Annotated in this window: 54 protein-coding genes, 1 tRNA gene and 1 riboswitch (2 of these 56 running past the window's edge); of the genes, 32 read left to right on the top strand and 23 right to left on the bottom strand. The window is 68.0% G+C overall.

The features are described from left to right. Together ACFVM3_RS04640 and ACFVM3_RS04635 are read right to left on the bottom strand one after the other, a co-directional pair. Positions 1 to 329 carry the 5' portion of a TetR/AcrR family transcriptional regulator gene (locus ACFVM3_RS04640; RefSeq protein WP_037342446.1) on the bottom strand. It extends 265 nt beyond the left edge of the window, so the window shows 329 of its 594 coding nt (coding positions 1–329); its start codon is at positions 327 to 329; the stop codon falls past the left edge of the window. 98 nt (positions 330 to 427) lie between these two features. Then, entirely contained in the window at positions 428 to 1,378 is a 951-nt protein-coding gene (locus ACFVM3_RS04635; RefSeq protein ID WP_378435548.1) for an acyl-CoA desaturase, read from the bottom strand. Positions 1,379 to 1,551: 173 nt separating this feature from the next. Here ACFVM3_RS04635 and ACFVM3_RS04630 point away from each other — a divergent pair. From ACFVM3_RS04630 to ACFVM3_RS04610, 5 genes are all read left to right on the top strand, one after another. Then, positions 1,552 to 1,623: transfer RNA gene (locus ACFVM3_RS04630), tRNA-Gln, on the top strand. A 43-nt stretch (positions 1,624 to 1,666) separates the two neighbouring features. Beyond that, the gene (locus ACFVM3_RS04625; RefSeq protein WP_125674121.1) at positions 1,667 to 3,415 is read left to right on the top strand and encodes a diguanylate cyclase; all 1,749 of its coding nucleotides are present in this window, start codon (positions 1,667 to 1,669) and stop codon (positions 3,413 to 3,415) included. A 44-nt stretch (positions 3,416 to 3,459) separates the two neighbouring features. Further along, complete coding sequence (gene glmU / locus ACFVM3_RS04620) at positions 3,460 to 4,947, top strand: bifunctional UDP-N-acetylglucosamine diphosphorylase/glucosamine-1-phosphate N-acetyltransferase GlmU (protein ID WP_378435546.1); 1,488 nt, start codon at positions 3,460 to 3,462, stop codon at positions 4,945 to 4,947. Next, positions 4,944 to 5,924: a ribose-phosphate diphosphokinase gene (locus tag ACFVM3_RS04615; protein WP_378435544.1), complete on the top strand. Its 981-nt coding sequence runs from the start codon at positions 4,944 to 4,946 to the stop codon at positions 5,922 to 5,924. Before glmU ends, ACFVM3_RS04615 begins: the two co-directional genes overlap by 4 nt. A 127-nt stretch (positions 5,925 to 6,051) precedes the next feature. Beyond that, positions 6,052 to 6,927, top strand: a complete 876-nt coding sequence (locus tag ACFVM3_RS04610; protein WP_378435542.1) for a TIGR03621 family F420-dependent LLM class oxidoreductase — start codon at positions 6,052 to 6,054, stop codon at positions 6,925 to 6,927. On the opposite strand, the gene ACFVM3_RS04605 is transcribed toward ACFVM3_RS04610, so the two are convergent. Both ACFVM3_RS04605 and ACFVM3_RS04600 read right to left on the bottom strand, forming a co-directional pair. Further along, positions 6,921 to 7,538 carry an NAD(P)-dependent oxidoreductase gene (locus ACFVM3_RS04605; RefSeq protein WP_378435540.1) on the bottom strand — a complete coding sequence of 206 codons (618 nt, stop codon included), beginning with the start codon at positions 7,536 to 7,538 and terminating at the stop codon, positions 6,921 to 6,923. The two genes, ACFVM3_RS04610 and ACFVM3_RS04605, sit on opposite strands and share 7 nt — an antisense overlap. 96 nt (positions 7,539 to 7,634) lie before the next feature. Beyond that, entirely contained in the window at positions 7,635 to 8,756 is a 1,122-nt protein-coding gene (locus tag ACFVM3_RS04600; RefSeq protein WP_378435539.1) for a hypothetical protein, read from the bottom strand. A 340-nt stretch (positions 8,757 to 9,096) separates the two neighbouring features. Between ACFVM3_RS04600 and ACFVM3_RS04595 the strand changes: the two genes are divergently transcribed. The 4 genes from ACFVM3_RS04595 (at position 9,097) to ACFVM3_RS04580 (ending at position 11,157) form a co-directional block, all read left to right on the top strand. Further along, positions 9,097 to 9,702, top strand: coding sequence for a 50S ribosomal protein L25/general stress protein Ctc (locus tag ACFVM3_RS04595; protein ID WP_378435537.1), 606 nt, complete (start codon positions 9,097 to 9,099; stop codon positions 9,700 to 9,702). 10 nt (positions 9,703 to 9,712) lie between these two features. Further along, complete coding sequence (pth, locus tag ACFVM3_RS04590; protein WP_378435535.1) at positions 9,713 to 10,309, top strand: aminoacyl-tRNA hydrolase; 597 nt, start codon at positions 9,713 to 9,715, stop codon at positions 10,307 to 10,309. Between the two features lie 159 nt (positions 10,310 to 10,468). Continuing rightward, positions 10,469 to 10,828, top strand: a complete 360-nt coding sequence (locus tag ACFVM3_RS04585) for a DivIVA domain-containing protein (RefSeq protein ID WP_378435533.1) — start codon at positions 10,469 to 10,471, stop codon at positions 10,826 to 10,828. Further along, entirely contained in the window at positions 10,828 to 11,157 is a 330-nt protein-coding gene (locus tag ACFVM3_RS04580; RefSeq protein WP_378435531.1) for a DivIVA domain-containing protein, read from the top strand. Before ACFVM3_RS04585 ends, ACFVM3_RS04580 begins: the two co-directional genes overlap by 1 nt. Positions 11,158 to 11,218: 61 nt before the next feature. On the opposite strand, the gene ACFVM3_RS04575 is transcribed toward ACFVM3_RS04580, so the two are convergent. The 5 genes from ACFVM3_RS04575 to rsmA form a co-directional block, all read right to left on the bottom strand. Beyond that, entirely contained in the window at positions 11,219 to 12,910 is a 1,692-nt protein-coding gene (locus tag ACFVM3_RS04575) for a fatty acyl-AMP ligase (RefSeq protein ID WP_378435529.1), read from the bottom strand. 51 nt (positions 12,911 to 12,961) lie between these two features. Next, on the bottom strand, positions 12,962 to 14,734 hold the full coding sequence (locus ACFVM3_RS04570) for an ATP-binding cassette domain-containing protein (RefSeq protein ID WP_378435527.1): 1,773 nt from the start codon (positions 14,732 to 14,734) through the stop codon (positions 12,962 to 12,964). A gap of 67 nt (positions 14,735 to 14,801) precedes the next feature. Beyond that, entirely contained in the window at positions 14,802 to 15,767 is a 966-nt protein-coding gene (locus ACFVM3_RS04565; protein ID WP_007028772.1) for a 4-(cytidine 5'-diphospho)-2-C-methyl-D-erythritol kinase, read from the bottom strand. Between the two features lie 120 nt (positions 15,768 to 15,887). Further along, on the bottom strand, positions 15,888 to 16,898 hold the full coding sequence (locus ACFVM3_RS04560; RefSeq protein WP_378435525.1) for a methionine ABC transporter ATP-binding protein: 1,011 nt from the start codon (positions 16,896 to 16,898) through the stop codon (positions 15,888 to 15,890). Between the two features lie 211 nt (positions 16,899 to 17,109). Next, positions 17,110 to 17,200: riboswitch (SAM riboswitch) on the bottom strand. Positions 17,201 to 17,435: 235 nt separating this feature from the next. Continuing rightward, positions 17,436 to 18,272: a 16S rRNA (adenine(1518)-N(6)/adenine(1519)-N(6))-dimethyltransferase RsmA gene (gene rsmA, locus ACFVM3_RS04555; protein WP_378435523.1), complete on the bottom strand. Its 837-nt coding sequence runs from the start codon at positions 18,270 to 18,272 to the stop codon at positions 17,436 to 17,438. A gap of 40 nt (positions 18,273 to 18,312) precedes the next feature. On the opposite strand from rsmA, the gene ACFVM3_RS04550 reads away from it, so the two are divergent. Continuing rightward, complete coding sequence (locus ACFVM3_RS04550; protein WP_378435521.1) at positions 18,313 to 18,897, top strand: GNAT family N-acetyltransferase; 585 nt, start codon at positions 18,313 to 18,315, stop codon at positions 18,895 to 18,897. A 146-nt stretch (positions 18,898 to 19,043) separates the two neighbouring features. Beyond that, entirely contained in the window at positions 19,044 to 20,048 is a 1,005-nt protein-coding gene (locus ACFVM3_RS04545) for a DUF222 domain-containing protein (protein ID WP_378435519.1), read from the top strand. Between the two features lie 58 nt (positions 20,049 to 20,106). Here ACFVM3_RS04545 and ACFVM3_RS04540 read toward each other — a convergent pair whose 3' ends face one another. The 3 genes from ACFVM3_RS04540 to metG all read right to left on the bottom strand — a co-directional run bounded on the left by ACFVM3_RS04540 (position 20,107) and on the right by metG (position 24,536). Next, entirely contained in the window at positions 20,107 to 21,486 is a 1,380-nt protein-coding gene (locus ACFVM3_RS04540; RefSeq protein ID WP_378435720.1) for a transglycosylase family protein, read from the bottom strand. Positions 21,487 to 21,898: 412 nt separating this feature from the next. Next, the gene (locus ACFVM3_RS04535) at positions 21,899 to 22,735 is read right to left on the bottom strand and encodes a TatD family hydrolase (protein ID WP_378435517.1); all 837 of its coding nucleotides are present in this window, start codon (positions 22,733 to 22,735) and stop codon (positions 21,899 to 21,901) included. A 7-nt stretch (positions 22,736 to 22,742) separates the two neighbouring features. Then, positions 22,743 to 24,536 (bottom strand): methionine--tRNA ligase, encoded by a 1,794-nt coding sequence (metG, locus tag ACFVM3_RS04530; RefSeq protein WP_378435515.1) that lies wholly within the window; start codon positions 24,534 to 24,536, stop codon positions 22,743 to 22,745. Positions 24,537 to 24,598: 62 nt separating this feature from the next. Here metG and ACFVM3_RS04525 point away from each other — a divergent pair, with 62 nt between their 5' ends. The 5 genes from ACFVM3_RS04525 (at position 24,599) to ACFVM3_RS04505 (ending at position 29,139) form a co-directional block, all read left to right on the top strand. Further along, positions 24,599 to 25,192 carry a PadR family transcriptional regulator gene (locus ACFVM3_RS04525; RefSeq protein WP_378435513.1) on the top strand — a complete coding sequence of 198 codons (594 nt, stop codon included), beginning with the start codon at positions 24,599 to 24,601 and terminating at the stop codon, positions 25,190 to 25,192. A gap of 88 nt (positions 25,193 to 25,280) precedes the next feature. Further along, complete coding sequence (locus tag ACFVM3_RS04520) at positions 25,281 to 26,291, top strand: ATP-binding cassette domain-containing protein (RefSeq protein ID WP_378435511.1); 1,011 nt, start codon at positions 25,281 to 25,283, stop codon at positions 26,289 to 26,291. Beyond that, entirely contained in the window at positions 26,281 to 27,045 is a 765-nt protein-coding gene (locus ACFVM3_RS04515) for an ABC transporter permease (protein WP_378435509.1), read from the top strand. The genes ACFVM3_RS04520 and ACFVM3_RS04515 overlap by 11 nt, the downstream gene beginning before the upstream one ends. Before the next feature lie 86 nt (positions 27,046 to 27,131). Beyond that, positions 27,132 to 27,752 (top strand): glycoside hydrolase family 25 protein, encoded by a 621-nt coding sequence (locus ACFVM3_RS04510; RefSeq protein ID WP_378435508.1) that lies wholly within the window; start codon positions 27,132 to 27,134, stop codon positions 27,750 to 27,752. A 109-nt stretch (positions 27,753 to 27,861) separates the two neighbouring features. Further along, positions 27,862 to 29,139 (top strand): aminodeoxychorismate synthase component I, encoded by a 1,278-nt coding sequence (locus ACFVM3_RS04505; protein WP_378435506.1) that lies wholly within the window; start codon positions 27,862 to 27,864, stop codon positions 29,137 to 29,139. Position 29,140: 1 nt separating this feature from the next. Here the strand turns inward: ACFVM3_RS04505 and ACFVM3_RS04500 are convergent, their stop codons facing one another. Further along, positions 29,141 to 30,100, bottom strand: coding sequence for a zinc-binding alcohol dehydrogenase family protein (locus ACFVM3_RS04500; protein ID WP_378435504.1), 960 nt, complete (start codon positions 30,098 to 30,100; stop codon positions 29,141 to 29,143). A 99-nt stretch (positions 30,101 to 30,199) separates the two neighbouring features. On the opposite strand from ACFVM3_RS04500, the gene ACFVM3_RS04495 reads away from it, so the two are divergent. Beyond that, positions 30,200 to 30,754 carry a QsdR family transcriptional regulator gene (locus tag ACFVM3_RS04495; RefSeq protein ID WP_378435718.1) on the top strand — a complete coding sequence of 185 codons (555 nt, stop codon included), beginning with the start codon at positions 30,200 to 30,202 and terminating at the stop codon, positions 30,752 to 30,754. Here the strand turns inward: ACFVM3_RS04495 and rsmI are convergent. Then, complete coding sequence (rsmI, locus tag ACFVM3_RS04490) at positions 30,751 to 31,587, bottom strand: 16S rRNA (cytidine(1402)-2'-O)-methyltransferase (protein ID WP_378435502.1); 837 nt, start codon at positions 31,585 to 31,587, stop codon at positions 30,751 to 30,753. The two genes, ACFVM3_RS04495 and rsmI, sit on opposite strands and share 4 nt — an antisense overlap. Before the next feature lie 68 nt (positions 31,588 to 31,655). Between rsmI and ACFVM3_RS04485 the strand changes: the two genes are divergently transcribed. Together ACFVM3_RS04485 and ACFVM3_RS04480 are read left to right on the top strand one after the other, a co-directional pair. Beyond that, positions 31,656 to 33,227 carry a dolichyl-phosphate-mannose--protein mannosyltransferase gene (locus tag ACFVM3_RS04485; RefSeq protein WP_378435500.1) on the top strand — a complete coding sequence of 524 codons (1,572 nt, stop codon included), beginning with the start codon at positions 31,656 to 31,658 and terminating at the stop codon, positions 33,225 to 33,227. Positions 33,228 to 33,311: 84 nt separating this feature from the next. Continuing rightward, positions 33,312 to 34,355 (top strand): hypothetical protein, encoded by a 1,044-nt coding sequence (locus tag ACFVM3_RS04480; RefSeq protein WP_378435498.1) that lies wholly within the window; start codon positions 33,312 to 33,314, stop codon positions 34,353 to 34,355. A 36-nt stretch (positions 34,356 to 34,391) separates the two neighbouring features. Here the strand turns inward: ACFVM3_RS04480 and ACFVM3_RS04475 are convergent, their stop codons facing one another. Beyond that, the gene (locus ACFVM3_RS04475) at positions 34,392 to 34,631 is read right to left on the bottom strand and encodes a hypothetical protein (RefSeq protein WP_378435496.1); all 240 of its coding nucleotides are present in this window, start codon (positions 34,629 to 34,631) and stop codon (positions 34,392 to 34,394) included. Here ACFVM3_RS04475 and ACFVM3_RS04470 point away from each other — a divergent pair. Continuing rightward, complete coding sequence (locus tag ACFVM3_RS04470; protein ID WP_378435494.1) at positions 34,615 to 34,983, top strand: hypothetical protein; 369 nt, start codon at positions 34,615 to 34,617, stop codon at positions 34,981 to 34,983. The two genes, ACFVM3_RS04475 and ACFVM3_RS04470, sit on opposite strands and share 17 nt — an antisense overlap. Positions 34,984 to 35,179: 196 nt before the next feature. Here the strand turns inward: ACFVM3_RS04470 and ACFVM3_RS04465 are convergent, their stop codons facing one another. Next, positions 35,180 to 36,949 (bottom strand): serine/threonine-protein kinase, encoded by a 1,770-nt coding sequence (locus ACFVM3_RS04465; protein ID WP_378435492.1) that lies wholly within the window; start codon positions 36,947 to 36,949, stop codon positions 35,180 to 35,182. A 185-nt stretch (positions 36,950 to 37,134) separates the two neighbouring features. Between ACFVM3_RS04465 and ACFVM3_RS04460 the strand changes: the two genes are divergently transcribed. Together ACFVM3_RS04460 and ACFVM3_RS04455 are read left to right on the top strand one after the other, a co-directional pair. Further along, entirely contained in the window at positions 37,135 to 39,006 is a 1,872-nt protein-coding gene (locus ACFVM3_RS04460; protein WP_378435490.1) for a propionyl-CoA synthetase, read from the top strand. A gap of 110 nt (positions 39,007 to 39,116) precedes the next feature. Further along, the gene (locus tag ACFVM3_RS04455) at positions 39,117 to 40,697 is read left to right on the top strand and encodes a beta-N-acetylhexosaminidase (RefSeq protein ID WP_378435488.1); all 1,581 of its coding nucleotides are present in this window, start codon (positions 39,117 to 39,119) and stop codon (positions 40,695 to 40,697) included. A gap of 49 nt (positions 40,698 to 40,746) precedes the next feature. Here ACFVM3_RS04455 and ACFVM3_RS04450 read toward each other — a convergent pair whose 3' ends face one another. Beyond that, positions 40,747 to 41,358, bottom strand: coding sequence for a TetR/AcrR family transcriptional regulator (locus ACFVM3_RS04450; protein ID WP_378435486.1), 612 nt, complete (start codon positions 41,356 to 41,358; stop codon positions 40,747 to 40,749). Next, positions 41,348 to 42,043 carry an MOSC domain-containing protein gene (locus tag ACFVM3_RS04445; RefSeq protein ID WP_378435484.1) on the bottom strand — a complete coding sequence of 232 codons (696 nt, stop codon included), beginning with the start codon at positions 42,041 to 42,043 and terminating at the stop codon, positions 41,348 to 41,350. Before ACFVM3_RS04445 ends, ACFVM3_RS04450 begins: the two co-directional genes overlap by 11 nt. Positions 42,044 to 42,083: 40 nt before the next feature. Here ACFVM3_RS04445 and ACFVM3_RS04440 point away from each other — a divergent pair, with 40 nt between their 5' ends. Further along, on the top strand, positions 42,084 to 42,656 hold the full coding sequence (locus ACFVM3_RS04440) for a TIGR03086 family metal-binding protein (RefSeq protein WP_378435482.1): 573 nt from the start codon (positions 42,084 to 42,086) through the stop codon (positions 42,654 to 42,656). On the opposite strand, the gene ACFVM3_RS04435 is transcribed toward ACFVM3_RS04440, so the two are convergent. Both ACFVM3_RS04435 and ACFVM3_RS04430 read right to left on the bottom strand, forming a co-directional pair. Beyond that, on the bottom strand, positions 42,610 to 42,993 hold the full coding sequence (locus ACFVM3_RS04435; protein WP_378435480.1) for a DUF779 domain-containing protein: 384 nt from the start codon (positions 42,991 to 42,993) through the stop codon (positions 42,610 to 42,612). The two genes, ACFVM3_RS04440 and ACFVM3_RS04435, sit on opposite strands and share 47 nt — an antisense overlap. Then, entirely contained in the window at positions 42,993 to 44,516 is a 1,524-nt protein-coding gene (locus ACFVM3_RS04430) for an aldehyde dehydrogenase family protein (protein ID WP_037340578.1), read from the bottom strand. Before ACFVM3_RS04430 ends, ACFVM3_RS04435 begins: the two co-directional genes overlap by 1 nt. Before the next feature lie 105 nt (positions 44,517 to 44,621). On the opposite strand from ACFVM3_RS04430, the gene ACFVM3_RS04425 reads away from it, so the two are divergent. Beyond that, a complete protein-coding gene (locus ACFVM3_RS04425; protein WP_378435479.1) occupies positions 44,622 to 46,112 on the top strand; it encodes a GAF domain-containing protein in 1,491 nt (496 codons plus the stop codon). On the opposite strand, the gene ACFVM3_RS04420 is transcribed toward ACFVM3_RS04425, so the two are convergent. Beyond that, complete coding sequence (locus ACFVM3_RS04420) at positions 46,075 to 46,638, bottom strand: DinB family protein (protein WP_378435477.1); 564 nt, start codon at positions 46,636 to 46,638, stop codon at positions 46,075 to 46,077. The genes ACFVM3_RS04425 and ACFVM3_RS04420 overlap by 38 nt on opposite strands. A 95-nt stretch (positions 46,639 to 46,733) precedes the next feature. Between ACFVM3_RS04420 and ACFVM3_RS04415 the strand changes: the two genes are divergently transcribed. Next, a complete protein-coding gene (locus ACFVM3_RS04415) occupies positions 46,734 to 47,534 on the top strand; it encodes an SGNH/GDSL hydrolase family protein (protein ID WP_378435475.1) in 801 nt (266 codons plus the stop codon). Next, entirely contained in the window at positions 47,513 to 48,070 is a 558-nt protein-coding gene (locus ACFVM3_RS04410) for a TetR/AcrR family transcriptional regulator (protein ID WP_378435473.1), read from the top strand. Before ACFVM3_RS04415 ends, ACFVM3_RS04410 begins: the two co-directional genes overlap by 22 nt. A gap of 434 nt (positions 48,071 to 48,504) precedes the next feature. Here ACFVM3_RS04410 and ACFVM3_RS04405 read toward each other — a convergent pair whose 3' ends face one another. After that, entirely contained in the window at positions 48,505 to 49,935 is a 1,431-nt protein-coding gene (locus tag ACFVM3_RS04405) for a phytoene desaturase family protein (protein WP_378435471.1), read from the bottom strand. Positions 49,936 to 50,030: 95 nt separating this feature from the next. On the opposite strand from ACFVM3_RS04405, the gene ACFVM3_RS04400 reads away from it, so the two are divergent. The 6 genes from ACFVM3_RS04400 to ACFVM3_RS04375 all read left to right on the top strand — a co-directional run bounded on the left by ACFVM3_RS04400 (position 50,031) and on the right by ACFVM3_RS04375 (position 55,242). Then, positions 50,031 to 50,765 carry a DUF2786 domain-containing protein gene (locus ACFVM3_RS04400; protein WP_378435469.1) on the top strand — a complete coding sequence of 245 codons (735 nt, stop codon included), beginning with the start codon at positions 50,031 to 50,033 and terminating at the stop codon, positions 50,763 to 50,765. A gap of 81 nt (positions 50,766 to 50,846) precedes the next feature. Continuing rightward, the gene (locus ACFVM3_RS04395) at positions 50,847 to 51,602 is read left to right on the top strand and encodes a GNAT family N-acetyltransferase (RefSeq protein ID WP_378435467.1); all 756 of its coding nucleotides are present in this window, start codon (positions 50,847 to 50,849) and stop codon (positions 51,600 to 51,602) included. A gap of 31 nt (positions 51,603 to 51,633) precedes the next feature. Then, positions 51,634 to 51,975: an ArsR/SmtB family transcription factor gene (locus ACFVM3_RS04390; RefSeq protein ID WP_378435465.1), complete on the top strand. Its 342-nt coding sequence runs from the start codon at positions 51,634 to 51,636 to the stop codon at positions 51,973 to 51,975. Then, positions 51,972 to 52,241, top strand: a complete 270-nt coding sequence (locus tag ACFVM3_RS04385; RefSeq protein WP_378435463.1) for a hypothetical protein — start codon at positions 51,972 to 51,974, stop codon at positions 52,239 to 52,241. Before ACFVM3_RS04390 ends, ACFVM3_RS04385 begins: the two co-directional genes overlap by 4 nt. A 111-nt stretch (positions 52,242 to 52,352) precedes the next feature. Beyond that, a complete protein-coding gene (locus ACFVM3_RS04380) occupies positions 52,353 to 54,527 on the top strand; it encodes an MMPL family transporter (protein ID WP_378435462.1) in 2,175 nt (724 codons plus the stop codon). Next, on the top strand, positions 54,520 to 55,242 hold the full coding sequence (locus ACFVM3_RS04375; protein WP_378435460.1) for a class I SAM-dependent methyltransferase: 723 nt from the start codon (positions 54,520 to 54,522) through the stop codon (positions 55,240 to 55,242). The genes ACFVM3_RS04380 and ACFVM3_RS04375 overlap by 8 nt, the downstream gene beginning before the upstream one ends. Here ACFVM3_RS04375 and ACFVM3_RS04370 read toward each other — a convergent pair. Further along, a protein-coding gene (locus ACFVM3_RS04370; RefSeq protein WP_378435458.1) for a UTP--glucose-1-phosphate uridylyltransferase crosses the window boundary here: on the bottom strand, positions 55,239 to 55,955 show its 3' portion. The gene runs 657 nt beyond the window's last position; only the last 717 of its 1,374 coding nucleotides appear in the window; its start codon lies off the right edge, out of view; it ends in the stop codon at positions 55,239 to 55,241. The genes ACFVM3_RS04375 and ACFVM3_RS04370 overlap by 4 nt on opposite strands.

Below are 55,955 nucleotides of genomic sequence, written 5' to 3'. Positions count from 1 at the left end.
CTCGCGACCGGTGAATCCCGCACCAGGATGCGGAAACCGTCGTGCGAGTCTTCGACGTAGGAGAGCAGCGCGATCGCCGCCTGCTCCAGCATCACCCTCGGGTGTCCACCGTGGAGCGTGGAGACCATCCGGTCGAGCAGCAGCTGCGTCTCGCGGTCGACGACGACGGCGTAGATGCCTTCCTTGCCGCCGAAATGCTCGTACACCACCGGCTTGGAGACGTTCGCGCGATGCGCGATCTCCTCGATGGACGTGCCTTCGAAACCCTTCTCCGCGAACAGGGCCCTGGCGACGTTGAGCAGTTGCTGCCTGCGCTCGGTCCCCGTCATCCGCACCCGGGCCACCGGGGCGACAGGACGCGCCCCGGTGACCGCTTCACGTTTGGTCCGCCTTCTCCCCGCCATCGCAGAAGACTAACGCGACCTCGCTATTTGCTTTCAGTGGCGATGCGCGCGAGGCGCTGCGGGGTCGGCCAGCGCACGTCGTAGGCCCAGCCGAACTTCTCGAAAATCCAGATCAGCCGCGCGGAAATGTCGATCTGGCCGCGCTGCACACCGTGCCGCGCCGAGGTCGGGTCGGCGTGGTGCAGGTTGTGCCACGACTCGCCGAAGGAGAAGATCGCCAGCGGCCAGAAGTTGGCCGACTTGTCGCGGGCCGCGAACGGGCGCTCGCCGATCATGTGGCAGACCGAGTTGACCGACCAGGTCACGTGGTGCAGCACGCAGACGCGCACCAGCCCGGCCCAGAAGAACGCGGTCACCGCGCCCCAGAACGACCAGGTGATCAGTCCGCCGAGGATCGCGGGCAGCACCAGGGTGAGCAGGCTCCACAGCCAGAACAGGTCGTCGACCTTCTTGATGGCCGGATCCTTCACCAGGTCCGGCGCGAACCGTTCCGCGTTGGTCTGGTCGCGGTCGAACAGCCAGCCCATGTGCGCGTGCCAGAACCCCTTGGCGATGGCGACCGGCGAGGTGCCGAACAGCCACGGCGAATGCGGGTCGCCGTCGCGATCGGAGAAGGCGTGGTGGCGCCGGTGGTCGGCGACCCAGGTGATCACGGGGCCCTGGACGGCCATGCTGCCGGCGATCGCCATGGCGACGCGCAGCCACGGCTTGGCCTTGAACGAGCCGTGCGTGAAGTAGCGGTGGTACGAGACGGTGATACCGAGCCCGCTGATCGCGTAGAAGACCACGAACAGGCCGACGTCGACCCAGGTCAGTCCCCAGCCCCAGGCGAACGGGACGGCCGCGAGAAGCGCGGCGAGCGGGAAGATGACCCCGAGGTAGACCGAGAGCTGCACCGCGCTCGATCGGTGTCCGTCGATTACCGGTTTGGGGCCCTTCGCGGGCTTCTGGGAACGGTCGAGGGTAGCCGTCATGCAGTCACTTCTTTTCTACGCGCAACCCCGAGGGTTTCCCTAAGGGTGACCTTACCTACGATGCCGTAAGTTACGGTACAGGAGGTTTGGTCCCCTGTGGAGTGCCCGCGACGGTGAGGTAACCCCCGGGCGCACGCGGAGGTCTCCGGCATGGCTATCCTGACCAGGATCGATCCGCCGTAGTGTAATCGGCAGCACTTCAGATTTTGGTTCTGACAGTTCAGGTTCGAATCCTGGCGGCGGAGCAGACGAACAGATGACCAGCGGCGTTTTCAACGGTGGGGGTGTGTGCGGCTGACCGAGGACGCGACGACCAGTGGCAGGCGGCCGGCGCTTGCGGAGATGTCCGACGCCTGGCTCCACGGTCGCGCGCGCGAACTCGGGGCGGCCATCCAACGGGTCAGCTACGCCGAACAGCTGGACATCGTCACCAGCCTCGACGAGCTCCTCGACGAGACACAGCGCCGTGGCGAACCCTTGCTGGTTGCCCAGCTGCTGCGCTATTCGGCGATGGCCAGGCTGGTCACCCGCGGCCTCGCCGCCGAAGCCGAGCCCCGGCTCGACGAAATGCTCGCGCACACCAGGCGGCACGGGCTCGCGTTGATGCGGGCCGACGCGCACGCCATGCGCGGCCGCCGTCTGGTGATCGCCAAACAGGAGGACGCCGCCCTCACCGAGATCGCCAGGGCGCTGGCCATCCTCGACGACTCCGCGGTCCCGGACCGCCAGGTCGGCAGGCGCAACTGGGACCGGATGCTGTCCACGACCCTGGTCGACTGCTGGCTCGTGCTGAACCAGCTGGGCGTCTACGAGGCGGCCGAGGAGGCCATCGCCCGCGCCGCGCAGGCGATCCGCGACAGCGCGAGCCCGCACGAGATCGCGCTCCAGCTGATCAACCGGGTCAAGATGCTGCTGGGCTGGGGTCTGCGGCTCGAACGCATCGAGCGTTACGACGAGGGCGCGGACAAGTTCCGCACCGCGGCGTCGATGGCGCAGGCCGCCGAAGGCCCGTTCACCGAGTCGCTCTTCCCGCGCAAGGCCGGGGTGCCCGCGATCGACCAGGTCGGCGTGCTCGCCGCGGCCGCCGCGCTGGCGTCGCCCGATTCGTCGCATATCGAACGCCTGAACTCGCTGCTGCATCCGGAACTGGTGTTCCCGCACGAACGCGAGATCATCGCCATCGCGCTGGCCCGCTGCCTGGACAACGACGGCCGTCGCGAGGACGCCCTGCAGGTACTCAAAGAGGTCCGCGAAGACAACGAGGACGGCTCGCTGCCGTCGATGCGGTTGAACCTCGCCCGCGAGCTCGCCAGGCTCGACACCACCCCGGACTACGCGTCCGGGGCGAGCCAGTCGCTGATCGACTACGCGACCATCCTGGAAACGGAGATGTGGTCGCTGCGGGAATCGCAGATCGCCACGCTCAACGCGCGCCGCGAGCACGAACGCCTGTCCGCCGAGCACGGCGCGATCACCCAGCAGGCCCTCCAGGACCCGCTCACCGGGCTGCCGAACCGGCGCGCGCTCGACGAAAAGCTGCGTTCGCTGGCGTCGTCCGCCGACGCCCAGCCGCTCGCGGTCGCGCTGGTCGACCTCGACGGTTTCAAGGACGTCAACGACAAGCAGTCGCACGCCGAAGGCGACAACGTGCTCCGTGTCATCGCGAGCACGCTGCGCGACGCCCTGCGTGGCGACGACGTGGTCGCCCGCTACGGCGGAGACGAGTTCATCGTGCTTCTACCTGGGGCTCCGGCCTCCGCGGCGAAGCAGGCGCTGGGTCGTTCTGTGAATGCCGTCGCATCTCTGCCGCATCATCTTTCGCACGGCGTCACCCTCTCCGTCGGCCTCGTCTCGCTCCGCCCGCAGGAGCGGGCCGAGCAGGTCCTCGCCCGCGCCGACGCGGCCATGTACCAGGCGAAACGCGGCGGCGGGAACCAGGTTTCGTCGGTGAACTCGATGGCCATCGACCCGGCGACCGGATGGCCCGGCGAGGATGCTCCGACCGACCCCGCGTGGGACTCCGAGCAGCCCACGTAGGATCAATGCCCGACAACCACCGTTGGTGAAATGTTGGGAGAGCCGTGACCGGCCCGCTGAGCACGTTGATCCTCGCCGCGGGTGAGGGCACCCGCATGCGTTCGTCCACCCCGAAGGTGCTGCACCCGATCGCCGGCCGCCCGTTGGTCGAGCACGCGGTGCGGGCCGCCGCGGGACTGAACCCGGAGCACCTGGTCGTCGTCATCGGCCACGGCCGCGACTCGGTCGGCGCCCGGCTGGAAAAGGTCGGCGAGGCACTCGGCCGCCAGGTCGTCACGGCCGTCCAGGAAGAGCAGAAGGGCACCGGGCACGCCGTCTCGTGCGCGCTCTCCGCGCTGCCCGCCGGACTGACCGGCACCGTCGTCGTCAGCTACGGCGACGTCCCGCTGCTCGACACCGAAACGCTCGCTTCCCTGGTCGCCGAGCACACCTCCACGGGTAACGCGGTCACCGTGCTGACCGCGGTCGTCGGGAACCCGACCGGTTACGGCCGGATCATCCGCGACGAAAACGGCGTCGTCACCGCGATCGTCGAGCAGAAGGACGCCACCCCCGAACAGCACGAAATCGCCGAGATCAACTCCGGCGTCTACGCCTTCGACGCTTCGGTCCTCGTCGACGGGCTCTCTCGGCTTTCGACGGACAACGCGCAGGGCGAGCTCTACCTCACCGACGTCCTCGGCATCGCCCGCGGCGACGGCAAGGGCGTCGGCGCGCTGGTCATCGACGACCCGTGGGTGACCGAAGGCGTCAACGACCGGGTCCAGCTCTCCGTCCTCGGCGCCGAGCTGAACCGCCGGATCGTCCGTGGCTGGCAGCAAGCGGGCGTCACCGTCGTCGACCCGGCGAGCACCTGGATCGACGCGGGCGTCACCCTGTCGCGCGACGTCGTCATCGAGCCCGGCGTGCAGCTGAAGGGTTCGACCTCGGTCGGCGAGGGCGCGCAGATCGGCCCGGACAGCACCCTGGAGAACGTCTCCGTCGGCGCGGGCGCGTCGGTGGTGCGGACCCACGGTTCGGATTCGGAACTGGGCGACGGCGTGAAGGTCGGCCCGTTCACCTACCTGCGTCCCGGCACCAAGCTGGGGACCAAGGGCAAACTCGGCGCTTTCGTCGAGACGAAGAACGCCGACATCGGCGCCGGCACGAAGGTCCCGCACCTGACCTACGTCGGCGACGCGACCATCGGCGAGAACAGCAACATCGGGTGCTCCAGCGTCTTCGTCAACTACGACGGCGTGAACAAGCACCACACCACGATCGGCTCCCATGTGCGGCTCGGCGCGGACAACACGTTCGTCGCCCCGGTGACCATCGGCGATGGCGCCTACAGTGGGGCAGGCACCGTGATCAGGCAAGACGTGCCCCCGGGCGCGCTCGCCGTGTCCACCGGGCCGCAGCGCAACATCGAAGACTGGGTGTCCCGGCGCAGGCCGGGCACACCCGCGGCGGAAGCAGCTTCCGCCGCGAAGCAGGACACCACCGCCGTGTCCGATTCAAACAAGGGAAACGACGGGGAGTCGCCAGCATGAGCTCGAAGTCCGGAACACCGAAGAAGAACCTGATGCTCTTCTCCGGGCGCGCCCACCCGGAACTCGCGGAAGAGGTCGCCAAGCACCTCAACGTGTCGGTCGTTCCGCAGACCGCGCACAACTTCGCCAACGGGGAGATCTTCGTCCGGTTCAACGAATCGGTGCGCGGGACCGACGCGTTCGTGATCCAGAGCCACCCCGCTCCCATCAACGAATGGGTGATGGAGCAGCTGATCATGGTGGACGCCCTCAAGCGCGCGAGCGCCAAGCGGATCACCGTGATCATGCCGTTCTACCCGTACGCGCGGCAGGACAAGAAGCACAAGGGCCGCGAGCCGATCTCCGCGCGCCTGATCGCGGACCTGTTCAAAACCGCGGGCGCCGACCGGATCATGACGGTCGACCTGCACACCGCGCAGATCCAGGGCTTCTTCGACGGCCCCGTCGACCACCTGCTCGCGCAGAACGTGCTGGCCGCGCACATCAACAAGACCTACCACGGCGAGAACATCACCGTCGTCTCGCCGGACTCGGGCCGCGTGCGGCTTGCGGAGAAGTGGGCGGCGCAGCTGGGTGACCGGCCGATCGCCTTCATCCACAAGACCCGCGACCCCGACAAGCCGAACCAGGCCGTCGCGAACCGCGTCGTCGGCAAGGTCCGCGGGCAGCTGTGCGTGCTGATCGACGACATGATCGACACCGGCGGCACCATCGTGAAGGCGACCGAGGCCCTTCTCGACGAAGGCGCGTCCGACGTCGTCATCGCCTCGACCCACGGCATCCTGTCCGACCCCGCCACCGAGCGGCTGTCGAACTGCAAGGCGCGCGAGGTCATCGTCACCAACACGCTGCCGATCCCGGAGGAGAAGCGGTTCCCCGGGCTGACCGTGCTGTCCATCGCGCCGCTGCTGGCGCAGGCGATCCAGCAGGTCTTCGAGGACGGGTCGGTCACGTCCCTCTTCGACGGCAACGCCTGATCCAGGAGAAGCAAGGGACCTTTGCTATCGCTCTCTTTCGGAGAGTGACAGCAAGGGTCCCTTGCTCGTTTTCGGCTCCTCGCGAAACGACGCGCACCCGGCCGCCCGGCGTGGCTAGGTTCCGTACATGGGGAATTTCAAGTTCGGCGTGAACCTGTGGGGCGCCGAGAACCGTGAAGACTGGGTCGCGAAGTGCCGCCGCGTCGAGGCCCTCGGATACGACGTCATCTCCGTGCCCGATCATCTCGGCCCGGGACGGAACGCGCCTTTCCCGGCGCTGACCATGGCCGCCGCGGTGACCCAACGGCCCCGCGTCGGCACTCTCGTTTCCAATATGGCCTTCTACAACGCCGCGCTCTTCGCACGCGAAGTCGTCACGACGGTGAAGATGACGGGCGACCGGCTGGACCTCGGGCTCGGCTCCGGCCACATGAAATCGGAATTCGACGAGGCAGGCCTGCCGTGGATCCCGGCCAAGGAACGTATCGAGTACCTCGCCGAGAGCCTTGACCACCTGCGGGAACACTTCGCAGGTGAAGGAATCACGCCTCCCCCGCTGCTCCTCGCGGGCAACAGCGACGGCGTGCTCTCCCTCGCCGCCCGCGAAGCCGACATCGCCGGCTTCGCGGGGCTTTGTCAAGCACCGGGGAACCCGCCGGGCACGTTCCGGCTCGACGACGCCGAGCGCATGGACGAACGCGTCGCCTTCTTCCGCTCACACGCGAACGGCCGCGATCCCGAACTGAACATGCTCGTCCAGCGGGTCGTCGTCACGGACGACCGGCGCGCGGCCGCCGAAGCCTGGCGTGAAGAGGTCAAAGACCAGGACGGCCTCGACGTCGACGCCCTGCTCGAAACGCCCCAATTGCTTTTCGGCACCGTCGCCGAGATCGTCCGGCAGCTCCATGAGCGTCGCGAACGATACGGCTTCTCCTACATCACGGTGTTCGAACCGATGCTGGAAACGTTCGCGCCGGTCGTGCGGGAACTGTCCGGTCAGTAAGCGACGCAGAAACGCTGACGGCGGTGTTCCGGCTTGTCGATCTCATCGACGAACGCGATCGCGTAGTCGGCGCCGCCGATCTTCGAACCGCCGTTCTCGTCGGTCAGGAGCACGTCGCCGCCGAGCCGGAACTCGCCGGTCCGCTCGCCCTCGGCCCACGCGCCGAACTCCGCGGCCGGGCTGACGTAGAACCAGTCGACGTCCTCGGGAAGCTTCCGGAACGCTTCGAGCACCTCGGCGTGCGCACCCGCTTCACCCTTGTACTCGTCCGGGAAATCGGGGGTGTCGATCAGGCGCGGACCGCCTTCGGCCACGTGCAGGCTGCCCGCCCCGCCGACCACGCCGATCCGCGCGCCGTTGTCCCTCGCGACCTGAGCGATCGAGGGTACCGCGTCCAGCAGACCGCTCTGCCCGTGAACCGCGATGACCAGGACGTCGGCGCCCTTGGCGACATCGGCCAAGAAAGCCTCGTCGTAGAGCGAGCCCGCCCTGGTCCCCTCGCCTTCGGCGTTCCTGGACACCACCAAGACGTCGTGACCGCGGCCGCGTGCCTCCGCGGCGATCTTCCCGCCGGCGTACCCGGTCCCTCCGAACACAACCACTTTCGCCATCACGTTTCTCCTTTTTCATCGGCGACCACGCCGATGCTAAGAACGCGAGTTCGGCTACTTCAACGTATGCAACGCACCCCGAGGTGAGCGTGCAGGTCAGCCGCCCAGCGTGGCGAACTCGGACTTGAGCTTTTCGCGAACGGCGTTGACGTCGACCGGAGCCCGGACCTCACCTTTGGCCGACGGCTTCGCCTGGACCTGATAGCTGGCGTTCCGATTCGGCAGTTTGAACTTGACCTCGCAGGACATGCTCGTCGTGGTGTCCGGCGCCGCGTCGGCGTCCGCCGTGCAGCTCTGCGCGCCGAGGGACTGCGCCGTGAAGTCGACGGTCAGCTTCAGGTGCACGGGCGTCCCGCTCACGCCGCCGATGACGGAGTTGGCGACGTCGATGGTCGCCCGGCAGGTCCCGACGAAATCCGTGCAGTCCAGTTTGTCGTTGACGACGGTGACCCTGACCTGGGTGAGTGCGTCGAACGGCTGCCCGATCCCGCCGATCGCGCCGTCCAGATCCGTCTGGAGCTTCTTGAGCGCCTCCCCGGCGAGCGACTCGACCCGCATCTCGGCACCGAGCGTCTTGCCACCCGCCGCGGCGACGAGGGAAGGCGCGAAACTGACGACACGATGCGGCGCCGCGGTGGTCACCCGCAGTGTTCCGAGTCCGCTCCCGACGTCGTAGACCTCGGTCCCGTCGGGCAACTTCGAACGAACAGGATCGGTCAGCGGGTTCATGCCGGACACCGCGGTCCTGAGTGTCGACGCGGCCTTGCGCGGGTCGAGCACCTCGACGACGTTCACCGGCAGATCCGAGCTGTCCGTACGGACCCAGTTGGTGCCGTACTGGTCGCTGTCGCCGAGCCCGTGCGCCTTCCAGTACTCCGGCGTCGCCGAGAGGTACAGCTGCTTGTCGGCGGAGATGACCTGGATGGTCTGGCCATCGACCGGCAGCGCGCCGTGCGCGCTCCCGTTCCGGGTGATCCGGAACTGCAGTTCCGCGGGCTGACCCGACGCGTCCTTGATCGTCGACTTGTACACGACGGCCGGAGCCTGCTCCAGCGCCTTCAGCGCGCTTTCGACGGCGCCGCGCTGCTCCGCGCGCCGATCCACCCGCTGCTGTTCGGCGGGCGAGATCCCGGCCGCCCCGTCGATCGCGACGTCACAACCGGCCACGAGGCAGCACAGGGCGGCGATCGCGCCGATCTTCGACCGTCGTGCCGGCATCCCGTCCCCTTAGTCTCGCGTGCGAGCAGATCACACCCTAGAAAAGGGGTCGCGCACCACCACATCCGCGGGTTCGCGAAGCAGCTGTCACCGACTTGTCACCTGTACGAGCCACCCGGCGGGACCCCCGCACGACCGGTTGGTCTACACTTTCCCGGTCTCGGCGAGGCGGGTTCCGTGAGCACCTGGTGCCCGACGTGATCGACGCGGCGGCTTGAGTGGCCACACGCGGTCGAGCACGCCTGTGGAATTCGCCGCCGAACACCAGAACCGCCCCGAACCATCCCCACCTCAGCATGATTTCGCTGAACATGTTGGTGAATTGAAGGAGTGCTACACCGTGTCCGAGGTACGCCTGTCCGTCGAGCCCCGCACCGAATTCGGCAAGGGTGCCGCGCGCCGCACGCGTCGCGCCGGCAAGATCCCCGCGGTGCTGTACGGGCACGGCTCGGAACCGCGCCACTACGCCCTGCCCGCCATCGAGTTCGCCCGCGTCGTGCGTGAGAACGGCAGCAACGCCGTCATCACCCTCGACCTCGAGGGCAAGAGCGAGCTGGCGCTGACGAAGACCATCGTCGTCCACCCGCTGAAGAACTACATCGAGCACGTCGACCTGCTGGTCGTCATCCGCGGCGAGAAGGTCACCGTCGACATCCCCGTCGTCGTCACCGGCACCCCCGGCCCGGGCACCCTGGTCACCACCGACCTCGACGCCATCCAGATCGAGGTCGAGGCGCTGCACATCCCCGAGCAGGTCGAGGTCTCGGTCGAGGGCGTCGTCGCCGGCACCCAGATCAACGCGTCGGACGTGGTCCTGCCGAAGGGCGCCACGCTGGTCACCGACCCCGACGCCCTGGTCGTCGCCGTGAACGAGTCGCCGTCCGAGTCCGCGCTCGAGGGCGACGAGGCCGAGGCTGCGGAGACCACCGCCGAGGACGCCGAATAAAGTCACCGATGTGACCGAAGCAGTACTTCCCGGGGCCGGCGAGCAGATCCTGCTCGTCGGCCTCGGCAATCCCGGCCCCCAATACGCGGGCAACAGGCACAACGTCGGCTTCATGGTGCTCGACGAACTCGCGCGCCGCGTCGGCGGCAAGTTCAAGACCCACAAGAGCGGCGCCGAAGTCCTCGAAGGCAGGCTCGCCGGCCAGCGAGTGGTCCTGGCGAAGCCGCGCTCGTACATGAACCTCTCGGGCGGTCCTGTCGTTGGCGCGGCCCGGTTCTACAAGATCCCCCCGGCCGGTGTCGTGGTCGTCCACGACGAGCTCGACGTCGACTTCGGCGCCCTCAAGATGAAACTGGGCGGCGGCGACAACGGGCACAACGGTCTCCGCTCGATCACCAAATCGCTGGGCACGAAGGACTACTACCGGGTCCGGTTCGGTGTCGGCCGCCCTCCGGGACGGCAGGATCCGGCGGATTTCGTGCTGAAAGACTTCTCGACGGTCGAACGCAAAGAGCTCGCTTTTGAGATCGATCGTTGCGCCGACGCCGTTGAAGCGCTTATCAGCACCGGTCTCGCCGCGGCCCAGAATACCTTCCACGCTGGGTGAACCCGCTCACATGGCAGTGCGTTACACCTCGTCACTCGAAGGCGTTTCACCACGCCCCTGATCGAGTCGTGGAATAGCGCGAGCTCTTCCGGGGAACTCTCAAACCCGTTAGGACGGAATGCGGAGATCGCATTCCCCACCGAAACCGGAGAGAGTTTCATGTCGTTTACGGCCGAAGACATCACCGGCGCCACTTTCCCGAACGCCCCGATCGGGCGCCGCGGATATGCCAAACACGAGGTCGACGCGTTCTTGGAACGGATCGCCGACACGATCTCGGACCGGGACGACCTGACGGCCGCCGAGGTCCACCACGTCATGTTCTCGCGTCCGTTGATCGGTAAGCGCGGCTACGACGAACGCGAAGTCGACGATTTCCTCGACAAGGTCGAAGCACAGCTCGCCCAGCGGACCGGCCAGCACGCGCTCGTCGTGCCCGGCGCCCGCGAAGAGGACGAGGCGACCGTCGAACGCGCCGTTCCGGACCGAGGCCCCGTCGAGTTCCTGCGGGAGCGCTAGTGCCCGTCACCGCCTTCGAGGCCAGAACCCGGCAGTTCGACCGGGCGCCGATCGGCGCCCGCGGCTATCACGAACCCGCGGTCGACGCCTTCCTCGAACGGGTCGCGGCGACCCTCGACGGCGATGACGACCTGTCGGTTTCGGATGTCCACAACGTGGCGTTCGCCAAAGCCCCGCTGTCGAAGCGAGGCTACGACCCGGCAGCCGTCGACGCGTTCCTGCGAGACGTCGAAGGAACACTGGCAGGGCTGTCCCGTTCCGACGGCTACTACATAGCGCCCGCTTTGGAGCACACCCATACCCGCAAGCCGCCTTGGCGACGCCGCTGACCATCGGGAGGTGCAGCGAAAAGGCCGGGTCCGCGATGTTCGCGGACCCGGCCCTTTCGTGTCAGCCGGTCGCCGCGTTCTTGGCGATCTTGTCCGCGAACTGGACGGCGGTCGCGGCCCGCTTCACCTTGCCCGAGGGCGTCTTGGGCAGGCTTCCCGCCGGGAGCACCACAACCGCGAAGGGCCGCATGTCGACGGCGCCGCGCACCTTGGCCGCGACCTCCTTCGCCAGCGCCTTCTCCGTTTCCGGATCGCCTGCGAGTTTCGACTCGACCACGACGGCGAACCGTTCACGGCGGCTTCCGGCGTCGAGCCGCACGGCCACGGCGTTCCCCGCCCGGACTCCCTCGACCGAGGTCGCCGCGCGTTCGATATCGGTCGGGTACAGGTTCCGGCCGCCCATGATGATGACGTCCTTGCGACGGCCACAGATGACGATCATGCCGTCGACCAGATAGCCGAGGTCACCGGTGAGCAGCCAGCCGTCCTCGTCCTGTGTCGCGAGCGGCCCTTCCATCGTCAGGTACCCCGGTGTCACGGCCTCGCCGCGCAGGCGGATCTCCCCGACCTCGCGTTCTCCGAGCACGGTTCCCTTGTCGTCGACGATCTCGGCCTCGAGCCCGTCGAGCGGCGGCCCGAGCACCGCGAACGACCGGACTTCGTCGGTACCCCGACGCGGGTCGCCCTCAGGAACCGGCACCGCGCGGTTGTCCGCCTCGAGCGCGTCGGCCTCGACGACGTCCAGCGTCAAGCCGGTGAACAACGGCGCGAACGAAACCGCGAGAGTCGCCTCCGCCATGCCGTACGCGGGGAACACGCATTCGGCAGGCATCTTGAAGCGGGCTCCAGCCTCGACGAACGTGTTCACGGCCGTTTCGTCGATCGGCTCGGCGCCGTTCAGCGCGATCCGGAGCTTCGAAAGGTCGTACGCGTCGTCGTCCTCGACGCGGGCCATCCGCCTGCCGACGATCGCGTACGCGAAGTTCGGCGCGGCCGTGGTCGTGCCGTTGTATTTGCTGATCAGCTGCGGCCAGATCAGCGGTCCCGACAGGAACTCGAGCGGCGTGATCTTGACGAGCTCGACGCCGAACGTCATCGGGACCGTCAGGAAGCCGACCATCCCCATATCGTGGAAGGTCGGCAGCCAGGAGACCATCACGTCGACGTCGAAATCGAACTCGGCCCGGTCGACCATCGCCTTGACGTTCGAATACAGGTTCCCGTAGGTGATCCGAACGGCCTTCGGGTCGGCTGTCGACCCGCTGGTCAACTGCAGGAGAGCGGTGTCCGATTCGGCTGTCGGCACGGGCTCCGCCAGCGGTTCGGCCTCGAGCAGCTCGGTGATGACCTGGAAGGCGATGCCGTGCTCCGTGAGCACCGGCGCCAGCTGATCGAACGGCTCACCAAGCAGAACCAGGTCGGACCCGATCATCCGCAGCACGCGAACGGTGTCCTCGGCCCATTCGGCGAGGTCGGTGCGCTGCGTCGGCTGGTGCAGCATCGTCACACTGCCGCCGGCGAGCCAAACCGCCTGAACCGTCGGCGCGATCAGCGACGGCGCCGCCGCCAGTACCGCGACCGCTTTGCCGGGCTCCAGCCCAGCCGCAACCAGACCCCCGGCGACCCGTTTGGCCTGCTCGTGAATCTCGGCCCACGTACGCCGAACCGGCTCCTTGGGCTCCCCGGTGACCATTCCACGCTGCTGACCTCGCCCCGCCGCGGTGGCGACGAGCGTGTCCACGAACCGACTCATGCGCGTCACACTACTGTCCGCGCTGAACGACCCGCTCACCGTCGAGCGATCTCATTCGATCGCTTCGGAGGTCTCGAGCCACTGGGCCTCGACCTCCTCCTTCTCCGTTTCGACGGCTTTCAATTCGGTGTTCAGCTCGATGAGTTTCGTCGGGTCGGTCGCCGCGGCGAGCAGCGCCGCATGCAGCTTCTCTTCCTTCGCGTGCAGCTGGTCGAGCTTGCGCTCGAGGCGGGACAGCTCCTTCTGGGCCGCCCGCTGTTCCGCGGCGTTCTTCTTGGGTGCGGAGGCTTGCGCGTTGCCGGTCTTCCGGTCTCCGCCGGCCTTCTCAAGGCTCTTGGCGCGCCGGTCGAGGTACTCCTCGATCCCACCAGGCAGGTGGGTCACCTGCCCGTCCCCGAACAAGGCCACGATCGTGTCGCAGACGCGTTCCACCAGGTATCGGTCGTGCGAAACGACGACGAGGCTGCCCGGCCAGGAATCCAGCAGATCTTCGAGCTGCTGCAAGGTGTCGATGTCGAGATCGTTCGTCGGTTCGTCGAGCAGCAGCACGTTGGGCTCGGCCATCAGAAGCCGGCACAGCTGCAGACGGCGCCGTTCACCCCCGGAAAGGTCCTCGACCGGCGTCCACTGCCTCGCGGCGGGAAAACCCAGCTTTTCGGCCAGCTGGGAAGCGGTGAGCTCCTGCTTGCCGAACACGACCCGGCCGGAGACCTCTTCGATCGCCTGCAGCACGCGCAGATCGCCCGGCAGGTCGTCGAGCTCCTGGCGCAGGTGCGCGAGGCTGACCGTCTTGCCCTGGATCCGTCGTCCCGTCTCGGGCTCCCTGTCGCCGCCGAGCAGCTTGAGGAGCGTCGTCTTGCCGGACCCGTTGACGCCGACCAGGCCGATCCGATCGCCGGGCCCGATCCGCCAGGTGACGTGATCGAGGAGGGTGCGGTCGCCGACGGTCAACGTGGCGTCCTCGATCTCCAGCACGGTCTTCCCCAACCTACGGCGGGCGAACGCCTGCAGCTCGACCGAATCGCGCGGTTCCGGCACGTCGGAGATCAGTGCCTCCGCCGCCTCGACGCGGTAGCGCGGCTTCGACGTCCTGGCCTGCGGACCGCGACGCAGCCACGCGAGCTCTTTACGGGCCAGGTTCTGCCGCTTTTCCTCGGCCGTCGCCGCCAGCCTCGCCCGCTCGGCCCGCGCGAAGATCCAGTCGGCGTATCCGCCTTCGTACTGTTCGACGCGACCGTTGGCGACCTCCCAGGTCACACTCGCGACCGTGTCGAGGAACCACCGGTCGTGGGTGACGACAACGACCGCGATCTTGCGGTTGAGCAGGTGATCCGCGAGCCAGCGCACGCCTTCGACGTCGAGATGGTTGGTCGGCTCGTCGAGGACCACGAGGTCCAGTTCACCGGTGAGGGCGGCCGCCAGCGCCACCCGGCGGCGTTCGCCACCGGACAGGTTCGCCGTTTCCTTGTCGATGCCGAGAGCGGTGATGCCCAGACCATCCATAATGGATCGGACTCGCGCGTCGGCGGCCCACTCGTGCTCCGCGCCGTAGCGCTCCAGCACGACGTCTCCGACCGTGCTGCCGTCGGGAAGTTCGGTCCGCTGGGTGACCACGGCCATCCGCAGGCCGCGGACTTGGCTGACGCGTCCCGTGTCCGGCTCGCTGATCCCCGCGAGGACCTCCAGCAGCGTCGTCTTCCCGCCCCCGTTGAGACCGACGACACCGATACGCTGCCCCTCCGCCACACCGAGCGAAACACCGTCGAGCAGCGGGCGCACCCCGAAGGACTTGCTCACCGACTCCAGGTTGACCAAGTTGGCCATGCCTCAGCCGATCCTTTCCAAAAGCTCGCACCACAAACGAATTAGTCGGTGTCCATCTCGGACACCCTCATGCGTGCACCCGAGGCGGCGACGGCCGCGGCGCGTCGTCGCCGCCGACCAGCCGGGCTCCGGGTACCGGACCGTGCGCGACGCGCACCGTGCGACAGACACCCGCGCCGGACAGCTCCGCGGCCACCTCGACGGCCGACTGGGCATCCGCGCACAGGAAGGCACAGGTCGGCCCGGATCCGGACACGGTGCCGGCGAGCGCGCCCGCGTTGACCCCCGCCCTCAACGTGCGGCGCAGCCCTGGACGCAACGAGACAGCGGCCGCCTGCAAATCATTGCCGAGAAGCAGCGCCAGCTGCCGTGGGTCGCCGGATGCCAGCGCCTCCACCACCGGAGTGTGCGAGCCGATTCGCGGCGGGCTGCCCTCTTCACGCAACTTGTCCAGCTCGCCGAACACCCGCGGAGTCGAAAGCCCACGCTGATCGAAGGCCAGGACCCAGTGGAAGGTGTGCCTCGACAAGACCGGCACCAGCTGCTCGCCTCGGCCGGTGCCCAGCGCCGTCCCGCCGTAGAGCGCGAAAGGAACATCGCTACCGAGCTTCGCGGCGATACCCGCCAGTTCATCCCGGGAGATGTCGAGTTTCCAAAGCGACGCGAGCCCCACCAGCGTCGCGGCCGCGTCGGCACTGCCACCGGCCATCCCACCCGCGACCGGGATGCCTTTGCGCAGCACGACTCTGACCTTGGACTCGCCGTCCGCCTTACCGACATGGGCCGCCAACGCCTGCGCCGCCTTCCAGGCGAGGTTGTTGGCTCCTGTCGGTACGGAACCTTCACCTTCGCCGTAGACCTCGACGCCCGGGTCCTCGGTGACCGCGACAGTCACCTCGTCGGTCAGCGAAAGCGCCTGGAACACGGTCACCAGCTCGTGGTAACCGTCCGGGCGTACGTCTCCGACCGACAGGTGCAGGTTGACCTTGGCGGGAACCCTGACGGTCACTGGGGGCGGTACGACGGCGAGCACGCGTCAAGCCTACGTGGCCGCTCCACTTGCGCTGTCACCAGGAGAAAGAGAATGGACGGGTCAAACACGAACGGGCCGCCCCGGACGAGGTTCGTCCTGAGCGGCCCGTTCGTGGAGAAATCAGGCGGCGACACCCTGCGGTCCGCGGACCGGATGGGTCACGTGGCCGCCACGTTCGGCGATCCAGGCGAGCGCCGCGTCCGCGCGCTCACCACGCACCCCGAGGCGGAACCGGCCGACCGGCGTGTCGCCGATCCGGGTCAGGCCGCCCCCGATGGTGGCGAGCTCGACGTCGAAGCGACCGGCCGCCTCCGGCAGCAGCGCACCGACCGAGGCGAAGCCGACGAGCACGACGTCCACCGCGCGGTCGTACTTCGAGGCCTGTGCCCGCCCGGTTTCGATGGCGGGAAGCAGCGCCTGCGCGGTCCGGCTGTTCGGGTCGGAGACCAGGTCGAGCACGGTTCCGCGTTCGATGATCGCGCCGGCCTCCAGAACCGCGACGTCGTCGCAGACACGGCGGACCACGCCGGCGTCGGGGGTCGTGAGCAGCACGGTGACGCCGAGCTCGGCGCGCGCCCGGTCGAGCACGGTCAGGACCGCACCGGACTCCTCGGGCTGCACGCCCGCGGTCGGGTCGTCGGCCAGGAGCACGGACGGCCCGGCAGCCAGAGCTTTGGCGATGGCCACCCGGCGCAGCTGCCCCGCCGACAGGTCGCCCGGTCGCTGCCCCGCACGAGGGGTGAGCCCGACCAGATCGAGCAGATTGCCGACCCGGGTGCGGCGCTGCGGCCCGTCAAGGCCGAGCTGCTCGAGCGGCGAAGCGATGTTGCCGGCAATGGTGCGTTCGGCGAGCAATTCCGGCTTGGTGCTCACGACTCCGACCTGGCGCCGGATTTCGCGGAGCCGACGTCCGTCGAGTGTCCCGGTGTTGAGGCCGTCGAGACGAACGACGCCTCGGTCGGGACGCTCCTGAAGACCGATGCACCGAGCGAGAGTCGATTTGCCGGAGCCCGCCGGACCGACGACTCCGAACAGCGAGCCGGCTTGGATGTCCACGCTCACATCGCGCAGTGCGACGACAGGGTTTCCGTTGAGGGGAAAGGACTTGGACAGGTTTTCGACAGTGATCACGAAGGGCTCCATGCACATGGGGCGCTGCATCTTTCGAGCGCGCCAACCGTCACCGAGTAACCGTCCGGGAACGGACGGAATCAGAGATAAGGGGAAAGACTCAGGCAGTAACGGTGGAGCGTCGACACGCACTTACCGTGCGGCGACCTTCATCGACGACACGTCGCCTGGTCAGCAGGAGCGGGTGGGTGACCCTGTTCATTAGGCACAGCCTCCATCGGTCCTGGCTGTAGCACCTGCCCTGTGGAGGGTGGTTGCTGCGACTTCGGCGAGCCAGGTCTCTCAGTCGCTCGGGATGGCTCATTGAGTAAAACCGATCCCACCGGATGAAAGCAAGCGCGTAGGCGCAGATCACACGTCCGGCCGCGTCCATCATACAGGATGGGTTGCCCATATTCTGAGATGCTCATGGATCTCTCAAGCTCTCAATTGGGGCGCTGCCTGCTAAGACGAGTCCGCCCTTGTCGAGAATCACGCGGCCGCACAGCCTCGGCCTGCCGCCGTTCGCGCGGCTTCGGTCACACCTGCGACAGGTGGTCAGCTCGCGGCCGCGGCGATCCGGGCGAACTGATGAACGTCCAGCTGCTCCCCGCGGGTCTTGGGGTCGATACCCGCCTTTTCGAGCAATTCCCCCGCGCGTTCGGCGGAACCGGCCCACGACGCCAACGCGGCACGCAAGGTCTTCCGCCGTTGCGAGAAGGCGGCGTCGACGACCGCGAACAACCGCTCCCGATCCACGGACGAGACCACGTCGCCCCGTTCGAACGCGACCAAGGCGGAGTCGACGTTCGGAACGGGCCAGAACACCGCCCGGGGCACCGCAGCGACCTTGCGCGTCTTCCCGTACCAGGCGAGCTTGACGCTGGGCACGCCGTAAGTCCGGCTTCCCGGCCCCGCCGCCATCCTGTCCGCGACTTCGGTCTGGACCATTACGAGACCGCTGGCCAGCGACGGCAGTTCGGCGAGCAGGTGGAGCACGACGGGAACGGCGACGTTGTACGGCAGGTTCGCGACGAGCGCCGTCGGCCGTGCGGGCAGATCGTCCGCGGTGATCCGCAATGCGTCCGCGCCGACGACCGTCAGCCTTTCGCCCCCGCCTCGTTCGGCCACGGTGCTCGGCAGCCGCCCCGCCAGGACAAGATCGATCTCGACCGCGACGACCTCGGCGCCGGTCGCGAGCAATCCGAGTGTCAGCGAGCCGAGGCCCGGCCCGACCTCCAGGACGACGTCCCCTTCACCAATCCCCGAGAGGTCGACGATGCGGCGCACAGTGTTGGGATCGTGCACGAAGTTCTGGCCGAGCTTCTTGGTCGGACGTACGTCCAGCTCGGCCGCCAGCGCCCTGATTTCCGCAGGACCGAGCAGTTCAGTCACCCGACGATCGTAACCAGGTCCGATAAGCCACGATTGGCCGGTGGACGACGTCGTACTCGATGGAGAAAAAGTCCGGCTGCGCGACTGGCGCCCGTCAGACCTCGAGCCTCTCCTCTACCTACTCGATCCCGCGCGGCCTTGGCACGAAACGAACGGGCCCTACTTCGGCACCCCGACCATGGCCGCCGCCGAATCCACGGCGCGCGAACTCACCACGATCAAGTCCGATCCGCCCGATCCTCGTACCAGCCTCGCCGTGTGCGATCTGAGGGACGGAAGACTGATCGGCCGGGTCAGCTGGTACTGGGAAAGCAGACAGACCGACTGGCGGCGGATGGGGCTGGTCATCTACGACGAGCGGTATTGGGGCGGCGGGTTCGGCACCGAGGCCTTGCGCATGTGGACGACCTACTTGTTCTCCCGCACCGACGCACTCCGCCTGGACTTCGCCACGTTCTCGGGTAACCCGGGAATGATCGCCGTCGGGCGACGGCTTGGCTTCATCGAGGAAGGCCGGTTCCGGCGCGCCCGCCGCTGGTCCGGCGGCGTCCACGACGCCGTCGTCTACGGGGTACTCCGCGAGGAGTGGGACCGGATGCATCACCAGGGGAAGGGGCCGGCCTGATCCCGCCCCAACCATCCGTACGGCTTTCCGAAGCGACACGCATCCCACTCAAGTGTGATCGGCGCAGGTTCGCGCCGCCGGAGCGTGATGATCATCCACCCGATCGATACCGTGCATTCGTTCGAATCTGCCTCGACAATCGAGGGATGACCAGCACAAACATTCCCAAGGCCTTCCCGCTCAACCTGCCGGAAGGTGACGCCGAACTGCTCCTCGACGAGTTGCAGACGCGGCTACGCGAAGGGCGACGTCTTGTCGCCGAAGTCGGCCAGATCCTGGCCGAGATCGAGTCACGTGGTGTCCGTGAGCTCTACGGACACAACTCGATCGCCGTCTTCTACGAACATGTGGCCCGGGTGCCTCGGGCAGAGGCCCAGAGAGTGACCGGCAGAGCGCTGGCGCTCAATTCGAGACGGGCGCGCGACGGCACGTCGATCGACCCCGTCGCGCCCCTGACCGGTACCGCGGCCACCACCGGCGCGCTTGCCGAGGCCAGCATCGACCGGATCGTCACGGTCATGAAGCGGCTGCCCGAGCACGTCACCGCGAGCGCACGCCTCGAGGCCGAGGAGGGCTTGGTCGAGCTCGCCCGCGTCGCGAGACCGCGCGACGTCACGGTGGCGGGCACAGAACTGCTCGCACAACTGGACCCGGATGGAAAACCCAAAGACGACCCCGCTCCGCAAAGGCGGCGGAGCGAGTTCTGGTTACGCCAGAAACGAACCGGCCGTTGGGATATGCGCGGCGACCTCGATGCCGAGACAGGCGCCCGCCTGAACGCGCTCCTGGTGCCGCGGGCCTATCCGGTCCCCGATGGAGAAGCCGACGATCGTTCGCCTGCCGGAAGGCGTGGTGACGCGTTCACGGAGATAGTCGAGCTCGCGGAAACCGGCCCGGACATCCCCTTGCCCCGGACGAGCTCAGAGAAGGTCGCCAAGCAGCCTCAGGCCGCCGAACCCGCCGAGGAGCCCGTAAACCGTCCCAGGCCCGCCCAGGCGCCGCCTCAGGGCCGCCAAAGCCCGCCTCGCGGTGGTGGTGCGCGAGAACCGTCCAGGAACGTGGCCCACATACGGCCTGCGCGCTGGTGGGCGAGGCTCTCGAGACCGAGAGCCGGGAACCCGACTCAGCCTCCGAAGCCCCTAACGGCCTGAAGGCCGCCTTGCGGGCGAACCCGCACGGCGACCTTCAGGAAAGGAGAATGATCTGGCGTCAGGCCTTCTTGCCACAGTGCGGCCAAGCGCCGTAACCGCCACGGTCCTCGCGGACCTTCTCGGCGACAGCGATCTGCTGGGCCTTGCTGGCCTGGTGCGGGTACGCGGCGTACTGGTCGCCACCGTAGGCGTCCCAGGTGCTCTTGTTGAACTGCAGGCCGCCGTAGTAGCCGTTGCCGGTGTTGGCGGACCAGTTGCCGGTCGACTCGCACTGCGCGATGCGGTCCCAGGCGCCGGCGTCTCCGATGACCGGATCGGCGGGCTTCTTAGTACCGACCTTGACGATCTTGGGCTTGGCCTCGGTGAGGACCTCCTCCGAGACCTTCTCGCGGCCGACCTCTTTGCCGTTGCGCTTGGTGACCTTGTAGGTCACGGTCTTCTCGCCGGGGGTACCCGGGTCCTCGACCTTGGTCTTGCCCTTTTCGAGGTTCGGGTCGTCGACCTTCTGCTCGGGCGGCGCGATCGTCTCGTTCTGCTTGACCATGGTGACGCCGGTCCGGCTGATGTGGACCTCGGCGCCGTCGACCAGCTTGACGTCGAGACCGCCGACGGCCTCGTCGTCCGGGCCGAGGGTCATCCGGAGCTCACCGAGGAATTCCTTGGTGGTGACCGAGTTGGTCTGAACCTTGCGCGGTTCGTTCGCGCCGTCATAGACGGTGACGTTCTTGAGAGTCTTGACCTCGACGGTGGCACCTTCGAGTGGCAGCTCGCCATTCTGCGGGAGCGAGGTCCAGGTGCCGGCCTTGGCGAGGTCGGCTCGACCGAGCTGGTTCAGCGCGTCGCCGAGGTTGGTCGCGCGGACCCAGGACTCCTGCTGCGGTGCGCCGTCGACGATCAGGTTGAGCTTGCGACCGCGCTCCAGCTTGATGACGCCGCCGTCGCCCACCTCGGCCTGAGGCGAGGGCGAGAGCGAGTCGTGCGCGCCGACCGAGAGGCCGGCGTCTTCGAGGACCTCGCCGACGGTGTCGCCGAAGCTGTGGACGGTCTGCTGCTTGCCGTCGACGTCGAGCGTGACACTCTTGTTCATCGCCATCGCGGCCGCGCCGCCACCGCCGAGGGTGAGCAGCACCGCCATGACGGTTCCCTTGAGGAAACGCTTCTTCCAGACGCGGGTCGCGCTCGAGATGACCTCGTCCTTGGTCGCGGCCTTCATCGGCGCGCCCGCGGTGCGGTCCTCGGCCAGCTCGTCCGGGATGACGATCGGCGGGAGCATGGTGGTCTCGGCGCTGATGAGGCGGATCAGCTCGTCGACGTCGACGTTGATCTCGGCCATCAGGGTGTCGGCGTCGGGGCCGAGCGCGGCCAGGACGTCCTGGTGCGTGATACGCGGATCGTCGGAGTAGTCCAGCTCGCCGTACTGAGTGTCGCGGTCGAGCACGGCAACCGAACCGGCGGAAGCGAAGGTGTTCGTCTCTGCGCCGAGGCGCGAGCCATCCTGCCTACTGCTACCAGTCACTGGGTCGTTCCCTTTCCCAAGACGTCGAGGAGCTCGACAACCACTCCACTACGTCCTTCGTCTCGATGCGCGCTTCGCACACCTCTAGAAGTCCGACACCCGCAGCCAGCGCCATCGTCACGGTTCCAGGCCGTACCTCTCCTGGTTCCGCTTCCCCGACGTGCACTGACGTGACTGTGGGCGTATCAGCCGGAAACCGCATGAACGGGTACCGACCGGCACGATCACGGGACAGTAACGAACCTCGCCGGGTTGCGCAAACACCGCCCGGAGTGTCGTGACGTTGGTCACTCATCAGAGTGGACCATTGCTGATCACTAATGTCGCAATCCGTTCAAGCGGTGGTGACTGTCGGCAATCCGAAGACCCGTTCAGCGGTCTTTCGGACCGATTCGGCCACCTCGTGTACCGCCTCGCCCCTGAGCGACGCGAGGTGCCGGACCGTGTAGGCGGCGCAGTAGGGCTCGTTCGGTCGCCCACGGAACGGATGCGGGGTCAAGAACGGCGCGTCCGTTTCGACTAGGTACTGGTCCGCCGGAACGATCCGCGCCGCCTCGTGGAGCCCGCGGGCGTTACGGAAGCTGACCGTGCCGGCGAACGAAAGCACGTATCCCGCGTCGACGCAGCGGCGCGCGATGTGCCCGTCTCCGGAGAAGCAGTGGAAGACGACCTGCTCGGGCGCTCCCTCTTCCTCGAGGATCCGGAGGACGTCGTCGTGGGCGTCCCGATCGTGGATCATCAGCGGTTTGCCGATCCGCTTGGCGAGATCGATATGCCACCGGAAGGCGTCCTGCTGGGCGTCGTGGGGCGAGTAGTCCCAGTAGTAGTCGAGGCCGGTCTCGCCGACCGCGACCACTCTGGACTCTCTGGCGAGACTCTCCACTTCGGATTTCTCGGGTTCGCCGAAATCCTTGGTGCGCGTGGGATGGATCGCGACGGCGGCCCAGACCCGTGGGTCCCAAGTGGACGCTTCCGCGGCCCACCGGGCGGCCGCGAGATCGTCCGCGACGGTGATCACCCGCGAAACACCGGCGCGTTCGGCGCGGTCGACCATGGCTGTCACGTCAGCCGCGGTGACCGCGCCGCACGCGTCGAGGTGGGTATGCGCGTCCACCACCGATACCGGCAACCTGTCCGGGATCGGCGGCAGTTCCTTCTTCTCCGCACCCATCAGTCGGTCATTTCGAGATCGGCGCCCATTCGGGACCGGTCTCGCCGAGTTCCGGGTCCAGCTTGGCGAACAGCGGGGTCGGCTTCTCCAGCGGCTTGCCGACCTCGATCGGCACGGACTTCCAGCGCGCCTGCTCGGCCTTGTAGTCCCCGGTGATGATGGGGTTGATCCGGCCGGGGATGTCGAGGTCCTCGACTTCCTGAAGCTCGGGCTGGGCCGCCCAAACGCCGGTGCCGCCGAGCGCCTCGTGCACCTTCTGCGCCGAGTGAGGCAGGAAGGGGGTCAGCAGCGTGTTGGCGTCAGAGACGACCTGAAGCGCGGTGTGCAGAACACTGTCGCGCCGGGCGGGGTCGTCCTTGAGCTTCCAGGGCTCCTGGTCCGACAGGTACCGGTTCGCGGCGGTGACGACGCGCATGGCCTCGCTCGCCGCGGCCTTGAACCGTGACCGCTGTAAGTGGGCACCGGCGGTGTCGAACGCCTTGCGGGAGAGCTCCTTGAGCTCCTCGTCGGCGGCCGTGGGGGCATCGGGACGAGGAATGGCTCCGACATTCTTGTGAGCCATCGAGATGGACCGGTTGACGAGGTTGCCCCACTCGTTGGCCAGCTCGAAGTTGGTCCGGCGGACGAATTCGTCCCAGGTGAAGTCGGTGTCCTGGGTCTCGGGTCCCGCGACCGAGATGAAGTACCGCAGCGTGTCCGGGCCGAAATCGCGAAGGAAGTCGTGGACGTAGATGACCGTGCCGCGCGAGGTCGAGAACTTCGAGCCGCTCATGGTGAGGAACTCGCTGGAAACGATCTCGTCGGGCAGGTGCAGCTTGCCGTACCTGCCCGCGACGCCGCCTCGATCACCCTCGCCGTTGTGGCCGAACAGCAGAGCGGGCCAGATCTGGGCGTGGAAGGTGATGTTGTCCTTGCCCATGAAGTAGTAGGAGCGGGCGTCCGGGTTGTTCCACCACTCCTGCCAGGCGTCCGGGTTGCCGGTGCGCCGCGCCCACTCGACGCTCGCCGAGAAGTAGCCGATGACCGCGTCGAACCAGACGTAGAAACGCTTGAGCGGCTGGTCGCGCCAGCCGTCCAGCGGGATCTTCACGCCCCAGTCGAGGTCGCGGGTGATCGGCCGCGGCCGCATGTCGTCGATCAGGTTCTTCGTGAAGTTGAGGACGTTCGGACGCCAGTCGGTCTTGCTGGACAGCCACTTGCCCAGCGTGTCGACGAACGCCGTCAGGTCGAGGAAGTAGTGCTCGGTTTCGACGAACTTCGGCGTTTCACCGTTGATCCGGGACTTCGGGTTGATCAGCTCGGCGGCGTCGAGCTGGTTGCCGCAGTTGTCGCACTGGTCGCCGCGGGCGCCGTCGTAACCGCAGATCGGGCACGTGCCTTCGATGTACCGGTCGGGCAGGGTGCGGCCGGTCGAGGGGCTGATCGCGCCACGGGTCGTCTTGGGGACGACATAGCCGTTGCGGTGCAGCGCGAGGAAGATCTGCTGCGTGACCTCGGCGTGGTTGCCTGTGGTGGTGCGGGTGAACAGGTCGTAGGTGAGGCCGAGCCCTTGCAGGTCCTGGCCGATCTGACGGGTGTACTTGTCGGCCGTCTGCTGGGAGGTCATGCCTTCTTTGTCGGCCTGGACGGTGATCGGGGTGCCGTGTTCGTCGGTACCGGACACCATGAGCACCCGGTTGCCGGCCATTCGCTGGTAGCGGGAGAAGACGTCGGACGGGACGCCGAATCCGGACACGTGGCCGATGTGGCGGGGGCCGTTGGCGTAGGGCCAGGCCACCGCAGTCAACACTGGGGTGCTCATGCTTGTTTAGCCTACGGACGTCGTCTAAGGCATTGTTGTCCGGGAGAGGATCGGAGGCCTCGGTGTCCGCCACGCGTCTGCTGGTGCTGGGTGTCGTGCGCATGTACGGGAAGGCACACGGCTACCAGGTCCGGCGCGAGCTTCTCTCGTGGGCGGCCGACAAATGGGGCAATGTCCAGCCGGGTTCGATCTATCACGCGCTGAAGAAGATGACCACCGAAGGCCTGCTGGAACAGGTCGAGGACGTCGAACCTGGCGGCGGGCCCGATCGGGTCGCCTACCGGCTGACCGAAGACGGCGAGACCGAGTTCGTCGTGCAACTCGGCAGGGCGTTGTCGAGCGACGACGCCACCGGGTACTCGCTATCGGCGGCGGTCACGTTCATGCCGACCCTTCCCCGTGCGCAGGTACTGGCCCTGCTGAAGCAGCAGCTGGCGAACATGGAAGCGCACGCTCAATCGACCCACTACGCCCGTGAGCACGCCGTCGATCTGGGGAAACCGCCGCACGTGAGCGAGCTGTACCGCCTATGGAGCGCGCACGCGGAAGCGAACGTGACGTGGATGCGGGATTTGATCGGCCGTCTCGAAGCCGGCGAGTACGTGATGGCGGGCGAAGGCGACCACGAGGCCGTGTTCGGCGCGCCGCCCAAGTAATCAAATTTGACTACGGAACGACTCCTGGGGCACAGTGCGTCCTGCCACTAGTCAAACTTGACTAGCTGAACGCCTGAAAGGAGTAGACATGATCAAGGCACGCGGCCTTGAGCGGCGTTTCCGCCGCAAGGGCCGCAATGGGGGTGAGGTCCACGCCGTCAAGGGCGTCGATCTCGACGTGTCGGCCGGGGAACTGGTCGGCTTCCTCGGGCCCAACGGCGCAGGGAAGACCACGACCCTGCGCATGCTGACGACGCTGCTCAAGCCCACCGCCGGTGAGGCGACGGTCGGCGGCCGCGACCTGCTCGCCGACCCGCTGGGGGTGCGTCGGCGAATCGGCTACGTCGCCCAGGGTGGCGGCACCGCGCCGGCGAGCAAGGTCATCGAGGAGATCGAATTCCAGGGTCGGCTGTACCGGATGAGCAAGGCGGACGCGCTCGCACGCGGGGCCGTCCTCTCCGAACAACTGGATCTTGCCGGTCTCGACCAGCGGACGACCGCGACCCTGTCGGGCGGACAACGCCGCCGTCTCGACATCGCGCTCGGGCTGATCCACTCGCCCGGTCTCGTCTTCCTCGACGAACCGTCGACAGGACTCGACCCGCAGAGCCGGGCGAACCTCTGGGACCACATCCGGAGGCTGCGCGACGAGCAGGGTGTCACGGTCTTTCTGACCACGCACTACCTCGACGAGGCCGACGCGCTCTCGGACCGGCTGATCGTCATCGACGACGGGCGGATCGTCGCCGAAGGCACACCGGACTCGTTGAAGGCGAGGGTTTCCGGTGACGGCGTCGTCATCGGGGTCTCACCGGAATCGGCGGCCGAGACCGCGGAGGTCGCGGGCCGTCTCGACGGAGCACACGAGCTGACCGTCACAGACGGCACCGTGCGGTTCCGGGTGCCACGCGGCGACACCGCGATGCCCGAACTGCTTCGGGCGCTGGACACCCGTGGCATCGCGATGGCGTCCATGCAGGTGCACCGTCCGACACTCGACGACGTCTTCCTGGCCCTGACGGGCAGGAGCCTGCGCGACGCCGAAGAGAACGAGGCGGTCGACGTCGACGCGGAGAAGGAGGCCACGCGTGTTGCATGACACCTGGTTGATCTTCCGTCGCGAGATGCTCGCGGCATTGCGCAACCCGACATGGCTGGCCATCGGCATCATGCAGCCGCTGCTCTACTTGTTCTTCTTCGGGCCGCTTCTGGTGAAGTCGCTCAACGCGCAAGGCCTGTCCGATGTGGACGGCTGGATGATCTTCACTCCGGCGATCATCGCGCAGCTCGCGCTGTTCGGCAGCTCTTTCGTCGGGTTCGGGCTCCTCGCGGAGTACCACTCGGGCGTAGTAGAGCGGATGCGGGTCACCCCGGTGAGCCGGGTGGCGTTGTTGCTGGGCAAGGTGCTCGCCAACGCGCTGCAGACCGTCGTGCAGGCCTTGCTCATCATCGCGCTGGCATATCTGGTGTTCGATCTGAACGCGCCGTTCGGCGGCGTCCTGCTCAGCCTGGTGATCGTCTTCCTGCTGTCGATCACGTTGGCGTCGTGCTCGTACGCACTGGCGTTGACCCTCAAGAGCGAAGACACCTTCCCGGCTTTGCTCAACGCGGTTCTCCTGCCGCTGTTGCTGCTTTCCGGAATCCTGATCCCGATCACCGCGGGCTCGGCGCCGGAGTGGCTGTACACGCTTTCCCGCATCAATCCGTTCCGGCACGTGGTGGATGTCGAGCGGAACAGTTTCCGCGGCGACTTCTCGATGGACGCCTTGTTCACCGGGAGCGTCGTGGTGCTGGTCATGGCCGTTCTGGCCATCTGGTGGGGCTCACGGACCTTTCAACGGGAAAACGCCTGAGACACGCTGAACCGAAAGGTCACCTTGCGGCCGCTCCGCGGACGTAGGGTGACCTTTCGGTCGTACTGGGGCGAAATTCGAGGCAGGTGAGTTCGATCGATCCGGAAGGTGAGCACGGCGTCACCCTGTCCCACCGCGAGACGGTGACGGACTGGGCGGCGGTGCGTGGCGCCGACATCCGGTTCGCTTCGGTCACCGTCACCGAAAACACCAACTGGCGCGACGCCGCGGCGGAACGCAATCTGACCGGCGCGCAGCACGCCGGTATCCATACCGGCGCACGGCACTACGCGCGTCCTGGCGCCGTCCACGACCAGGCCGACCACTTCGTGCGGACGGCGAGCGCGCTCGGAGCCTTCTCGCCCGGTTCGCTCGCGCCCGCGCTCGAGGTGGAGGCGCCGAGCGTCGATGACCGTTTCATCAAGGCGTGGATCAAGCACGTCCGGAACGCGGCGCGCGTCGAACGCGTGCTGGTGTACGCGGGGCTCGACTGCTGGACGGACCGCTTGCACCCGGACAAGTGGGCGGACAGCGAAGTGGTTTTGTGGCTGGTCAGGCACAACGAAATCCCGGGAAGGCCGGGCTGGTTCCACTCGCGTTTGGGCCTGCATCAGCACGGTTTCGGTACCGGGCTGCCCGGTGTGGACGGACCGATCGCGCAGGACACCGTGGTCTACCCGTTCAAGCTCACGGATGTGCTTCTGTAGTGCCCCCTGCGTGACGACGGATGTGCGGGTTGTCACCGCGTGGTCGCGGATCTCACTTTCCGGCCGACGCGGGTTGCCTTTCCGGCCATCCGGGCGGCGACAATGTCGCGTGCGGTTGATGCGCCGGAGGTTGCGGAGCGACGTCGGGCCCGAACGGGCGCTGGCGGTCCTCGGGGTACGCGCCGAAAGGCTCGGGCTCGCACCGCCCGCCGCGCTGTGCGGAGAGTGGTTCTCGTCGCGCGCGGTCATCGCGCTCAACGCCCCCTTGACTCCTGTCCGGGACGTGGCGGAAGCCTTCGCGATCCCTACGCGGCTGCCTGACGTTCTCGACGCGGCACCCGGCGCGGTCGGGGGCGGCTGGTTCGGTTACCTGGGTTATGACTTGACCGATCCCTCTGGCCGTTCCGGCGCGCTCCCTCCGGCTGCCTGGGGCTGGGTCGACAGAGTGCTGCGGCTGGACGCGGACGGTTCTTGGTGGTTCGAAGCCCTGGTTCCCGACGGCGCTCCGGATCCGGTCGGCGAAGTGGCCGCGGTGGAATCCGCCCTTGCCGAGGTTCCCGAAGCGACGGCTTGGAGTTCCGGCCCGTTGTCGCGCCCGCTTCCCTCGGAGCACTACGACGCGGTCAAAGCCTGTGTGCACGCGATCGAAGCCGGCGAGCTTTTCCAGGCGAATATCTGCGCTCGCTTCACCGGGAAGTTCACCGGCGACCCGATCGCGTTGTTCGCCGAGGGCGCGCGTCGCCTGGGAGCACGGCGGGCGGCGTTCCTCAGCGGCGACTGGGGCTCGGTCGTGTCGTTCTCTCCCGAGCTTTTCCTTGCCAGGCACGGGCGGCACGTCCGGTCGACGCCGATCAAGGGCACGCTGCCGCGGCGGAACGCCGCCGACGCGCATCTCGCGCGGCGACTGCGGGAATCCACCAAGGACGTCGCCGAGAACGTGATGATCACCGATCTCGTCCGCAACGATCTCGGACGGGTATGCGCAACCGGCACCGTACGGGTTCCCGAACTGCTCGCGGTCCGGCCCGCGCCGGGGGTCTGGCATCTGGAGTCCACTGTGGAGGGTTGCCTCGCCGACGGCGTCGACGACGCCGCCCTGCTGGCGGCCACCTTCCCGCCGGGCTCGGTCACGGGCGCACCGAAGATCCGCGCGCTGGATCTGATCGCCGAACTGGAACCTGCCGCGCGTGGCGTCTACACAGGCGCGATCGGACTCGCTTCGCCGATCGCCGGGTTGGAACTGAACGTCGCGATCAGAACTTTCGAAATCCACGAAGGCACGATCACACTGGGGGTCGGCGGCGGGATCACCGCCGACTCCGACAGCGAAGCGGAATGGCAGGAATGCCTGCACAAATCCGCTCCGCTGGAGCGCCTGCTCGGCTGAACTACTTGGTGGGATCCAGCAGGAGCTTGCCCATCGTGCCGCGCGAGCGCAGGGCCTCGTGGGCGACGCGCGCGTCGGACAGCGCGTACTCGCCGCCGGCGATGGCGCGGACCCGCCCGGCGAGAGCCAGCTCGAAAAGCTCGTCGAGCGTGCGCCCGAAGACGTTTCCGGGAAGCTTGAAGGCGTGCGGCAGCCACATCCCGGAAACGGTGGTGCTGTGCCCGAGAAGGTTGCGGGCTTCGATCGGCTTCGGGTTCTGACGGCTGGCCATGCCGTAGAACGCGAGGCGGCCGAACGGCGCGAGAGCTGCGATGCTCTGGTCCGTGACCGTGCCACCGGTCATGTCGAGCACGATGTCGACGCGCTTGCCGCCGTTCGCCTCACGAAGGGCGTCCGTCATGTTCTCGGCGCGCGAATCGATGGCGACATCGGCGCCGAGTTCGAGGGCGAGGGCACGCTTCTCGTCGCTGCTGGCGGTCGCGATGACCCGGCCCGCTCCCCAGGCTTTCGCCAGCTGGACGGCGATGGAGCCGACCCCGCCCGCGGCCGCGTGCACGACGACGGATTCGCCGGGTTCGAGGTGGGCGTTCTTGCGCAGCAGAAGTGAGGCGGTGGTGCCCTGGACGATGAAGGAAAGCGCGGTCAGGTCGTCGACGCCGTCGGGTACCTCGAAGCTGGTGACGTCGTCGGCCACCGCTCGCTCGGCGTAGCCGCCGCCACCGTTGAGCAGCGCGACGACACGCTTGCCGTCCGCGGCGCGGCCGACGATCTCGCCGCCGGGGACGAGCGGGAGCTTGCTCGGGGCGAGGTACGAGTTCTCGGCCTGGTGCGTGTCGGCGTAGTTGATACCGATCCGGTCGACCTCGACCAGCCTCTGGCCTGGGCCCGGGACGGGATCGGGGAGATCGACGAGGTTGAGCACCTCGGGTCCGCCGAACTCGGTCACCTGTACTGCGCGCATCCGCATCCTCCTCGTCGGGATGAGACATTCTTGCATATGTCTCATCGGTGAGACATGCCGTGATATGTTTCGCCCATCGAAACAGCACTCGAACGCCAGCTGACCTCGCCGCGCCCGGACGCCCTGGGCGCGTTCACGGTCGCGCGTGCCCGGTTTCTGGCGGGGCGCCGGGTGGACATGGGCGACCTCGCGGCTGAGCTGGGGATCAGTCGGGCCACCCTGCACCGGTGGGTCGGCGGCCGGGATCAGCTGCTCGGCGAGATCCTGTGGTCGATGACCGTCGAGGTCTTCGAAGCGCGCGCTTCCGGCAAGCTCGGCCGAGGCGCGGAAGGGATCGCGGACCTCGTCGGCACCTTCGTCCGGACCGTGAACGGCTCGAAACCGTTCCGGCAGTTCCTGCGCAACGAGCCCGAGCGGGCACTGCGGATCCTGACGACGAAGGCCAGCGTGGTGCAGAGCCGGGCGATCGCGAAAATGCGCGAGTTCCTCGCCGAGGAGGTCACGGCCGGGCGGCTCACCCCGCCGCTGCCGGTCGAGGACCTGGCCTATCTGCTGGTGCGGATCGGCGAGTCCTTCATCTACACGGACGTCATCACCGGCGCGGAGCCTGATGCCGCGAAGGCGCACGCGGCCGTGACGGCCTTGCTGTCCTAGCTCTTGCGGGACGCGAGCACGGCGTCGTACAGCTCTTTCTTCGACACTCCCGCTGCCTCGGCGACCTCGGCGGCGGCGGACTTCAGGCGTTCACCTGCCGAGACACGCGACGCGACCTCCGAGACCAGATCTCCGACGCTCACCGAACGCGGCGGCGCGGCCGCGAGGACGACGGTGATCTCGCCCTTGACCCCGTCGGCCGCCCAGGCCGCCAACTCCGGCAAGGTGCCGCGTTTGACCTCTTCATACGTTTTGGTCAGTTCGCGGCAGACGGCGGCACGACGGTCGGGTCCCAGGACCTCGGCGGCGTCGGCGAGCGTGCTCGCGAGACGGTGCGGGGATTCGAAGAACACGGCCGTCCGGGGCTCGTCCTTCAACGAACCGAGCCATTTCGCGCGTTCACCGGGCTTGCGCGGAGCGAACCCTTCGAAACAGAAACGGTCGCAAGGCAGGCCGGACAGCGCCAGTGCCGTGGTCACCGCCGACGGGCCGGGCAGGCAGGTCACCGGCACGTCCGCCTCGACGCAGGCCGCCACCAGGCGGAACCCGGGATCCGAAACACTCGGCATACCGGCGTCGGTCACCAAGACCACCGTTTCGCCCGACTGGAGTGATTCGAGCAGTTTCGGCAGACGAGCCGTTTCGACGTCTTCGTAGAAGCTGACGACGCGCCCGACCGGCGAGACGTCGAGAGCCGCGGTGAGGGAGCGCAGGCGCCGGGTGTCTTCGGCGGCGATCACGTCCGCGGTCGCGAGGGCTTCGGACAGGCGCGGCGAAGCGTCACGGACGTCTCCGAGCGGGGTGGCTGCCAGCACGAGGCGTCCTTCGGTCATTCCCGAAGGTTAACCGGTTCGCAGATCCGGACACCGAGTTCACTCTTCCGCCCGTAGGATCATGCCCCGTGACCGCACTGCTGACCCGGGACAACGAGAGCGTGCGGCCGGATCCGGTCGACGCGCTCAGGCCACCGAGTGACCGGGAGGCCACCCTCCTCGGCCGCGGCATGCCGACCGATCGCCTGCGCGGCTGGATCGTCACACTGGTGCTGACGCTCATCGGCGGCATCGTCCGGATCCAGAACCTGGGAACGCCCACGGACAAGGGCACGCCCGTCTTCGACGAGAAGCACTACGTCCCTCAGGCGTGGCAGATGCTGCGCAACGGCGGGTACGAGGACAACTACGGCTACGAACTGATCGTCCACCCGCCGCTGGCGAAACATCTGATCGCGATCGGCGAATGGCTGTTCGGCTACAACGCCTGGGGCTGGCGGATCATGCCCGCGCTGGCGGGCACGCTGATCGTGTTCCTCATCATCCGGATCGCCCGGCGCCTCACCCGCTCGACGCTGCTCGGCGCGGTCGCGGGGATCCTGGTGATCAGCGACGGCGTCCTGCACCTGCAGTCCCGTATGGGGATGCTCGACATCTTCATCGCGTTGTTCGTCCTCGCCGCGTTCGCCTGCGTGCTGTGCGACCGCGACCAGGTGCGGCAGCGGCTCGCCGTGGCCGTCCGTGAAGGCTGGATCGACGAGTCGCGGTTCGGCCCGAAGCTGGGTTTCCGGTGGTGGCGGTTCGCCGGCGGCCTGATGATCGGGCTGACCTTCGGCGTCAAATGGTCGGCGCTCTACTACATCGCTGCGTTCGGCCTGCTCACCGTTTTCTTCGACGTCGCCGCGCGCCGGGCCGCCGGGGTGCAGCGGCCTTGGGTCGGCTCGCTGCGCCGCGACGTGCTGCCCGCGCTGTGGGCGATCGTCGTCATCCCGGTCCTGGTGTATCTCGCCTGCTACTGGGCCTGGTTCGCGAGCGAGACCGCGACCGACCGCAACTACGTGGCGATCAAGGACATCGATCCCGGTTTCTGGGCCTGGATGCCACCAGCGTTGCGGTCGCTCGGCGACTACACGATGAACGTCCTCGACTTCCACGCGAACCTGGTGACGCCCAAGGACAAACCGCATCCGTGGGAGTCGAAGCCGTGGACCTGGCCGATGGGCCTGCGGCCGATGCTCTACGCGTACGCGGGCGGCACCGACGCGACCGGCTGCGGCGAGTCGACCTGCGTGCGGGCGACGATGCTGATCGGCACGCCCGCCATGTGGTGGCTGGCCCTGCCGATGCTCGGCTGGAGCGTGTGGCGATCGGTCTTCCGCGCGGACTGGCGCTACGCCGCCGTGCTCGTCGGTTACCTCGCCGGGTTCCTGCCGTGGTTCACCAACCTCGACCGCCAGATGTACTACTTCTACGCGACTCCGCTGGCGCCGTTCCTGGTACTCGGGCTGACGTTGATCCTCGGGCAAATCCTCGGCAGCGCGAAACGCGGTTTCGAACGACGGGGCACCGGCTTGCTCGTCGTGGCCCTCTATGTGGGTCTCGTCGTGGCCAATTTCGCCTGGTTGTGGCCGATTCTCAACGGCAACGCGATCACCAACGATCACTGGAACGCCGAACTGTGGCTTCCTTCCTGGAAGTGACCACGACCGGTTGAGCCAAGCTCCGGCGAGACGCGCGGAAGCGACTTAGACTCCCGTCCGAATCGAGGATTTCGGGGGGTCGTCATGTCTCGTTGGCCGTATCTCGTGGCCGTTGCCCTGCTGCTCACCGGGTGTTCCAGCGCCATCGAGGGGAAGGCTTTCCGCGAGGGCTCGGCGCCGGGCGCGAGCGACGCGAAGTACCCGCGGTACGAGCCGCCCGCCGACGGGTCGGGTTTCAGCGATCAGGTGCTCGACCAACCACTGGCCCTGCCCGCCGAACGCGGCGAACCGGGCTGCGACTGGCTCGAGTCGATCAAGCCGGACCTCCAGCCGCTGGGCCTCGTGAGCACCAAGGGGGTGCTCAGCGGCTGCCAGTTCGAGTTCCCGAACAACAAGGGCGCACAGGTGCACGCCTACGGCCCGTACAGCTGGATCACGCAGGACTCGGCGTTGATGGAGCCGGTCGAGATCGCCGGGATCAAGGGCCGGACCTACGCCTTCGACCCGGAACCGGTGACGTTCTGCTCGGTCAACATGGACATCCGCGCCTACGCCTCGATCGCTGTCGACGCCTACGACGTCGACAGCGACGAAGCAGGTACTCGCGCCGAGCACTGCGAGCTGGCGAAGAAGGTCGCCGAAGTGGTGCTGAAGAAGTTCGTCCCGCTCGCCGGCGGCAAACCGGCGCCGGGCACCGTTCAGGAACCGGCCGCCGACGCGCTGAAGAACGCAGATATCTGCGAAGTCGTCAAGTTCACTCACACGAACTACGCAGGAGTCAACGCGGGCCGCGAAGGCGCTCAGAAAGGCGAAGGGCCGCTGGGGCCGACCTGCACTCACGAAGTCCAGTACGCGAAGGCCGTCGGGATGTACACGACCGGCACGGGCGGCCTCGAAGCCGTGCCACCGAAAGCGGGCGCGGAGGTGCGGAACGGCCAGTTCGGCACGGTGAAGGCCAGGTTCGAGCAGACCGCGGAGTCCTGCGCCCTGAGTGTCCAGTTGGGCAACGGACAGGTCGTGCAGGTCGACTTCGTGGGCAAGAAGAAGGAAGCGATGCCGCGGACCTGCGTCTCCGCTCAGCTCATCTTGTCCGTGTCGATGCTCGATCTGATCAGGGGCGAATCCTGATTTCCCGATTCAAGTGTGACACTTTCCTCCGAGTTGTTACTCTTCGCTGGTCAACAGCAGCCGTACAGGGGGCATCATGACGATCCGACCGCTCGGAGCAGCTTGCGCGGCCGCGGCGTTGTTCTTCATCGCGGGGTGCGAGGAACAGACGCCGGGGACCGCGGCGCCGCAGTCTTCGGCCATTCCGAGCACCTCGGAGGCACCGGCCAGCAGCACCGCACCACCCAGTTCGTCAAAGCCTTCGGCGATCGCCTCCGAGGTGACCAAACCCGCCACCGGCGGCGCGGTGGCGCACACGCCGGACGGGGCCGCGAGCGTGATGGAGGAGTATCACCACGCTTTGGGCGACAAGGACCTCGACACCGTTTGCCGGATCACCGCACCGGCGTTCGACGGCGGCATGAAGGAATGCCGCAGCCTCACCCCGATGCAATTCGGGATGCTCTCGGCCGACGACGTCAAGAAACTGAAGGCCACCCGCGTCGACCGGGCGAAACTACAGAGCAAGGGGCCGGACAAGGTCCTCGTGCCGCCGGGAGCGATCAGCCCGCAGATCGCCATGATGGCCGCCCAGCCCAAGACGTTCACCATGGCCTGGCGCGGCGGGACCTGGGTCGTCATCGACTGAGAGAGAGCAAGGGACCTTTGCTGTCGTTGCGCAGGCGACCGTGTGGGTTTCGGGACGTCAGATGTCCCGAAACCCACACGGTCGGTACGCATCGCTACGCGGAGTACGGGGTGTGGGGAAATAGAGACACTCAACGTCTCTATTTCCCCACACCCTCCGCCGCGACAGCAAAGGTCCCTTGCTCTCTTTCCGCAGGTCAGCGCGGGTGGCGCTGGGGTTGCGGCTGCTGGTGGGGCTGCGGTTGCGACTGCGGAGGGCGACGCGGCACGATCTGCGTCACCGGGCCGTCCGGCGATTTGCCCGCGCGAGCGAGCCAGCCTTCGACGTCGCGCCGCACGGCGGTGAGCGTCGGACGACGGCGGGGCTCCTGGTCGAGCGACGCGATGAGGATCCGCGCGTGCGCGCTGCGGTTCGGCAGCTTCGACACCGGTTCGGCGCGGGCGGCGGCCATCAGCGCGGCCATCGGGGTCTCCCGGGTGCCGCGCGGAGGCTGGCCCGAGAGCGCGTAGCTGACCGTCGCGGCGAGCTGCCAGGCGTCCGAAGCCGGGCTGGCCGGTGAGCCCATCGCCTGCTCGGGAGCGACGAAGTCCGGCGTGCCGATCATCATCCCGGTCGCGGTCATCTTCGAGTCGCCCTGGCTGCGGGCGATGCCGAAGTCGATGAGGTGGGCGAGCCCGTTGCGGTCGAGGATGATGTTCGAAGGCTTGAGGTCCCGGTGCAGCACACCCTTCTCGTGCGCCGCGGCGAGCGCGCCCGCCATGGTCGACCAGAGCCGTCCGGCGGCGATGTCGTCGAGCGGGCCCTGAGAGTCGACGATCTCGGCCAGCGAGCGCCCTTCGAGGTACTCCATGACCAGCGCGAGCCCGTCGGGCTCCTCGACGAGGTCGTACACCTTCACGCAGTTGGGGTGGTTCACCACGGCCAGCGCCCTGGCCTCGCGCTGCATGCGCTCTTCGGTGTCCCGGTCCGGCGCGTGCGCGATCTTCAGCGCGACCGTGCGGTTGAGCTGCGTGTCGATCGCTTCCCACACGGTGCCGAAGCCACCGTGGCCGAGCCGGCGGACGCGCTTGTAGCGGCTACCACCGGAGTTGCGGGAACCCGGGGGCGCCGGGATCGGGCCGGGGACCGCGGCCAGGGCGGGCGGTTCGGGAGCCTGTGCCAGCGCGGTCGCCGGGTACTGCTTGACGGGAGGGGGCGGCAGCTGCGGCTGCGGCTTCGGGGCGGGCGGCTCCGGGCGGTACGGCTCGATCTTCTGCCGGGGCTGCGGGTCGGGCCGGTTGATCACCGACCACGGCGGCGGGCCGACGAGCGCGACCGGGATCAGGCCCAGCACGCTGAACGGCAGGAACCCGAGCCAGAAGTGCACGGCCGTGTTCGCGCCCATGCCGACGCTCGCCAGCACCATCAGCACGAACGGGATCCAGAAGAACCGCGAAGGCCACTTCGGGCCGCGACGGAAGGCGGTGCGCGCCTGCAGCATCACGAACAGCAGCGACAGCGCCGGCAGCCCGACCAGCAGGATCAGGTAGAAGATGTAACTGAGCTGCATCCCGTTCGGGTAGAACAGGACCTCGTACACGTTCTGGCCGCGGCCGAGGTACTCGCTCTGCTTCCCGATCAGCGGGCTGTAGTCGGCGTTGAAGGTCGCCAGGTCACTGCCGGAGAAGCCGGACTTACCGCCCGATTTGGACGCGGCCTCCTGGTAGGTCTGCGAAACCCCGGTGGCCAGCAGCCACGGCAGCAGGAAGACGGCGACGACGCCGATCCCGCCGAAGATGGACAGGGTCACCACGTCGTAGCGGTTGCCGGTGCCTTTGCGGATGATCGCGACGACCATCGCTCCCAGTGCGGGCAGCAGCGCGACCAGCGCTCCCGCGGTGCTCGTCGCCCACACCCAGTCCCCAGGCCAGATCCCTGGTCCGAACAGGCTGTGCGCGAACGAAAGCAGCGCGCTCGCTAGTCCCATGGACCCTGCTCCCCTCGCTCGTCGAGGCCGTTTCCGGCAGTTTTTCCCCTAGTCCAGCTTAGGACGCTCCATGCCCGCACAGGGTTGCCGGGTTGTCGCGGGCGTCTCTCCGTCGTTACCGCCGGGCATCGGCCCGGCGGGAAGTCCATGATGGGGTCCGGTACCCGAACGCGAAGGAGCATTCGATGCACGCCGAGTCGTACCAGCGGAGCCTCGAAGACCCGGAGGGTTTCTGGCTCGAAGCCGCGCAGGCGATCGACTGGACCCGTCAGCCGACGCGGGCGCTCGACGCGTCGAAGGCACCTTTCTACCGCTGGTTCCCGGACGGGGAGCTGAACACCGCGTTCAACGCGCTCGACCGGCACGTGCGGGACGGCCGCGGCGAGCGGACCGCGTTGATCTGGGATTCTCCCGTCACCGATTCGGTTCGCCGGTTCACCTACGCGGAACTGCTGGACGAAGTCGCCCGCTTCGCAGGCGCGCTCGCCGATCTCGGCGTCGGGAAGGGTGACCGCGTCATCGTGTACATGCCGATGGTCCCCGAGGCCGCGGTCGCGATGCTGGCGTGCGCCCGGCTCGGCGCGGTGCACTCGGTGGTCTTCGGCGGCTTCGCGCCCAAGGAACTCGCGGCCCGGATCGAAGACGCGAAACCCAAGGTCATCGTGGCCGCTTCGTGCGGGATCGAGCCGACGCGGATCGTCGAGTACAAGCCGATCATCGACGAGGCGCTCGCGGGCACCGTCCACCAACCGGACAAGGTCGTGGTGCTGCAACGCGAGCGTGCGCGCGCTGAACTGGGCGAACGCGACGCCGACTGGGCCGAACTCGTCGCGAAGGCCTCCCCTGCCGACCCGGTGCCGGTCGCGGCCACAGACCCGCTGTACATCCTGTACACCTCCGGCACCACGGGGAAGCCGAAGGGCGTCGTGCGCGACACCGGCGGGCACGCGGTCGCGCTGGCCTGGTCGATGGGCGCGATCTACGACATCCGGCCCGACGACGTGTGGTGGACGGCGTCCGACGTCGGCTGGGTCGTGGGCCATTCCTACATCGTGTACGCGCCGCTCCTGATCGGGGCGACGACGGTCATGTACGAAGGCAAACCAGTGAATACGCCGGACGCGGGCGCGTTCTGGCGGGTCATCGCCGACCACGGGGTGAAGGCGTTGTTCACCGCGCCGACGGCGTTACGGGCGATCAAGAAGGTCGATCCGGACGCGGCCGAAATCGAAAAATACCAGCTCAGCGGATTCAAGACGTTGTTCATGGCCGGTGAACGGCTCGATCCGGAGACCTACCACTGGGCGCACGGGAAACTCGGTGTGCCGGTGATCGACCACTGGTGGCAGACCGAGACCGGCTGGCCGATCGCGGCGAATCCGCGCGGACTGGAACCGATGCCGGTCAAACCCGGTTCCGCGACGAAACCGGTGCCGGGCTGGGACGTGCGGATCCTGGACCAGGCGGGCGACCCGCTCCCCGCCGGCCGGGAGGGCGCCATCGCCATCAAGCTGCCGCTCCCGCCGGGTTCGCTGCCGACGTTGTGGCAGGACGACGAGCGGTATCGCGAGGCGTACCTTTCGCGGTATGAAGGCCACTACCTGACGGGTGACTCCGGATACGTCGACGAAGACGGCTACCTGTTCGTCATGGGCCGCACCGACGACGTCATCAACGTCGCGGGCCACCGGCTTTCGACCGGTTCGATGGAAGCCGTGCTGGCCTCGCACCCCGCCGTCGCCGAATGCGCGGTGATCGGGGTCCGTGACCAGCTGAAGGGGCAGCTTCCGCGTGGCTTCGTGGTGCTGAAATCGGGCACCGCCGTCGACGCGGAAACGCTCAAGGCCGAGTTGGTCGCGCTCGTGCGGCGCGACATCGGGCCGGTCGCGGCGTTCCGCGACGTGTCCATTGTGGACGCGCTGCCGAAGACGCGGTCCGGGAAGATCCTGCGCAAGACCATGCGCGGGATCGCCGACGGCCGCGACGAACAGGTGCCGTCGACGATCGAAGACGCGAGCGTTCTCGATGCCCTGAAAGCGGTTCTGCGCGGCGAGTGACCGGTGATCGGTACGGCGTACTGGTCCGATCGGGTGTTGTCGTGTTTGCCCTATTGGTCTATACCTTCTCAGGGGAAGAGAGTCTCCAGGTATCCGACCGGAGGTGCTCCATGAGTAAACGCCTGTCCAGAACCGTGCTCGGCGTGGCGGTCCTGAGTCTCGTGACGCTCGGCCTGCCCGCGACGGCGAGCGCGGGGCAGCACGTCAAGGCCGAACGGACCGTCGCCGACGTCGTCCCGGCGCCGGTGGACGCGAAACCCGATCCGCGCTCCGACTTCCGGCTCGGTCCGGCGACCGTCATCCGCACCGACCGCGAGGGCAGGCAGGTCGCCGAGTACCTGGCAGGCCTGCTCCGGCCCGCCACCGGCTACCGGCTGCCCGTCGTCAGCGGTCACCGCGGCGGCGGCCCCGCCATCTCGCTCGAGACCGGCCACGCGAGCGGCCGCGTGGGCGCCGAGGGTTACCAGCTCAAGGTGTCGCGGTCCGGCGTGACCTTGAAGGCGAACACCGACGACGGCCTGTTCCTCGGCGTGCAGACGTTGCGCCAGCTGCTCCCGTCCGCGATCGAGGCGAAGACCGTCCAGAAGCGCTCGTGGGTGGTTTCGGGCGGCACGGTGCTCGACTACCCGCGCTTCGGGTATCGCAGCGCGATGCTCGACGTGGCCCGGCATTTCTTCACACCGGACCAGGTCAAGCTCTACATCGACCAGATCGCCCAGTACAAGATCAACAACCTCCACCTGCACCTGACCGACGACCAGGGCTGGCGGATCGAGATCAAGAGCTGGCCGAAACTGGCGACCGTGGGCGGCAAGACGGCCGTCGGCGGCGCTCCCGGCGGCTACTACACGCAGGAGCAGTACAAGGACCTGGTGCGCTACGCGGCTTCGCGGCACATCACGATCGTTCCCGAGATCGACATGCCGGGACACACCAACGCGGCGCAGCACTCCTACGCCGAGCTGAACTGTGACGGCAAGGCGGTGCCGCCGCGCACGGATATCGAGGTCGGCTACAGCTCGCTGTGCATCGGCAAGGACATCACCTACAAGTTCGTCGACGACGTCATCCGCGAGCTGTCGGCGATCACGCCCGGGAAGTACATCAACATCGGCGGCGACGAGGCCCACTCGACCACGCCGGAGGACTACCAGACCTTCGCCACGAAGGTGCATCCGATCGTCGCGAAATACGGCAAGACGATCACCGGCTGGCACGACATCGCCAAGACGAAACCGCCGGTTTCGGCCGTCCCGCAGTTCTGGGGCACGACCGGGACCGACGCCCACGTGGCCGAGGCGGCGGCGCGCGGCAACAAGATCCTGATGTCGCCAGCGAACAAGGCGTACCTGGACATGAAGTACCACCCGCAGACACCGCTCGGGCTGAGCTGGGCCGGGCTGATCGAGGTCAAGACCGGTTACGACTGGGATCCGGCCACGTATCTGCAGGGTGTGTCGGAGAAGAACGTCATCGGCGTCGAGGCGCCGCTGTGGTCGGAAACGCTGATCACCAGTGACCACATCGAATTCATGGCGTTCCCGAGGCTTCCGGGGTACGCCGAGATCGGCTGGTCGCCGAAGGACTCCCGGACCTGGGACGCCTACCGGCTCCGGCTGGCGAAGCAGAGCCCGCGCTGGGTTCAGCAGGGCATCGACTTCTATCGGTCCACGCAGGTCGACTGGAAGTAGCGCGCAATGAAAGGTCCTTTCCTTGCGAAATTTGCAAGGAAAGGACCTTTCATTGCACGGCGGCGGCGTCGAGGCGGGCGGTGATGGCAGCCCTGGCCAGCGCGTAGGGCTCCGTACCGCCGAACATCACCGAGTCGGCGTTCGCGGCCCGCCCGAGGGCGTTCAGTTCGAAGGCCAGCCTGTTCACATCGACGGATTCCCGCAGATGCCCCGCCTTCCGCGCCTCGACGACGGTGGACCGGATGAACTGGGCGAAGGCGCGGCTCGCGTTCGCGACCGCGTCGTGGACCCGGCCGGTCCGCGCGTCGAACTCGGCGCCGGTGTTGAAGAAGAAGCAGCCGCCCGGGAACACCCGGCGTTCCGAGTAGTCGAGCCAGTTCGCGCACAGCGCGCGCAACCGCGCGATCCCCCGCTCGACCCGCAAAGTCGGCTCGACGACGTTCTCCGCGAAGATCGCGCTCGCCGTCTCGACCGCCGCGAGCTGCAGTTCCTCCTTGGAACCGAACAACGCGAACACCCCGGATTTGCTCAATTCCAGTTCGGTCGCGAGCCTGCCAAGCGACAACCCGTCGAGCCCTTCCACGGACGCGATGTCGACGGCGCGCCGAAGCACGACCCGCCTCGTCGCGTCACCACGGGCCACCCGGCCGTCAACCGGCATTCCGTTCCTCTCGCCGTCGCTTCGCCGATTCCAGGCCGTCACGGTACTGCCGGGTGAGCGCCGGCGCCGCGAGCACCCGGTCCAGCAGCGACCAGTACGCGTCACGACGCTCGTCGTCCAGCTGGGCGACGTTCGTGAACGACGCGACGTAGACCTCGGCGATCGTCGGGCTCGCCGGATCGCGTTCTTCGAGCGTCATGCGTCCCGACGTGGGGACCTCGCCCGTCCGGAGCACCCGCAGGTACCAGCCGCTGCGCCCGGAATCGATCATGGCCGGGATGACGTCCTTGCGCCCGGTCTTCATCGCGAGCTTGAAGCACGGCGTGCGCGGCTGTGAGACCTGGACCAGTGCGTCTCCCCAGGCCCAGATGTCACCGACCCGCACGTCGTATTCGTCGGCGCCCGTCACCGACGCGTTCTCCCCGAAATCGCCCGCGACCGCCGGGAAGCCCTGCTCGGCCCAGGCCGGGTAGTGCGTCGCCGGGTAGACGTAAACCGCTTTGTCGACACCGCCGTGGACACTCCGGTCCGCTTGGTCGTCACCGGCCAGATTGATCTCGTCCAAGCGCAAAGACGGCGCGTCCACCCGCGACTTCGCGATGGCGCTGTACACGGGGACGTCGCGCTTCATTCCCAGCACCGACGGCCGCCCGACGAAGACCTCGTTCACTTCGAGAGTGCTCACACCCTAGAAGATAGCACGACCGTTCGTATACATTGCCGCCATGGATCTCATCTCGCTCACGACAAGAGCCCATCGCGCCGCCGGGACCACGATCACCGGAATCGGCGCCGACGACTGGGACCGCTCGACCCCCTGCGCCGAGTGGACCGTCCGCGACATCGTGAAACACCTGATCGAGGGGCACGACTCCCGCACCGCGCAGGCGACCGGCCACCCGGTGAAGGCCCGGCCGTCGGCCGACGGCGACCTCGCCAGGTCCTACGAAGAGAGTTCCGCCGAATTCCTCGCGGCCTTCGACTCCCAGGCGCTGGAGAAGACCTTCGACTTCGGGAGCTTCGGCCCGCTCCCTGGAAAGAACGTCTTGGCCGTGCTGTTCGTCGACACGCTCACCCACCACTGGGACCTCGACACCGCGCTCGGCCGTGAACACCGCTGGGACGACGAACTCGCGACAGCCGCGTTGAAGGTGGCGAGCCGCTACCCCGATGTGATGCCGGTGCGCGGGCCCGGCGGCGCCTTCGACCACGCTGTCGAGGCACCGCCGGACGCCGGACCGGGCGATCGGCTCATCGCGTTGCTCGGCCGTTCAGCTCAGCCGATTCCTCATCGCTGAACAGCCTGGATCGGACCAGGAAGCGGACTCCTTCAGGCGCCTCCAAGGAGAATCCGCTCCCCCGGCCGGGAACGACGTCGATGGTCAGATGCGTGTGCTTCCAGTATTCGAACTGGGGCCCCGACATCCACACCGGAACGTCGTCGATACCGTCGACGCTCAGGTCACCAAGGTGGACGTCGGACGCCCCGGTGCGGAATTCGCCCGCCGGGTAACACATCGGGGCACTCCCGTCGCAGCATCCGCCGGACTGGTGGAACATCACCGGCCCGTGGAGTGACACCAGCCGCCGCAGCAGCTCCGCGGCGGCCGGTGTCAAGCCGACCCGCTCGGCCATCAGAAGAACCCGAGCGCACTGTCCGAATAGGACACCAGCATGTTCTTGGTCTGCTGGTAGTGGTCCAGCATCATCTTGTGGTTCTCGCGCCCGATCCCGGACGCCTTGTAGCCGCCGAAGGCCGCGTGCGCGGGGTAGGCGTGGTAGTTGTTGACCCACACCCGGCCCGCCTGGATGTCGCGGCCGGCGCGGTAGGCGGTGTTGCCGTCGCGCGACCAGACACCGGCGCCGAGGCCGTACAGCGTGTCGTTGGCGATCTTCAGCGCGTCGGCGTAGTCGTCGAACCTCGCCACCGAGACGACCGGGCCGAAGATCTCCTCCTGGAAGATGCGCATCTTGTTGTCGCCTTCGAAAACCGTCGGTTGCACGTAGTAGCCGCCGGACAGTTCGCCGCCGAGGTCGCTGCGCTCGCCACCGGTGAGGATCTTCGCGCCCTCCTTCTGGCCGATGTCGATGTAGGAAAGGATCTTCTCCAGCTGGTCATTGGAGGCTTGCGCGCCGATCTGCGTCTCGGTGTCGAGCGGGTGGCCCTGCTTGATCTTCTTGACCCGCTCGACGGCGTCGCCGAGGAACCGGTCGTAGATACCGGACTGGATCAGCGCCCGCGACGGGCAGGTGCAGACCTCGCCCTGGTTCAGCGCGAAGAGCGCGAACCCTTCCTGCGCCTTGTCGTAGAACGCGTCGTTGGCCGCGGCGACGTCGTCGAAGAAGATGTTCGGGCTCTTGCCACCGAGTTCGACGGTGACCGGGATGATGTTCTCGCTGGCGTACTGCAGGATCAGCCGTCCGGTGGTGGTCTCGCCGGTGAAGGCGACCTTCCGCACACGGTTGCTCGACGCGAGCGGCTTGCCCGCCTCGACGCCGAAGCCGTTGACGATGTTCAGCACGCCCGGCGGGATCAGATCGCCGATGAGCGACATCAGCAGGTGGATCGACGCCGGGGTCTGCTCGGCAGGCTTGAGCACGATCGCGTTGCCCGCGGCGAGCGCGGGCGCCAGCTTCCAGACCGCCATCAGCAGCGGGAAGTTCCACGGGATGATCTGGCCGACGACGCCGAGCGGCTCGTGGAAGTGGTAGGCGACGGTGTTGTCGTCGATCTGCGAGATGCCGCCCTCCTGGGCGCGCAGGGCGCCGGCGAAGTAGCGGAAGTGGTCGATCGCGAGGGGGATGTCGGCGGCGAGGGTCTCGCGGACCGGTTTGCCGTTCTCCCACGATTCGGCGACGGCGATCGCCTCGAGGTTCTGTTCCATCCGGTCGGCGATCCGGAGCAGCACGTTCGCCCGCTCGTCCACCGACGTCCGGCCCCAGGCCGCGGCCGCGCCCTCGGCCGCGTCGAGCGCGCGGTCGATGTCGGCGGCGGTGCCGCGGGCGACCTCGGTGAACACCTGTCCGGTCACCGGGGTGGGGTTCTCGAAGTACTGACCGCTCGCGGGCGGTACGTACTCGCCTCCGATGTAGTGGTCGTAGCGCGACTCGTAGCTGACGACGCTGCCTTCGGTGTTCGGTGCCGCGTACTTGGCCATCTTTCCTGCCTCATCGCTAGGGGTGACGGATGACGGCGAAGCTAGGGCGGGTGAGGTTGCACGGACGTTGCAATGAAGTGAGCGCGGTCACCTATCCTCGGAAACGTGGCGGAGCTGCCCGGAGGTGAAGCGTCGCCGCGTGACCCTCAGGCGTACGCGCGGCTGCTGAAGGACGTCCACGACGCCGTCCTCTCCGGTGTTCCCGCGCCGCGTTCCCCCAGGTCGATCGTGTCGGCTTCGTGGAATCGCTCGCTCGCCGCGCGCGTCGATCCGGACAAGGGCGTCGCGCCACTGGTCTACGACTCCGGTGAGGTGAGCGGCCTGCGGGAGGAGCATCCGCTGGCGCCGGTGCTGCCGATCCTGCGGCAGACGCTGGTGAGCATCGCCGACGACGCCGAGCACATGATGATCGTGACCGACGCCGCCGGGCACATCCTGTGGCGTGAGGGCGCGGCGGGCGTGCTGCGGCGCGCGGACGGCGTGATGCTCGCCGAAGGCACCCGGTGGAGTGAAGACGTCATCGGGACGAACGCGATGGGCACCACGCTCGCCACCGGGGAACCGGTGCAGATCTACTCGGCCGAGCACCTGGTGCGCACCTATCACGGCTGGACCTGCGCGGCCGCGCCCGTGCGCGATCCGGAGACCGGCGCGCTGCTCGGGTCGATCGACGTCAGCGGCCCGTTGCGGACGGTCCATCCCGCGATGCTCGCGCTGGTCACGGCGGCCGCGCAGCTCGCCGAGGGCCAGTTGCGGGCCCGGCTCGCGATGCGCGACGAGCGGCTGCGCGCCGCGAACATGACCCATCTGGAGGCATTGCGCGGCGCGCCGGGCGCCCTGCTTTCCGCGAAGGGACGCGTACTGGCGGCCGAAGCCTGCGGCGATCTTCCCTCCACTGTGGACATCCGGCCCGGCGGCGGCGCGGTCACCCTGCCCGACGGACGGCTCGGCACGGTGGAGCCGTTGAGCGAGGGTTACCTGCTGCGCTTGCGGAACCGGGGCCCGTCGAAGCGTCCGCGGCTCGCGCTGGAGTTCCTCACCGACGGGCCGCCAACGACCACAGTGGACGGTCGCGACGTGCCGTTCACCTTGCGGCACGCGGAGATCCTCACTCTGCTCGCCCTGCACCCTGGCGGTCTCTCGGCGGAGCGGCTCGCCCTGTTGCTCTACGGTGAGAGCGGCAATCCGGTGACCGTGCGCGCGGAGATCCACCGGCTGCGGACACAACTCGGCTCCGACATCGTGCAGACGCGGCCGTACCGGCTTTCCGCCGAGGTCGACGCCGATTTCCTGCGTGTCCGAGCGGCGCTCAAACGAGGCGACGTCGCCGGGGCCGCGAACGCGTTCCGAGGCCCGCTACTGTCCGAATCGGAGTCGCCGGCCGTGCGTGAGGAACGCGAGTCGGTCACCGCGTCGGTCCGGCGGGTCGTGCTCGGCAGTGGGGACGCCGCGGCGCTGTGGTCGTACTGGGAGACCCCGAGCGGAGCCGACGACCTGGAGATCGTCGACGCGCTGTGCCGGGTCCTCCCGGACGGCGATCCGCGACGCGCTGTCGCCTTCACCCATCGAGCCCGCGTTCTGTCCGGGCGGATTTGACGGCTGCTTGCTCGATCCGGTCGCGGCGCGCTTCCCAGAAGGCGTCGGTCGGGCCGTCCAGCTGTTCACGCAGGATGTCGGCGTGCCCGGCGTGACGGCTGGTCTCGGTGAGCATGTGGACCAGGACGTCGACCAGCGTCACGTGCGGTCGCGGCCACCAGGGCACGTGACCGGGCGCATCAAGGGCCAGAGCCCCGATCGTCGCGTCCGAGTGCGCCCAAGCGCGCCGGTAGCGGCCTATGACCGCCTCGCGGGTCTCCTGCTCGGTGACCCACAGGTCGGCGCCGCGTTGCCCGAGGTCGTCCCACCGGGGCAGGGATTCGGGGAACGGCCGGTCGAAGACCTCGCCGAAGTAGCGGGCTTCCCAGAGCGCCAGGTGTTTGACCAAACCGAGCAGGTTGGTTCCGGTCCGGGTCAGTGGACGGCGGATCTCGTACTCGCCCAGCCCTTCGAGCTTCTGGAGCAGCACCTCGCGGACCTCTCGCAGTTCGCCGTGCAAGCACTCTTTCGCGACGTCGTCGATCATGACCCGAGCCTGCCAGGCCCAGGCCGAGTAGACAGCGTCTACATCAGTTTGATAGACAGTGTCCACAAGGTGAACTCGCGGTTACGGAGATCTGGATGGGCTACCAACGTTTCGTCGCGCTCGGCGACAGCTGCGCCGAAGGGCTGGCCGATCCCCATCCGTCTGGTGGCTTCTACCGTGGCTGGGCGGACTTCGTCGCGGCCCGTCTCGCGGAGGAGGAGCCCGGTTTCCGCTATGCCAACCTCGCGGTCCGCGGCCGCAGGCTCGACCAGATCCACGCCGAGCAGACCCCGGCGGCGACCAGGCTCCAGCCGGATCTGATCGCCTTGTTCGGCGGCGGCAACGACGTGATGAGCCGCGGCTGGGACGCGCGCACGGTCGCCCGCCGCGTCGACACGGCCATCCGCGCCTGCACCGAGATCGCGCCGGTGGTCGTCACCTTCACCCTCAGCGACATCTCCCATCGCATGCCGATGGGCCACCGCATGCGCCCGCGTCTCACCGCGCTGAACGACGCAGTCCGCGAGGCGTCCGTCAGCTACGGTGCGACCCTCGTCGACCTCTGGCCGGACGACGCCGCGCACGATTCCCGCTATTTCGGCCCGGACCGGCTGCATCTGTCCGAGCAGGGCCATCGACGCCTGGCCGGGCACGTCCTCGGCAAGCTCGGCGTCTCCCACGACCCGGCCTGGCTCGCCCCGCTGCCCGGGCCGGCGGGACGCCCCGGCCTGCGCGCGGATCTGCGCTGGCTGACGCGGGAGGTCCTCCCGGTCGCGGTCACCCGCTTCCGCAACCGGCTCAGCGGCCGCCAGCCTGGCGACGGTTTCCTGCCGAAGCGCCCCGAACTCCTTCCCGTCCACGAGGAGACCCGGTCGTGGGCGCCCGAACCCGCCTGATCGACACCGCGGCGAATCTACTGGCCGAAGAGGGCGTCGGCGCCGTGACGCTGCGCGGGATCGCCAAGGCCGCCGGCGTTTCGCACGGCGCGCCGCTGCGGCATTTCCCCGGCCGCGCGGCCCTGCTTTCGGCGGTCGCCACCCGCGGCTACACCGAACTGCTCGATCGCGGCACCGGCCTGCCGGACGGGACACCGCGCGAACGGCTCATCGCGGCCTGCCACGGCTATCTCGATTTCGCACTGGCCAATCCGGCGATGTTCGAGCTGATGTTCCGCCGCGACCTCATCGACGCGGACGATCCCGAACTCACACGGGTCAGCAGTGCGGTGTTCGACTTCTTCGCCGCGATGGTCGCCGAACTGCAGGACGGCGGCTGGCATCCCGCGACCGATCCGAGGCTGCTCGCGTCGTCGCTGTGGGCGTCGCTGCACGGCCTCGCCCAGCTGTGGCTCTGGGGCGGGCTGGCCGGCGCGAGCTTCGCGCCGACACCGGAAAGGGCGTTGGCCGTCACCCTGGACGCCTATCTGGGCTGAACCGGTTGCCTTGGCGGCGGAAGCGGCTTCACCAAGGGAGACCTGGCAAGTTCTCGACTGTCCCTGACTAGGGGGTCGTGAGTGTTGAAGAGGGTTATTGAGGGGTAAGTCAAATATGTCGGGGGCGGGGTCGGTGGTGGCGTGAAGGTTCCCTTCGCTGCGTCTGATGCGATGAAGGGAGCCTTCGCCCCGGCCACTCAGCCGCGCCGGCCACCTCGCCAACGACGACGGAAGCCCGCGAAGGGTCCCTACGCCACGTTTGCCTTACCCCTCTATAAATGACCATTGCCACACACGAGACCTCGGAGTCCTTTATGGACGATCGGCGTCGTGATCTGCTTACGGGCGGCTGGGCTCACACCACGACATATTCGACTTACCCATCCCGGCGAAGAAGGCTTCGACGGCAGAGACGGTGGCCGCGCCACATCGCCTTACCTCTGAACCGGGAAGTCCTTGCCCAGTACGGATTTCGCGGCATGCCAGCCACCCATCCCGTGCACGCCGGGCCCCGGCGCCGTCGCCGCCGAACACAGGAAGACACCACCGAGCGGGGTCCGATGCGTGTTCCACCGGGCGACCGGCCGTCCGAGCACCTGCCGCAGATCCACCGCACCGGCGGCGACGTCACCGCCGGGGTAGTTCGCGTTGTAGGCCTCGAGTTCCGGCGCGGTGAGACAGCGGCTCGCCAGCACCGTGTCCGAGAATCCGGGCGCGAAGCGCTCGATCCGCCGCCGGATCAGCTCCGTGACGTCACGCGGATCTCCCTGCGGCACATGGCAATACGCCCAGACCGGCCGTTTCCCCGGCAGCCCACGGGACGGGTCGAGCGCCATCGGATCCGAAACGAGCACGAACCGGTCGTCCGGATCGTTCCCGCGCGCGATGGCGTTTTCGGCGGCGAAGACCTCGTCCCGCGTGCCTCCGAGATGGACGGTGCCCGCTTTGCCGACCTCCGGAACCGCCCATGGAACCGGTTCGGAAACCAGGAAATCGACCTTCGCCACGCCGGGCCCGTAGCGATAGGACTCCAGCGCCCTCCGGTAACGCGACGGAAGCAGATCGCGGGCGATTTCGAGGAAACCGCGCGGTGCCACGTCGAGGATCACCGTGCGGGACTTCGCGAGTTGCCGCAGATCGGTGATCCGGCTGCCGGTGTGGATCCGACCGCCTCGCGCGCGGACGTCGGCGGCGAGCGCTTCGGTGATGGCCTGGCTGCCGCCGCGGGCGATCGGCCAGCCGGTCGAGTGCGCCAGGTGGCCCAGCAGGAGTGTCGCGCCTGCCGCGGCGAGCGAGGGCTGACGGCCCATCACGTGCGCGGCGACTCCGGCGAGGAGAGCGGGTGCTTCCGGGCCGGTGAACAGGCGGCGCTCCAGACCGGCGGCGAGCATCGCGATCCTGGCCGGGAGAAGGGCGGCGACCCGAGGATCACGGGGAGGATGACGAAGGTCCCCGAGCAGGATTTCGGCCAGTTCGCGGCTGTGTCCGGCCAGCGGCCCCAGCAGTCGACGCCACCGGGGGCCGTCCGCGCCGAGGGCGTCACAGGTCCGGTCGAGATCTTCGTAGGCGAGCCCGGCGCGGCCACCGTCCAGAGGATGCGCGTACGCGATCTCCGGCCGCAGGAGATCGACACCGTGCGCGGCGAGATCGAACCAGCGGAAGAACGGGGAGGCCGCGGCCAGTGGATGCCCGGTGGCACAGATATCGTGACGGACCTCGCCTTCGAACAGCGAAGCCGTGCGCGTCCCGCCGCCGATCTCGTCCGCCGCCTCGTGTACTTCGACCGTCAGCCCCGCTCTGACCAGCAGGACCGCCGCCGCGAGCCCGTTCGGGCCGGAACCGACCACCGACACGTCGACCGCCATAGTGCCCCCTTGCCGGGATCGGCGACAGCTCACCCGAATATTGTCGGACCTCTCTCCTAGATTGATCCGCTCCAACCCAATCAGGAAGGAGGGCCATGCCCGACCATGACACGCTGCTCGCGCGCGTCCGGAAACTCCTCGCGAAGGCGGAGGACCCGGCGGTCACCGAGGCCGAAGCCGAGTCGTACAACACCAAGGCCGCCGAACTGATCGCCCGGTACGGCATCGATCAGGCGCTGCTGGCCGCCTCCGGGGCGACCGCGGACGAGATCACCCAGATCATGATCCCGCTCGACAACCCGTACAGCCGGGACAAGGCGGGGCTGCTCACGAACATCGCGCATCCGCTGCGCTGCCGGGCCCTGCTGCACCGGCTCGGCCAGTCGGTCACCGCGGTGACGGTGTTCGGTTTCCGCTCCGATCTGGAACGCACGGAGCTGCTGTACACGAGCCTGCTGCTGCAGGCGACCACCCAGCTGACCCGGGTCCGCCCGGAGAACCGGGTGTTCGCGGGCGAATCGCTGGCGGCGTACCGGCGAACCTGGCTGCACGGGTTCTCCGGCGCGGTCTACGAACGGCTCCGCAACAGTGAGGACACCGCCGCCCGGACCCATCAGGCCGCGGCCGGGCACCGTTCGGCCGAACTCGTGATCCAGGACCGGACGGCGATGGTCAAGCAGGCGTACGACGAGCAGTACGGAGACCTGCGCTCGGCGCCGCCGCGGCGTTTGTCCGGCAGCGGCTACCTCGACGGGCACTCCGCCGGCGAGCGCGCCAACCTCAACACCACCGGTATCACCGGACGGCGCCGCGCGCTGCCCGTGCGCTGACCGGTCGCATCACCTCGCACGGACGATTCCGTGCCCGAAACCACCTCGTGAGAATCGCGTGTCCTCGGGTCTACTGAGGACATGATCGTGATCGAAGACCTGGCCACCCGGCCCGACTTGCGCGAGCCCGCGCTCGCCCTCGGCGGTGTCGGCGGCGAATTCCTCCAGCACGGCCTGGCGGGCCTGCTGGCGAAGTCGTCCCACCTGGCCGCCCGCTGGCCGGAATACTTCCTCGTACTGCTGGAAGACGGCGTACCGGTGGCGAGAGCGGCCGCCGTCCCGGTCGGGTTCCCCACGGCCGAACGCCCGGAGCTGCCGGACCACGGCTGGGACGCCGCCCTGATCTGGGCCGCGGAAGATCTGATGAGCACCCGTGAGACGAAGACGCTGGTCGCACTCGAAGTGTTGGTCGCACCCGGTCGCCGTGGCGGCGGCCTGGCGGTGAAAGCGTTGCAAGCATTGAAAAAGCGCGCCTCGGAAACAGGAATGCGCAACCTCGTCGTGCCGGTCCGCCCGGCCGGGAAGGAGAACGAACCAGGACTGTCCTTTGAGGACTACATCGCCCGCCGTCGCGCGGACGGGATGCCGGAGGATCCGTGGCTGCGCACGCATGAACGGCTCGGTGCGCGGTTCGTCAAAGTGGCGCCGTTCGCCATGACGGTCACGGGCACCTTCGCCCAGTGGAAGGCGTGGACCGGCGTCGACCTCCGGGACGGCCTCACGGACGTGCCGGGCGGGATCGCGCCGGTGCTCGCCTCCTCGGCGCTGGACGTCGGCGTCTACGTCGAACCGAACGTCTGGCTCGAGCACCTGGTAGATCAAGTCAGCACCTGCTAGATTTCTTTGGCATGTACAGGAGGGGCTCGGCATGACCGCCACCGGACCGTCCGGCGACGAGCTGCTGCGGCTGCTGGGGGCGCTGGCGAATCCGCACCGGCTGCGGATCGTCGCGGCGTTGCGCGTGGAACGCGCGTATGTCAGCCAGCTGGCGCGAGAGCTCGGCATCAGCCGGGCACTGTTGCAGCTCCACCTGCGCAAACTGGAGGCGGCCGGGCTCGTTTCGGCCACATTGGAGCTGTCGGAGGACGGGAAGGCGATGAAGTTCTACGAGGTGAAACCGTTCCTGGTCGAACTGGGCCCGGACGCCATCGCCGCCGCGGCGCCGACACTGAGCGCACCGGCACCGGGTGACGAGGGGGAACGAGCGTGAACTGGCATCAATGGCAGGAGGTCGCCGGGCTGATCGGCATCTTCGTGTTCCTCACCGTGGTGATCACCGTGATCGTGTGGCAGTTCGGCGCGACCATCCGGGCCAAGGGCGCGCTCGCGCGCGAGCAGGAATACCGCAGGCTCGCCGAGAAGGCCGTCCAGGCGCAGGAAGAGACCGAACGCAAACTCACCGAACTCGACGGACGCCTCGCGGATCTGCGGAAGAGCGTGGGCACGGTCGAGCGGATCCTCAAGGAGGTCGACTGACCGGCCGGTGAAAGACCCTGGGCCGCCGAGTTGCCGCTCGACGGCCCAGGAAGGAAGAAGCAAAAACCTCGCCCGAGGCATCTCACTCCTTCACGCAAAGGACTGTAGTTCATGCTGCCCGAAAAGATCGCCGCGTGGTCCCTGCGGCATCGCGCGCTCACCCTCGTCGGCTGGGTCGCCCTCGTGGTCGTCGCCCTGCTGTCGGGAATGCTGCTGGACGGTGAAAGCCGCCGCAGCACCGATCCCGGCGAGTCCGGCCGCGCACAGACCGCGCTGAACGCGCAAAGCACCTTCGATCCCTTACGCGAGAACGTCCTCGTCGCGGCGAAGGAGCCCGGCTCGCCGCCGTTCGCCGCGAACGAAGAACTCCGGCGGGCGACCGAAGACCTGGTCACCACGCTCACCGGGTCCGGCGCCGTCACCGACGTCCGCTCACCACCGGCCGACGGCGAGCGGATCTCGGCCGACGGCACGTCCGGACTCGTCGGGTTTTCGGTCGCGGGCGGGGAGAAGGACGTCCGCCCGAACTTCGAGACCGCGACGGCGCGAGTGGCCGAGGTCGCCGCCCGGCATCCTTCGGTCCGGTTGAGCCAGTCCGGGGACCTCAGCCTGTCGACCGTGGTCGACAAGGGCATCCGGGAGGACGTCCAACGTTCGGAACTGCTTTCCCTGCCACTGACCCTGGTGATCCTGCTGATCGTCTTCGGGGCGCTTGTCGCCGCCTCGGTCCCGCTGCTCCTGGCGGGAACGAGCGTCGCGGCGACGTTCGGCTTCCTCTCCGTCGTCGACGACTTCACCCCGATCAACAGCGCGACGACGGTGATCACCCTGCTCATCGGGATGGCGGTGGGCGTCGACTATTCGCTGTTCTTCCTCAGGCGGCAACGGGAAGAACGCGCGCGCGGCCACTCCGTCGACGACGCGATCCGCGTCGCGGCGCGCACCTCCGGGCATGTCGTGGTCGTCTCCGGCGTCACGGTCGTCCTGTGCGTGGGCGGGCTCGTGTTCACCGGACTCGACAACTTCACCGGGCTCGCGATCAGCACGGCGTTCGTGGTCGGGCTGGCCGTGCTCGGCGGGGTCACCGTGCTGCCGGCACTGCTCTCCCTGCTGGGTGACAAGGTCGATCGCGGGCGGATTCCCTGGCTGGGCAAGCGGCGCACCGCCGCGGAGAAGTCGCGGTTCTGGTCCGCGACAGCTCGCGTGGTCACCCGGCGGCCGGCGTTGTGGGGCGGGCTCGCGACCGCGCTGCTCATCCTGCTGACGCTGCCCGCGCTCGGCATGCGCCTGCAGGATCCGACCCCGGCGGAGAGCCTGCCACGCTCGATGGCGGCGATCGACGCCGCCGTCCGCACCCAGGAAGCCTTTCCGGGCGTGGTCTACCCCGCCACGGTGGTGCTGACGGCCGAACGCGGCGGCCCGGTCGACAGCCCGGCGCTCCGGGCGGCGATCACGGATCTCGAACGACGGATCGGTGAATCCTCCGGTGTGCTGAACAAACCCATCGCCGTGGCGAACGTCGACCAGGCCGTGGTCGTCCGTGTCCCGCTGTCCGGCGCGGGCCGCGACGCGGAAGCCGACGCCGCGCTCGCGAAACTGCGCACCGAAGTACTTCCCGAAACGATCGGCAAGGTGGACGGCGTCGAGTTCGCGGTGTCGGGCCGCACGGCGAACGCCCGCGACTTCGCCGACCGGGTGATCGAGCGGATGCCGCTGGTCTTCGGTTTCGTCCTGCTCGCGGCGTTCTTGTTGCTGCTGCGGGCTTTCCGGTCCGTGCCGGTGGCGCTGGTGTCGATCGTGCTGAACCTGCTGTCGATCGGCGCGGCCTACGGCGTGCTCACCTGGATCTTCCAGGACGGCCATTTCGCTTCCCTGCTGGGCTTCACCCCGTACGGCGGAGTGGTGGGCTGGCTGCCGATGTTCATGTTCGTCCTGCTGCTCGGGCTGAGCATGGACTACCACATCTTCATCCTCAGCCGGATCCGCGAACGACGGGCCGAAGGTGCCGTCACCGCGATCGTCCGCGGCACCGGCACGAGCGCGGGGGTGGTCAGCGGGGCGGCGGTGATCATGGTCGGCGTGTTCAGCGTCTTCATCACGTTGAGCGCGATCGAGTACAAGATGATGGGCGTCGGGATGGCGGTCGCCGTCCTGATCGACGCCACCCTGATCCGCGGCGTGCTGCTGCCCGCCTTCCTGGCGGCGCTGGGCGAACGGGCCTGGCGGCGCGACCGTAAATCCGTGGCCCGCGAACGCGTCCTGGAACTATCGTCGCCGAATGCCTGACGCGCTCTTCGCCCACGCCCGGCTCGCACCGATCTACGACGCCTTCGACGGCGCTCGCGACGATCTGGAGCACTACCTCGGCATCATCGGCGAACTCGGGGCGAAGAGAGTGCTCGACGTCGGCTGCGGCACCGGCTGCCTGGCCGTTCTCCTTGCCGCGCGAGGGATCGAGGTCGTCGGTGTCGATCCCGCGAAGGCGTCATTGGAGGTCGCGAAGGCCAAAGACCCGGAAAGGAAGATCACCTGGATCCACGGCGACGCGAAAGCGGTGGGTGACGCCGGCGCAGATCTCGCGGTGATGACCGGGAACGTGGCCCAGGTCTTCCTGACCGACACCGAATGGCGCCGGACGCTCGAAGGTAGCCGCACCGCGCTGGTACCGGGCGGCCACCTGGTCTTCGAGATCCGGCGCCCCGGTCGCCGCGCGTGGGAGGACTGGGCCGCCGACACCGCGCACGAGGTCGTCGACGTCCCCGGCGTCGGCGAGGTCGAACAGTGGCGTGAGGTCACCGAGGTGAACCTCCCGTTCGTGTCGTTCCGGTACAGCTATCGGTTCTCCGACGGCGAGGTCGTCACCTCGGATTCGACGCTGTGGTTCCGCGAACGCGAAGAAGTGGAAGCCTTGCTGGCGGAGCACGGTTTTCGCGCCCTGGACGTCCGGGACGCCCCCGATCGTCCAGGACGCGAATACGTGTTCATCGCCCAACTGGTCTAGAGGACTTCGCCGTCCGGAACGGTTTTCGGCCCGGTGATCTTCACGTCGCCACGGACGACGACGCCCTTTCCGAAGGTGACGTCACCGTCCACGGCGAGGCTCGTGCAGTCCTTGAGTGACGGCGCGGAAGGGATACGCGCGTCGAAGTCCGGCAGGAGCTTGTAGAACTCCTTGCTCAGCGAAACGACCGGCGGGGTGGTGGTGAACTCCGGGATCATCTCCCCGCTCTCGTCGAGCACGTACGCGTCGGAGCGGACGACGAGGAGGTCGTCGGTGGTCTTGACCGGCGCGAACCGGGTCCGCGGGATTTCGATGGCCCGCGCGCCCTCGACGGAGCCGATCGCCGCGCCCATCGCCGTTTCGAGCTGGATCACCGGCGTGCTGGCCGCGTCGGCCGGATCGACGGTCTTGCGGTTCACGATCAGCGGCAGATGCGGCGCCGCCGGGTCGGCGTCCTGCAGGGCCTTCAGGCGTTCGAGGTCGATCCAGATGTTGTTGGTGTTGTAGAACCGCCACTTGCCGACGTCGCCGAACGAGTCGTCGCCGTCGGGGACCTGCGCGGATTCACGCAGGACGATCCGGCCCGCACGTCGCGCCAGATGCCCGCCCTTGCGGTCGGCTGCGGTGCCGAGCACGGTCTCCATCGCGAATGGGATGTCCTCGCTCGCGAGCCACGCGGCGATCCGCGCGTCCGGCAGCGCGCCGAGGTTGTC

Origin of the sequence: Amycolatopsis sp. NPDC057786 (genome assembly GCF_042797905.1) — a bacterium.
Classification (GTDB): domain Bacteria; phylum Actinomycetota; class Actinomycetes; order Mycobacteriales; family Pseudonocardiaceae; genus Amycolatopsis.
Note: the sequence above shows the minus strand (reverse complement) of the source record. Positions and strands in the feature narration are given on the sequence as shown.

What these genes read in the sequence shown, in the direction of transcription:
- ACFVM3_RS04635 (WP_378435548.1), bottom strand. Translation starts at nt 1,378, where the DNA reads ATGACGGCTACCCTCGACCGTTCCCAGAAGCCCGCGAAGGGCCCCAAA.
- ACFVM3_RS04615 (WP_378435544.1), top strand. Translation starts at nt 4,944, where the DNA reads ATGAGCTCGAAGTCCGGAACACCGAAGAAGAACCTGATGCTCTTCTCC.
- ACFVM3_RS04610 (WP_378435542.1), top strand. Translation starts at nt 6,052, where the DNA reads ATGGGGAATTTCAAGTTCGGCGTGAACCTGTGGGGCGCCGAGAACCGT.
- ACFVM3_RS04605 (WP_378435540.1), bottom strand. Translation starts at nt 7,538, where the DNA reads ATGGCGAAAGTGGTTGTGTTCGGAGGGACCGGGTACGCCGGCGGGAAG.
- ACFVM3_RS04600 (WP_378435539.1), bottom strand. Translation starts at nt 8,756, where the DNA reads ATGCCGGCACGACGGTCGAAGATCGGCGCGATCGCCGCCCTGTGCTGC.
- ACFVM3_RS04585 (WP_378435533.1), top strand. Translation starts at nt 10,469, where the DNA reads ATGTCGTTTACGGCCGAAGACATCACCGGCGCCACTTTCCCGAACGCC.
- ACFVM3_RS04575 (WP_378435529.1), bottom strand. Translation starts at nt 12,910, where the DNA reads ATGAGTCGGTTCGTGGACACGCTCGTCGCCACCGCGGCGGGGCGAGGT.
- ACFVM3_RS04570 (WP_378435527.1), bottom strand. Translation starts at nt 14,734, where the DNA reads ATGGCCAACTTGGTCAACCTGGAGTCGGTGAGCAAGTCCTTCGGGGTG.
- ACFVM3_RS04545 (WP_378435519.1), top strand. Translation starts at nt 19,044, where the DNA reads ATGACCAGCACAAACATTCCCAAGGCCTTCCCGCTCAACCTGCCGGAA.
- ACFVM3_RS04535 (WP_378435517.1), bottom strand. Translation starts at nt 22,735, where the DNA reads ATGGGTGCGGAGAAGAAGGAACTGCCGCCGATCCCGGACAGGTTGCCG.
- metG (WP_378435515.1), bottom strand. Translation starts at nt 24,536, where the DNA reads ATGAGCACCCCAGTGTTGACTGCGGTGGCCTGGCCCTACGCCAACGGC.
- ACFVM3_RS04520 (WP_378435511.1), top strand. Translation starts at nt 25,281, where the DNA reads ATGATCAAGGCACGCGGCCTTGAGCGGCGTTTCCGCCGCAAGGGCCGC.
- ACFVM3_RS04500 (WP_378435504.1), bottom strand. Translation starts at nt 30,100, where the DNA reads ATGCGCGCAGTACAGGTGACCGAGTTCGGCGGACCCGAGGTGCTCAAC.
- rsmI (WP_378435502.1), bottom strand. Translation starts at nt 31,587, where the DNA reads ATGACCGAAGGACGCCTCGTGCTGGCAGCCACCCCGCTCGGAGACGTC.
- ACFVM3_RS04480 (WP_378435498.1), top strand. Translation starts at nt 33,312, where the DNA reads ATGTCTCGTTGGCCGTATCTCGTGGCCGTTGCCCTGCTGCTCACCGGG.
- ACFVM3_RS04465 (WP_378435492.1), bottom strand. Translation starts at nt 36,949, where the DNA reads ATGGGACTAGCGAGCGCGCTGCTTTCGTTCGCGCACAGCCTGTTCGGA.
- ACFVM3_RS04460 (WP_378435490.1), top strand. Translation starts at nt 37,135, where the DNA reads ATGCACGCCGAGTCGTACCAGCGGAGCCTCGAAGACCCGGAGGGTTTC.
- ACFVM3_RS04455 (WP_378435488.1), top strand. Translation starts at nt 39,117, where the DNA reads ATGAGTAAACGCCTGTCCAGAACCGTGCTCGGCGTGGCGGTCCTGAGT.
- ACFVM3_RS04450 (WP_378435486.1), bottom strand. Translation starts at nt 41,358, where the DNA reads ATGCCGGTTGACGGCCGGGTGGCCCGTGGTGACGCGACGAGGCGGGTC.
- ACFVM3_RS04440 (WP_378435482.1), top strand. Translation starts at nt 42,084, where the DNA reads ATGGATCTCATCTCGCTCACGACAAGAGCCCATCGCGCCGCCGGGACC.
- ACFVM3_RS04435 (WP_378435480.1), bottom strand. Translation starts at nt 42,993, where the DNA reads ATGGCCGAGCGGGTCGGCTTGACACCGGCCGCCGCGGAGCTGCTGCGG.
- ACFVM3_RS04430 (WP_037340578.1), bottom strand. Translation starts at nt 44,516, where the DNA reads ATGGCCAAGTACGCGGCACCGAACACCGAAGGCAGCGTCGTCAGCTAC.
- ACFVM3_RS04420 (WP_378435477.1), bottom strand. Translation starts at nt 46,638, where the DNA reads ATGATCGACGACGTCGCGAAAGAGTGCTTGCACGGCGAACTGCGAGAG.
- ACFVM3_RS04415 (WP_378435475.1), top strand. Translation starts at nt 46,734, where the DNA reads ATGGGCTACCAACGTTTCGTCGCGCTCGGCGACAGCTGCGCCGAAGGG.
- ACFVM3_RS04405 (WP_378435471.1), bottom strand. Translation starts at nt 49,935, where the DNA reads ATGGCGGTCGACGTGTCGGTGGTCGGTTCCGGCCCGAACGGGCTCGCG.
- ACFVM3_RS04400 (WP_378435469.1), top strand. Translation starts at nt 50,031, where the DNA reads ATGCCCGACCATGACACGCTGCTCGCGCGCGTCCGGAAACTCCTCGCG.
- ACFVM3_RS04395 (WP_378435467.1), top strand. Translation starts at nt 50,847, where the DNA reads ATGATCGTGATCGAAGACCTGGCCACCCGGCCCGACTTGCGCGAGCCC.
- ACFVM3_RS04390 (WP_378435465.1), top strand. Translation starts at nt 51,634, where the DNA reads ATGACCGCCACCGGACCGTCCGGCGACGAGCTGCTGCGGCTGCTGGGG.
- ACFVM3_RS04380 (WP_378435462.1), top strand. Translation starts at nt 52,353, where the DNA reads ATGCTGCCCGAAAAGATCGCCGCGTGGTCCCTGCGGCATCGCGCGCTC.
- ACFVM3_RS04375 (WP_378435460.1), top strand. Translation starts at nt 54,520, where the DNA reads ATGCCTGACGCGCTCTTCGCCCACGCCCGGCTCGCACCGATCTACGAC.